We start from the raw sequence: 56525 nt of genomic DNA on the forward strand, positions 1-56525 counted from the left end.
CGAAGCCGCCAGCATCGCCCGCAACAACACCGCACATCCGGCAGCCAAGTCATCGGGCGCGGCGTTTTCGATTTCGTTGTGGCTGATGCCGCCTTCGCAAGGCACGAAGATCATCCCGGCCGGGCCGAGTTCGGCGAGGAAGATCGCGTCGTGCCCTGCCCCACTGACGATGTCCATGTGCGACAAACCCAACCCTTGAGCGGCGCCGCGTACTGCTTCGACGCAACCCTTGTCGAAGTACAGCGGCGGGAAGTCGGCGGTGGGGGTCAGTTCGAACGTCAGGCCGTGTTCCTCGCAGGTGGTTTCGATGACTTCGCGAACTTCGGCGATCATTGAATCGAGTCGCGCCGGTTCCAGATGACGGAAGTCCAGGGTCATGCGCACTTCGCCGGGAATCACGTTGCGCGAGCCGGGGTAGGCTTGCAGGCAGCCGACGGTGCCGCAGGCGTGGGGTTGATGGCCGAGGGCGGCGCGATTGACCGCGCCGACGATCACTGAGGCGCCGACCAGAGCATCCTTGCGAAGGTGCATCGGCGTCGGGCCGGCGTGGGCTTCGACGCCGCGCAGTTTCAGGTCGAACCATTTCTGCCCGAGAGCGCCCATCACCACGCCGATGGTTTTGCGCTCGTCCTCAAGAATCGGGCCTTGCTCGATGTGGGCCTCGAAATACGCACCGACGGCGTGGCCGCTGACTTTGCGCGGGCCAGCGTAGCCGATGGCGTTCAGGGCTTCGCCGACCGTCACGCCCTCCGCATCGACCTTGGCCAGGGTTTCTTCGAGGGTGAATTTTTCCGCGAACACGCCGGAGCCCATCATGCACGGGGCGAAGCGCGAGCCTTCTTCGTTGGTCCAGACCACCACTTCCAGCGGCGCTTCGGTTTCCACGCCGAGGTCATTGAGGGTGCGCAAGACTTCGACCCCGGCCAGCACGCCGAAGCAACCGTCGAACTTGCCACCGGTGGGTTGAGTGTCGATGTGGCTGCCGGTCATCACCGGCGGCAGGTTCGGATTGCGCCCCGGACGGCGGGCGAAGATGTTGCCGACGGCGTCGATGCTGACGGTGCAGCCGGCTTCCTCGCACCAGTTCACGAAGATGTCCCGGGCCTGGCGGTCGAGGTCGGTCAGTGCCAGCCGGCAGACGCCGCCCTTGACCGTGGCACCGAGCTTGGCCAGGTCCATGAGCGACTGCCACAGACGGTCGCGATTGATGTGCTGATGGGTGGACTGCAGAACGTCTATGGCAGCGTTCATGGTGATCTCCTCAGGCAGTTGTTATAGGTTTCTTCATGGAAATTTGTGGTGATTGTGAGGCCGTCATCGCGGGCAAGCCCGCTCCCACAGGGGATTTCAGTGTTCACAAAATCCATGTGGGAGCGGGCTTGCTCGCGAAGGGGCCATCCCTCACACCGCCGATTTCACAGCAGTAGGACTCGGCCGCATCACGCTCAACCCGTAATAAATCAGCCCACCAAGGGCCGAGCCAGTAAACCAGCCATAGCTGTAGAACCAGCTGAACGCATCGCTGCCCAGCGACAGCAGCGTCAACGCCACCGGCACACCGAATGCAATAAAACCGAACCAGTTCCACGCCGGGTAAACGTCGTCGCGGTAGAGGCCTGCCAAATCCAGTTGCTGTTTCTTGATCAGGAAATAGTCCACCACCATGATCCCGGCGATCGGGCCCAGCAGACTGGAATAGCCCAGCAACCAGTTGGAATACACCGTCTCCAGACTCAAATCCGAAACGATCAGCCCCAGTTTCTTCAACAGTTCATGGGCCATCAGCGCCAAGCCAACCAACCCCGTGAGAATTACCGCTTTGGTGCGGTTAATGATCTTGGGCGCGACGTTCTGAAAGTCGTTGGTCGGCGAAACAATGTTAGCCGCGGTGTTGGTCGATAACGTGGCGATGATGATCAACGCCATGGCCAGGGCGACCCAGACCGGGCTCTGGATATGGCCGATCAACGTGACCGGATCAGAGACAGTGACGCCCACCAGTTTTACCGACGCGGCTGTCATCACCACGCCAAGGGAGGCGAACAGGAACATAGTCAGGGGCAAGCCGATAATCTGCCCGACGATCTGATCCTTCTGGCTTTTCGCGTAGCGGCTGAAGTCCGGAATATTCAGCGACAGGGTGGCCCAGAATCCGACCATCGCAGTCAGCCCGGCGGCAAAGTAACTGACCACGCTGGCCCCTTCCGGACGCTTGGCCGGGATCGCCATCAGTTCAGTCATCGATACATTCGGCATCGCCCATACCAGCAGCCCCACGCCCACCAGTACCAACAACGGTGCCGAGAGGGTTTCCAGCCATTTGATCGAGTCCGCGCCGCGAATCACCACCCACAGGTTCAAGGCCCAGAACAGCATGAAGCCGATCACTTCACCGGTGCCGCCGAGGGCTTTCCAGTCATCGAACACCGAACCGAGAAACAGGTGAATCGCCAGCCCTCCGAACATGGTCTGGATGCCGAACCAGCCGCACGCCACCAGGGCACGGATCAGGCACGGAATGTTGGAGCCGAGGATGCCGAAGGACGAGCGCAGCAACACCGGAAATGGAATGCCGTATTTGGTGCCGGGGAAGGCGTTCAGGGTCAGCGGGATCAGTACGATGATGTTGGCGAACAGAATCGCCAGCAGCGCTTCGCCGACGGTCAGTCCGAAATAAGCAGTGAGCACGCCGCCGAGGGTGTAGGTCGGTACGCAGATCGCCATGCCGACCCATAACGCGGTGATGTGCCATTTGTTCCAGGTTCGTTCACGCACCTTGGTCGGTGCCATGTCGTGGTTGTAACGGGGACTGTCGAGGACATCGCTGCCGGCTTCGAGCTCAAACAAGCCGTCGCGCTCGGTCACTTGCGATCTAATCTGTTGCATGGCCGCTCCACTGTTTTTTTGATTATTTTTGCTCACCAGCGGCTGGCGCAACGCGCGCGAGCCGGACGATGGCCGGAGAAACTGACAACTTTCATGGACCGGCCAAGGTGTCAGCGGCGGCATCAAAAAACGTGCCGGGTGCCCCGCTTACGCATCGGGCAGTGCCATAAAATTTCGCTAACCAACTGATGTTAATCAGCTTTATTTATCCAACTATTGAATCCGCAGTCAGTTGCCATGCCACTCAGGCCGAATGTCAGGCAAGTTGTCCGAACAGTCAGGACTCAATCTGGTGCGTCGATCTTTTTTGAAAGATTGCGCATCAACCATAGACCATCCTCAAGCGGCTGATTTCACATAGAAAATCTCGTCTATTTTTGGAACCTGTCAAGTGCGTCAAAATGGTGAGAGGCCTCACCATTTTGGTGATTTTCAGTTTTAATCGTTATTTTTCAATCAGTTAAAACAGCCATAAGCTTATAAAAAATATTCTTGCTCAATCCGTAAACTGCAGCTAGCGTCTATTCTTGACAGCGCTGACAGGAATACACCGATTAGCGTCTGCTTCATATAAAACATTTAGAACCGGCATCAGTCGGTCAATGCCTGCGAGGAACTCGGAATGTCTCTGTTGATCCGTGGCGCCACCGTTATTACCCATGATGAAAGTTATCGCGCCGACGTCTATTGCGCCGACGGCGTGATCAAAGCCATCGGTGAAAACCTCGATGTTCCCGCCGATGCCGAAGTGCTCGACGGCAGCGGTCAATACCTGATGCCCGGCGGTATCGACCCGCACACTCATATGCAGCTGCCCTTCATGGGCACGGTGGCCAGCGAAGACTTTTTCAGCGGCACCGCGGCGGGGCTTGCCGGCGGCACCACCTCGATCATCGACTTCGTGATTCCCAACCCGCAGCAATCGTTGATGGAGGCGTTTCATCAATGGCGCGGCTGGGCGGAGAAGTCGGCGTCGGACTACGGTTTCCACGTCGCCATCACTTGGTGGAGCGAGCAGGTCCGCGAGGAAATGGCCGAGCTGGTCAGCCATCATGGGGTCAACAGCTTCAAGCATTTCATGGCCTACAAGAACGCGATCATGGCCGCCGACGATACGCTGGTGGCGAGTTTCGAGCGTTGTCTGGAACTGGGCGCGGTGCCGACCGTGCACGCGGAAAACGGCGAGCTGGTCTATCACCTGCAACGCAAGTTGATGGCCCAGGGCATGACCGGGCCGGAAGCGCACCCGCTGTCGCGGCCTTCGCAAGTGGAAGGTGAAGCCGCGAGCCGAGCGATTCGCATCGCCGAAACCCTCGGCACGCCGCTGTACCTGGTCCACGTCTCGACCAAGGAAGCCCTCGACGAAATCACCTACGCCCGCAGCAAGGGCCAACCGGTTTACGGCGAAGTGCTGGCCGGGCATCTGCTGCTGGACGACAGCGTTTACCAACACCCGGACTGGCAGACCGCCGCCGGTTACGTGATGAGCCCGCCCTTCCGTCCTCGCGGCCATCAGGAAGCCCTTTGGCATGGCCTGCAAGCGGGCAACCTGCACACCACCGCCACCGACCATTGTTGCTTCTGCGCCGAGCAAAAAGCCGCCGGCCGTGACGACTTCAGCAAGATCCCCAACGGCACCGCCGGGATCGAAGACCGCATGGCGGTGCTCTGGGATGAAGGGGTGAATACCGGACGTTTGTCGATGCAGCACTTCGTTGCCCTCACCTCCACCAACACCGCGAAGATCTTCAACCTCTATCCGCGCAAGGGTGCGATCCGTGTGGGCGCTGATGCGGATCTGGTGCTGTGGGACCCGGAAGGGACGCGGACGATTTCAGCCAAGACCCATCACCAGCAAGTCGACTTCAACATCTTCGAAGGCAAGACCGTGCGCGGCGTGCCGAGCCACACCGTCAGCCAGGGCCGAGTGGTGTGGGCCGATGGTGATTTGCGGGCCGAGCGTGGTGCCGGTCGGTATGTCGAACGGCCGGCGTATCCGGCGGTGTTTGATTTGCTGAGCAAGCGAGCTGAGTTGTGCAGGCCGGTTGCTGTGAAACGCTAAGAGCGGCCTTCGGCCTATCGCGGGCAAGCCCGGCTCCCACAGGGATCTTCAGTGTTCACAAAACCCTGTGGGAGCGGGCTTGCCCGCGATGAGGCCCGGTCAAGCAACAACAAACCAATGCCCACCAGAGGCAGCACCTCAAATAATCGTGAGGCCAACACCGTGATCAAGACCCTGAACCACCTCCCCCATCCACATGAGGACGCAGCCGCCCTCGCCGGCCATTTCACCGATCTGGCACCGCCACTCAACGACCGCCAGGCGCATCTGGAAGCCTCGCGCTGCCTGTATTGCTACGACGCGCCGTGCGTGAATGCCTGTCCGAGCGACATCGACATTCCATCGTTCATCCGCAATATCCATCAGGAAAACGTTCAGGGCGCCGCACAGAAAATCCTCTCGGCGAATATCCTCGGCGGCAGTTGCGCCCGGGTCTGCCCCACGGAAATCCTGTGCCAGCAAGCCTGCGTGCGCAACAACGCCGAGGAATGCGCGCCGGTGCTGATCGGCCTGTTACAACGCTATGCCGTGGACAACGCACACTTCAGCGAACATCCGTTCCAGCGCGCCGTCGCAACCGGCAAGCGCATCGCCGTGGTGGGTGCCGGCCCGGCCGGTTTGGCCTGCGCGCACCGCAGCGCGATGCACGGCCATGATGTGGTGATTTTCGAAGCCCGGGAAAAGGCTGGCGGCCTCAACGAATACGGGATCGCCAAGTACAAACTGGTGGACGATTACGCGCAGAAGGAGCTTGAGTTCCTGATGGGGATTGGCGGAATCGAGATTCGCCACGGGCAGAAACTCGGCGATAACCTGACCCTCAGTGAACTGCATCAGCAATTCGATGCGGTGTTCCTCGGCCTCGGCCTGGCCGCCAGCAAACAGTTGGGGCTGGCCCAGGAGGATGCCCCCGGCCTGCTCGCCGCCACCGACTACATCCGCGAACTGCGCCAGGCCGATGACCTGACGCAACTGCCGCTGGCCGAGCGCTGCATAGTCCTCGGCGCCGGCAACACCGCCATCGACATGGCCGTGCAAATGGCTCGCCTCGGCGCTCGCGATGTGAATCTGGTGTACCGCCGTGGCGTCGAGGACATGGGCGCAACCGGTCACGAACAGGACATCGCCAAGGCCAATCAGGTGCGCCTGCTGACCTGGGCGCAACCGCAAGAGGTGCTGCTCGACGATCAGGGCAAGGTACGCGGCATGCGCTTCGCCCGCACCCGGATGGCGGAAGGTCGCCTGCAAACCACTGGTGAAACCTTTGAACTGGCCGCCGACGCGATCTTCAAAGCCATTGGCCAGGCCTTCGACAACAGCGCTCTTGCCGATCCGCTGGCCCGTGAACTCAAGCGTCAGGGCGACCGCATCCTCGTCGACGAACAGCTGCGCACCAGCATTCCTGGCGTGTATGCCGGCGGCGACTGCACCAGCCTCGATCAGGACCTCACCGTGCAGGCCGTGCAGCACGGCAAGCTGGCCGCCGAGGCCATCAACGCTCAACTCATGCTCAACGTGGAGGCTGCGTAAATGGCCGATCTCTCGATTGTTTTCGCCGGCATCAAGGCCCCCAATCCGTTCTGGCTGGCTTCCGCGCCGCCGACCGACAAAGCCTACAACGTGGTCCGCGCGTTCGAGGCTGGCTGGGGCGGTGTGGTCTGGAAAACCCTGGGTGAAGACCCGGCGGCGGTCAACGTATCGTCGCGTTACTCAGCACACTTCGGGGCTAATCGGGAGGTGCTTGGTTTTAGCAACATCGAGCTGATCACCGACCGTTCACTGGAAATCAACTTGCGGGAAATCACCCAGGTCAAAAAGGACTGGCCGGACCGCGCGCTGATCGTGTCGCTGATGGTGCCCTGTGTTGAAGAGTCGTGGAAAAACATCCTGCCGCTGGTGGAAGCCACCGGAGCCGATGGCATCGAACTGAACTTCGGCTGCCCCCACGGCATGCCGGAACGGGGCATGGGCGCGGCGGTCGGCCAGGTGCCGGAATACGTCGAACAGGTCACCCGCTGGTGCAAGACCTATTGCTCGCTGCCGGTGATTGTCAAACTCACGCCGAACATCACCGACATCCGCGTCGCCGCCCGTGCCGCTTACCGGGGCGGGGCTGATGCGGTGTCGCTGATCAACACCATCAACTCGATCACCAGCGTCAACCTGGAACGCATGGTCGCCAATCCCGCCGTCGGCAGCCAAAGCACCCATGGCGGTTATTGCGGTTCGGCGGTGAAGCCGATTGCGTTGAACATGGTCGCCGAGATCGCCCGCGATCCTCAGACACAAGGCTTGCCGATCTGCGGCATCGGCGGGATTGGCAGTTGGCGCGATGCCGCGGAATTCATTGCCCTGGGCAGCGGCGCGGTGCAGGTGTGCACGGCGGCAATGCTGCATGGCTTCCGGATTGTCGAGGAGATGAAGGACGGTTTGTCACGCTGGATGGACACTCAGGGCTACGTCAGCGTGTCAGAGTTTTCCGGGCGTGCGGTGGGCAATACCACGGACTGGAAGTACCTGGACATGAACTATCAGGTGATTGCGAAGATTGATCAGGAGGCGTGCATCGGCTGCGGTCGTTGTCACATTGCTTGCGAAGACACGTCGCACCAGGCAATTGCGAGCCTTAAGCAGGCGGACGGGACGCACAAATATGAAGTGATCGATGATGAGTGCGTGGGGTGCAATCTGTGCCAGATCACGTGCCCGGTGCAGGATTGCATCGAGATGGTGACGATGGACACCGGCAAGCCGTTTCTGGATTGGAACCATGATCCGCGCAATCCCTACCATGTTGTCCTTTAAGCCCTGCGGTGCCTGAACGGACGCCATCGCGGGCAAGCCCGCTCCCACAGTGATTTATGTCGTACACAATTTCCGTGTACACCGAGAACCCTGTGGGAGCGGGCTTGCCCGCGATGGGGCCAGCCGCTGCACCGCACAACTCAAGGCTCCAACCCAATCCCGCGCAATATCACGCTGGTCACCGTCTGCACCGCCCGCTCGAACTGCATGTCCGACAGCGGCTGGTGATCGTTAAGAATATTCACCTGGTGGTCAAAGTCGGCGTAATGCTGGGTCGAGGCCCAGATCATGTACAGCAGGCTGGAAGGCTCCACCGGCAGGATGCGTTTGTCTTCCACCCACTGGCGAATTTTCGCTTCTTTCATCTTGGCCCAGTCGTACAGGCTGGCGTCCAGTTTCTCACCCAGTGTCGGCGCGCCGTGGATGATTTCGTTGGCCCAGACTTTCGAACCGTACGGCCGGCTGCGGGAATGGTTCATCTTGGCGCGGATGTAGCTGCTGAGCACCACTCGCGGGTCGTCGAACATCTCGAAGCACAAGGCGTCCTGCTTCCAGACCTCCAGCAAACCCAGCAGCACCGCGCTGTACAGTTCACTTTTGGTGCTGAAGTAGTAATGCAGGTTGGAACGCGGCAGTTGCACTTCGGCGGCGATGTCGGCCATGGCGGTGCTGCCGAAGCCTTTTTCGGCGAAGACTTTTTCGGCCCCCAGCAGAATTTTTTCGACGTTACTGCGACGAATCTCGATCTTGTGATTGCCCATGAGGGCTCCCTGACAACAGCGTTGATCAAGACTAGCATCCGCTCTGGATCGGGCGACAGGGGGAAACGAAACTTCGTACGGTGGTCTTGTGGCAGGTAAACTGGCCGCCTCTTTGAACCTGCCCCTGAGGTCTTCACGATGCTGCTCAAGAACGCCCTGATTACCACCGCCCTCCTCGGCTCGCTGCTCGCCGCCTCCTCGGTGTTTGCCCACGCGCACCTGAAAAGCCAGACCCCGGCGGCCGACAGCACCGTGAGCGCGCCTGCGGAACTGCGCCTGAAGTTTTCCGAAGGGGTTGAAGCGACGTTCACCAAAGTGACGATCAGCAAGGACGGCACCGACGTTCCGGTAAAAAACCTCGCCACCGAAGGCAGCGACAAGAAAACCCTGATCGTCACCCCGGCCGCGCCGTTGGCCGCTGGCGATTACAAAGTCGAATGGCACGCCGTGTCGGTCGACACCCATAAAAGCGAAGGCGCCTACCGCTTCAAGGTCGGTCAGTAATTCATGACCGATGCGCTGGTGCTGTGCCGCTTTGTGCATTTCACCGTGGTGCTGATGCTGTTCGGGGCCTGGGTGTTCCGGCCTCTGCTGTTGGGCCGTGAAACGGCGTGGCTGGATCCGTCTCTGGCGCGAGTGACTCGCGGGCTTACCGCTTTAGCGTTAATCAGTGGCGTTGGCTGGTTGCTGCTGATTACCGCCAGCATGGCCGCCTCCGCGGATGCGGCATTCGATCCGGCGACGCTAGGCCTGGTGCTGAGCAATACCTTTTTCGGTCAGGTCTGGCGCTGGCATCTGCTGCTCAATCTGTTGCTCATGGCCCTTTTGCTGACGCCCTGGCGTTCCAGTTCGCTTTGGCGCATCAGCCTTTCGAGCTTGCTGCTCGCGACCCTGGCCCCGGTCGGTCATGGCGCCATGCTCGATGGTCTGCAAGGCCAATTGCTGATCCTCAACCAGATCTTTCATCTGACCTGTGTCGGCGCCTGGCTCGGAGGGTTGATGTTGCTGGTGATGATCTTGCGCCAACCGGCCGATCATCCCTTGAGTGCAATATTGCACCGCTTCAGCGGGATCGGTTACGCCTTGGTGGCGGGACTGGTGATGACCGGGCTGATCAACGTACGGGTATTGACCGGTGTGTTCTGGCCCACGCCATTGCTGTCCGGGTTTGCGCTGATCCTGTTGATCAAGGTTGTGCTGGTGATCGGGATGTTGGGGTTGGCGCTGTTCAATCGACGGAGGGTCAAGGATTGCCAGCAGCATTTGGGACAGTTGCGTGCCAGCGTAATGCTGGAGTGGTTGCTGGGGATTGGCGCGGTGGCAGCGGTTTCGCTACTGGGCACCATGCCGCCGATGACCATTGCCTGAACAAAATTCCATACAAGCGAGCCTGCTCGCGATGACGGACTGTCAGCCGACATCCATGTTGAATGTCAGACCGCTATCGCGAGCAGGCTCGCTCCCACTTTGAACGGTGCGCAGCCCCAGGCTGCAATCTTTTCAACCCTCGCTACGCCAACAGCTGAGTCAGCACCGCGCGCAACTTGCCGGGCTTCACTGGTTTGTTCAGCAGCGGCGCGTCGAGGCGCTGCAATGAGCGCCGACACTGGTCGGTGCGGTCGGCGGTGATGATCACCGCCGGAATCGCCTGGCTGAAATGCTCGCGCAAATGCCGAACCACCTCACAACCCACCACCCCGTGGTCCAGGTGATAGTCCGCCAGAATCAGTTCCGGCGCCTGTCCCTGCAAAGCCACCAGCGCCGTGGCCTCGTCGGTGGCGGTGACCACCTCGCAGCCCCACTGCCCGAGCAGCGCGCTCATGCTTTCAAGAATGCTGATTTCGTTGTCCAGCACCAACAGCCGCCGGCCCGGCAACGGATTGCCGGTACTCGGTTGCGGCGCGACCTGACTGATCGGCAGTGGAATCTCATGGGAAATCGGTACTTCGATGCTGAACATCGAACCGCGCCCCGGCAGCGAATGAACCTGAATCCTGTAGTCGAGGATCTTGGCGATGCGTTCGACAATCGCCAGTCCCAGGCCCACACCCTTACGATCGGCGGCGCGTCCGACGTCCAATTGGTTGAACTCGAGGAAGATCGAGTCAAGACGATCCGCAGGAATCCCGCGCCCGGTGTCCCAGACTTCGATACGTAGCGCATCGCCCCGGCGCCGTGCCCCCAGCAGAATGCAGCCCTCGTCGGTGTAGCGGCAGGCATTGCTGAGGAAGTTGCGCAGGATTCGAGTCATCAGGCGCAAGTCGGTATGAATAGCGTAATCGCCCATGTGTACCCGCAGGTTCAACCCGGCTGCCGCGGCCACCGACTGAAACTCCGAGACCAGCGGCGCGAGCAATTCGTCGAGGCGGTACAGGGCGATGTCCGGCTTCACCGCGGCCTGATCGAGCCGGGAAATATCCAGCAGGTCGGTGAGCAAATCCTCGGCCCCTTCCAGCGCCTGATGCGTGCGCTCCACCAGCACCTGCTCGACGTCGGGCAGTTTGCGTTCGCGCAAGGTCGAGATCAACAAACGCGCAGCGTTGAGCGGTTGCAGCAAGTCGTGACTGGCGGCGGCGAGGTATTTGTCCTTGCTGCGATTGGCGGCTTCGGCGGCATCACGGGCATCGCGCAAGGCTTCTGCGATCTGTTTGCGCTGGGTGATCTGCTGTTGCAGATTGCGATTGGCATCCAGCAGCTCGTTGGTGCGCGCGGTGACCCGCTGCTCCAGTTCGTCATTGAGTTGTTGCAGGCGCTGCTGAGCGAGTTTTCGTTCGGTGATGTCGGCGACAAAGCCCTCCACCAAACCTTCCTGATCCGGTTTGAGCAGCAAGTTCATCAACACGTCAAGAACGCTGCCGTCCTTGCGCCGCAGCTGAGTTTCATAGGCCAGCAGGCTGCGCTCGCGCTGGAGGATTTCGCCGATGCTTTCCAGCTCTTGCGCCCCACCGACGAACAACGTACCCGCCAGGTCCGTCAGGGAAAACAGCACTTCCTGCGGGCTTTGATAGCCGAGCATTCGCGCCAGCGCCGGGTTGGCGGCGCGCATGCCTTCCAGCAGGCTGGCCTGGAAGATCCCGTGCACCGCGTTTTCGAACAGCCATTTGTAGCGGTTGCGTTCGGTTTCCAGTTCATCCAGGCGCGCGGCCAGTTCCGGGTAATGACTCTTGCGCGCCGAGTGGTTGCCTAAGCCGAGTAACCCGGCCAGCGCCCGTTGTTGCTCGTCAGAGGGCTTCGCCATAGACGACCTCGACGTCGCGCTGACTGGATTCGCGCGGGTTGGTAAGGATGCACGGATCGTGCATGGCGTGTTGCGACAGGAACGGAATGTCCGCCGTACTCACCCCGTGCAGACCGAGGGTTTCGTGGAAGCCGATGGCGTGTTTGAGGGCGATCAGGTGTTCGACCAGCCGCCCGCAAATCTGCCGGTGATTGAGACCACGGCAATCGATGCCGAAGGTCTCGGCAATCACCTTGAAGCGCTCCGGCGCCGAGCTGTAGTTGAACGCCACCACGTGTTCCACCAGCACCGCATTGCACAGGCCATGGGGCAGATCGAGGAAGCCGCCGAGGCTGTGGGACATGGCATGGACCGCGCCAAGGATCGCGTTGGAGAACGCCAGCCCGGCCTGCATGCTGCCGAGCATGATTTTTTCCCGCAGGGCGATGTCGCTCGGGTTGGCGATCATTTGCACCAGATTGCCGTTGATCAGCCGCATCGCCTCCAGTGCATGAGGGTCGGTGAGCGGCCCGTGACCGGTGGAGACGAAGGCTTCGATGGCATGGACCAACGCGTCGATGCCGGTACAGGCCGACAGGAACGGGTCCATGCTCAGGGTGGTTTCCGGATCGATCAGCGACACGTCCGGCACCGCGGCCTTGCTGACGATGGAGAATTTCATGCGTTCTTGCTGATTGGAGATGATCACGAACTGCGACACGTCGGCCGAAGTGCCGGCGGTGGTCGGGATCAGGATCAGCGGTGGGCTGGCGATGCGCAGGGTGTCCACGCCCTCGAATTCGAGGATGTTGCGCCCGTGGGCGACGACAATGCCGATGCCCTTGCCGCAATCCATCGGGCTGCCGCCGCCGATCGCCACGATCACATCGCAGTGATTCTCCCGGTACAGCTCGGCGCCGAGCATGACTTCCTCGATCCGCGGGTTGGGCGAAACGTCGCTATACAAAAAGAAATCAATGCCCTGGGCTTGCAGACTGGCCTCGACATCGGCGACCCAACCGGCGGCAATCACACCGGGGTCGCTGACCACCAGCACCTTGCGGGCGCCGAAGGTCTTGGCGTAATTGCCGACGTTATGCCGACAGCCGGCACCGAAGATGATTTCGGGCGAAACGAATTTACGCAGCTGGCTGAGATTCTGGCTCATTGGAAAGCCTGTTTTTATTGTTTTGAAAGGTAAAGTCCACACTAAAGCATCCGGCTGCGAATGCAATCAGACCAATGGATAGCGAGTCGCCCGGGGGTGCACTCCGATTTCAGATTCACTGAGAATCCCTGTGGGAGCGGGCTTGCCCGCGATAGCTGTTTTACAGTCAACATCAATGTTGAATGTGCTGGCCTCATCGCGGGCAAGCCCGCTCCCACAGGGTTCTGTGCTCACAACTCATCCGCGATAGATCAGTCGCGAAGCCTTTTCATTGCGCAAGGTCAGGTACTCCATGCCCTGCCCCGGCGCGTCGGCTTCGTCCCGGGCCTTGAGAATAACGTCGTGGTGCGGCGACTTGCTGCACACCGGATCAGCGTTGCTCGCGTCACCCGTAAGCATGAACGCCTGGCAGCGGCAGCCGCCGAGGTCCTTGTGCTTTTCATCGCAGGAACGGCACGGCTCTTTCATCCAGTCATCGCCGCGAAAACGGTTGAAACCGAAGGAGTCGTTCCAGATGTGCGCGATGCTGTGCTCGCGCACGTTGGGAAACTGCACCGGCAACTGGCGAGCGCTATGACAAGGCAACGCCGTCCCGTCCGGGGTGATGTCGAGAAACAGGTTGGCCCAGCCATTCATGCAGGTCTTGGGGCGTTCTTCGTAGTAATCCGGGGTCACGAAGATCAGCTTGCACGGATGGCCCTCGGCCTCAAGCCGCTGGCGGTAGTCATTGGTAATGCGCTCAGCGCGCTGTAGCTGTTCACGAGTTGGCAACAGACCGACACGATTCAGTTCAGCCCAACCGTAGAACTGGCACGTCGCCAACTCGACGAAATCCGCCTCCAGCTCCAGGCACAGTTCGATGATCTGCGCGATCTGGTCGATGTTGTGCCGATGGGTGACGAAGTTCAGCACCATCGGGTAGCCCTGGGCTTTCACCGCCCGGGCCATGGCCAGTTTCTGGGCGAAGGCCTTGCGCGAGCCGGCGAGCAGATTGTTCACCTGTTCATCGGCGGCCTGAAAGCTGATCTGAATGTGGTCCAGCCCGGCGATCTTGAAGTCACGGACCTTCTGTTCGGTCAGGCCGATACCCGAGGTGATCAGGTTGGTGTAGTAACCCATGTCCCGCGCGGCCTTGATCAGCTCGGCCAGGTCTTGGCGCACCAACGGCTCGCCCCCGGAAAAACCCAGTTGCGCAGCGCCCATCTCCCGCGCCTCGCGGAACACCCGAATCCACTCTTCTGTGCTCAACTCCTCGCCCTGTTGGGCGAAGTCCAGCGGGTTGGAGCAATACGGGCATTGCAACGGGCAGCGATAGGTCAGCTCCGCCAGCAACCACAGCGGTGGGCCGGGTTGCTGTTCGATCAGGCTCACAAGATGATCCCCCGGTGCCAGACCCGCTCGTTGGTGACGGTGTGATACGGCGGGCGATCCAGCTCGTAGGCCATGCTCATCGCGTCGAGCATGCTCCACAACACATCGAGTTTGAACTGCAGAATCTCCAGCATGTGTTGCTGGCCTTCGACCGTGACGTAGTGCGCCAGGGTGATGCGCAAACCATGCTCGACATCGCGCCGCGCCTGACTCAAACGCGTACGGAAATAGTCGTAGCCGGCCGGGTCGATCCATGGGTAATGGGTGGGCCAGGCGTCGAGCCGGGACTGGTGAATCTGTGGCGCGAACAGTTCGGTCAGCGAGCTGCTGGCCGCTTCTTGCCAGCAAGCGCGACGGGCGAAATTGACATAGGCGTCCACGGCGAAACGCACGCCCGGCAGCACCAGTTCTTGCGAAAGGATTTGTTCGCGATCCAGCCCCACTGCTTCGCCCAATCGCAGCCACGCTTCGATGCCGCCTTCACTGCCGGGGACGCCGTCATGGTCGAGGATCCGTTGCAGCCATTCCCGGCGCACGTCGCGGTCCGGGCAGTTGGCGAGGATCGCGGCATCCTTGAGCGGGATGTTCACCTGGTAATAGAAGCGATTGGCGACCCAGCCCTGGATCTGCTCGCGGGTGGCACGCCCGGCGTACATGGCTTGGTGGAATGGATGATGGATGTGGTAATAGGCCCCCTTGGCGCGCAGGGCTGCTTCGAATTCGGCGGGGGTCATGGGAGTGTCAGTCATTGCGGTTCTCCGGGGAATAACCGTTGGGTTCTGCGGTGTCTGGTCGGGCCCTATCGCGGGCAAGCCCGCTCCCACAGGAGTCCGGGTCTTAGCCGATTTTCTGCACAAAGCAGGTCCATTGTGGGAGCGAGCCTGCTCGCGATGGGGCATCCTGGTCTGGCGCCTTCGCGGGCAAGCCTCGCTCCTAGAAGGGATCTGCGGTGTACACAAAACCCTGTGGGAGCGGGCTTGCCCGCGATGGGGCCATCCGCTACAGCTCGATACTCATGCCGTCATAAGCCACTTCAATCCCGCGCCGCTCCAGCAATGCGCGCTCGGCCGAGTCTTCATCGAGGATCGGGTTGGTGTTGTTGATGTGGATCAGCACCTTGCGCTGGCGATTGAAGCTCTCCAGCACGTCGAGCATGCCGCCGGGGCCGCTTTGCGGCAGGTGGCCCATTTCGCTGCCCAGGCTTTGGCCGACTTCGCACGCGCGCATCTCATCGTCGCGCCACAGCGTGCCGTCCAGCAGCAGGCAGTCGGCGCGCTGCATCCAGCTCAATACCTCTGCATCGACTTGCCCCAGCCCCGGGGCATAGAAAACCGATGCACCGCTGCGCAGGTCTTCGATGAACAGGCCGATGGTGTCGCCTGGCTGCGGATTGCCGCGATTGGGCGAGTACGGCGGTGCATTGCTGACCAACGGAATCGCGCGAAATTGCAGGTGTGGGCAGGCAACGATACTGAATGGCTCGCGATCCAGTTCGATGGGTTGCCACTGCAAGCCACCGTTCCAGTGCTTGAGCATGGTGAACAAGGGAAAGCCGCTGCTCAGGTCTTCGTGAACCCGCTCGGTGCACCAGACCGAATGCGGGCAGCCCTCGCGCAGGCTCAACAGCCCGGTGCAATGGTCGATCTGACTGTCCAGCAGAACGACACCGGCAATCGCCGTGTCTCGCAAGCGTCGGGCCGGTTGCATCACCGGAAAGCTTTCGAGTTGCGCGCGAATGTCCGGTGAAGCATTGCAGAGCACCCACTCCACACCGTCGTCGCTCAGGGCAATGGACGACTGCGTGCGGCGTTGCGCGCGCAGATTGCCGTTGCGCATAGCGGCGCATTGACGGCAGTTGCAGTTCCATTGCGGAAAACCGCCGCCAGCGGCGGAACCGAGAACACGGATGTGCATGGGATGGCTCCAGAAGGCAGGCCCGGCCAACGCGACGGCTGACCGGGCGATCAATCAACGGTTGGCGAAATACATCGTCACTTCGAAGCCAATGCGCAGATCGGTAAACGCGGGTTTATTCCACATGGGTCAATCCTCTTCTTGTGCCGGACGATTCCGGTAAGACCATTAATGCACGGGGGGCGAAGGGACCGAATGCTACTTTCGAAGGAGGTTGTGGGGTGCGTTGGTAGGGGGTGGGACAAAGTCTTCAAGTACATCCATAACCCTGTGGGAGCGGGCTTGCCCGCGATGGCGCCATCACATTCAACACATTCGTTGACTGCCAGTTCGCTATCGCGGGCAAGCCCGCTCCCACAGGTTTCAATGGTGTTCTGGCGGGTTAGAAGAACCCCAGCGGATTGATGTCGTAGCTCACCAGCAGGTTTTTGGTCTGTTGGTAGTGGTCGAGCATCATCTTGTGGTTCTCACGGCCGACACCGGATTTCTTGTAGCCACCGAACGCGGCGTGGGCCGGGTACAGGTGGTAGCAGTTGGTCCAGACACGCCCGGCCTTGATCGCCCGGCCCATGCGGTAGGCGCGGTTGATGTCGCGGGTCCACAGGCCGGCGCCGAGGCCGAACTCGCTGTCGTTGGCAATCGCCAGGGCTTCGGCTTCGTCCTTGAAGGTGGTGATACCCACCACCGGGCCGAAGATTTCTTCCTGGAACACACGCATTTTGTTGTGGCCCTTGAGCAGGGTCGGCTGAATGTAATAGCCGGTCGACAAATCGCCTTCAAGGCGCTCGGCCGCGCCGCCGGTGAGCAGTTCGGCGCCCTCCTCCTGAGCGATTTTCAGGTACGAGAGAATCTTGTCGTATTGCTGCTCGGACGCCTGGGCGCCGACCATGGTTTCGGTGTCCAGCGGGTTGCCGCGCTTGATCTTGACGATCTTCTTCATCACCACTTTCATGAAGTCGTCATAGATCGACTCCTGCACCAGCGCCCGGGACGGACAAGTGCAGACTTCGCCCTGGTTGAAGAACGCCAGCACCAGGCCTTCGGCGGCTTTCTCGATGAACTGCGGTTCGGCGTTCATGATGTCTTCGAAGAAAATGTTCGGCGACTTGCCGCCCAGTTCAACGGTGCTTGGAATGATGTTCTCGGCAGCGCAATGCATGATGTGCGCGCCCACCGGGGTGGAACCGGTGAAGGCGATCTTGGCGATGCGCTTGCTGGTGGCCAGCGCCTCACCGGCTTCGCGACCGAAACCCTGGACGATGTTCAGCACACCGGCCGGCAGCAAGTCGGCGATCAGCTCGGCGAACACCATGATCGACAGCGGCGTTTGTTCGGCGGGTTTGAGCACGATGCAGTTGCCGGCAGCCAGGGCCGGGGCGAGTTTCCAGGCAGCCATCAGCAGCGGGAAGTTCCACGGGATGATCTGCCCGACTACGCCCAATGGTTCATGGAAATGATAGGCGGTGGTCAGTTCGTTGATCTCGGCGGCGCCGCCTTCCTGAGCGCGGATGCAACCGGCGAAGTAACGGAAGTGGTCGGCAGCCAAAGGCACGTCGGCGTTGAGGGTTTCGCGCACGGCTTTGCCGTTGTCCCAGGTTTCGGTGACGGCGAGGATTTCCAGGTTCTGCTCGATGCGGTCGGCGATTTTCAGCAGCACCAGCGAGCGGTCCTGCGCCGAGGTTTTGCCCCAGGCATCGGCGGCAGCATGGGCGGCGTCGAGGGCTTTTTCGATGTCGGCGGCGCTGGAGCGCGGGAACTCGGCGATCACTTCACCGTTGACCGGTGAGGTGTTGGTGAAGTACTCGCCGTTGATTGGGGCAACGAATTCGCCGCCGATGAAATTGCCGTAGCGCGGTTTGAAGGAAACGACGGCGCCGGGTGTTCCGGGTTGTGCGTAGATCATGGTGGGCCTCTGTCTGGGTCGATGCCTGTCGAGCCAACAGGCGATGAACCGATAGTAGAGAGCCCCGCCTGCCAGACGAATGCGCCGTTGGCAGGGGGATTCTCGTTATTTGGTAGTAGAAGGTGCCTCGGTATCAGCAGGCTTTTGTGGCGAGGGAGCTTGCTCCCGCTGGAGTGCGAAGCGCTCCAAAACCCAGGCGCTGCGGTTCATCTGTCACACCGCATTGGCCGGTTTTACGACTGCTTCGCAGCCGAGCGGGAGCAAGCTCCCACGCCACAGGTTGTGTCGGTATTTAGATCAGTGCTTGGCTACCAGATCTTTAGGCAACTTGAACGTCCAGAGCATGCCGCCCTGGTTGAAGTCCTTGATGCGCTTGGCCACTTCGCCGCCCCACAGCGGTACCGCGCCGCCCCAGCCGGAGAGCACGGAGACGTATTGCTCGCCGTCCATTTCCCAGGTGATGGGCGAGCCGAGTACGCCGGAACCGGTCTGGAATTCCCAGACTTTCTCGCCAGTCTTGGCATTGAATGCCTGCAGGAAACCTTCCGGCGTACCGGTGAACACCAGGTTGCCCTTGGTGGTCAGCACCCCGCCCCACAGCGGCGCGAAGTTCTTGTGGCGCCAGACTTCCTTGCCGGTTTTCGGGTCGATGGCGCGCAGCACGCCGATGTAGTCTTCGTTCAACGGTTTGATGGTGAAACCAGCGCCGAGGAACGCCGCGCCTTTCTTGTAGGCGATGCCTTCATTCCAGATGTCCATGCCCCATTCGTTGGACGGCACATAGAACAGGCCGGTGTCGCGGTTGTAGGCCATCGGCATCCAGTTTTTCGCCCCAAGGAACGCTGGCGCGACGAACACCGAACTGCCTTTGGCTTCGGAGCCCGGCGCACCCGGACGGCTGGCTTCGTTGTAGATCGGCCGGCCGTTCTTATCCAGACCGCTGGCCCAGGTGATCTTGTCCACGAACGGGAAGCCGCGAATGAATTTGCCGTTGGTGCGATCGAGCACGTAGAAGAAACCGTTACGGTCCGCCGTGGCCGCTGCTTTGATTTCTTTGCCACCTTCGTTGTAGTTGAACGACACCAGTTCGTTCACGCCGTCATAGTCCCAACCGTCGTGCGGCGTGCTCTGGAAGTGCCATTTGATCGTGCCGTCATCCGGGTTCAGCGCCAGGCGCGAGGAGGAGTAAAGGTTGTCGCCAGGACGCAGGTGCGAGTTCCACGGCGCCGGGTTGCCGGTGCCGAACAGCAGCAGATTGGTTTCCGGGTCGTAGTAGCCGCCCAGCCAAGGCGCCGCGCCGCCGGTTTTCCATAGATCGCCCGGCCAGGTCTTGCCCGCTTCGCCGCCGGAGATGCCGTTTTCTACCGCTTTGCCGTCCTTGTAGACATAACCCATGTGGCCTTCGACGGTGGGACGAGTCCACAGCAGGTCGCCGTTTTTCGGGTCGTAGGCTTCGATTTTGCCCACCACCCCGAACTCGCCACCGGCCACACCGGTAATCAGTTTGCCGTTGACTACCAACGGCGCGGCGCTGATGGAATAGCCTTCCTTGTGGTCGGCGACTTTCTTGCTCCAGACGACCTTGCCGGTGTCCTTGTTCAGGGCCACGAGCTTGGCGTCGAGGGTGCCGAAAATCACCAGGTCGCCATACAGCGCGACACCACGGTTGATCACGTCGCAGCACGGGCGGATGTCATCGGGCAGCCGCGCGTCGTATTGCCAGAGCTTGCGACCGGTGCGCGCATCCACAGCGAACACCCGCGAGTAGGAGCCGGTCATGTACATCACGCCGTCCTTGATCATCGGCTGCGCCTGTTGACCGCGCTGCTTTTCCCCGCCGAACGAAAAGGCCCAGACCGGGCGCAGATCCTTCACGTTGTCGACATTGAGGGTGTCCAGCGGGCTGTAGCGCTGACCCTGGACGCCAAGGCCGTTGGTGACGACCTGCTCCGGGTTCTTCGGGTCCTGGAGAATGTCTTGGTCGGAGACTGCGGCCAATGCCGAGCCAGACAACAGCATGGCACTGAGCAGCACGCTCAAGGCGAAGGGTTGGCGACGTGCGGGTTGGGTCATGACGGCTACCTCTGCGGTTTTTGTTATACCCGGGAAATTTTCCCGGTCTGGTGCAGATTCTTGGGCGCCGCCGCCCTTGCAACAATTGCCCGCAATGCGGAGATTGCTAGTTCCTTAGTACCGGGTCGGAGGAGATGAGTACCGAACCGTATGCCTGACACCGATCCCACAGGGGGCCGGTGTTGCTCACAAATCTTTGGCGGAATCGACTCGGCTCATCTGCGCGCGCTCATAGCGCGGGTACAAATGGCTGACGCTGCGAATCAGCTCATAGCGGCTCAAGCTGATGCCGGCGAAACGCTCGGGGATGGGGCTGCGGATCATCTCGGCCATGTCGCTACCGTGGGCGGCGCCATCGCGCATCAGCTGGTCCAGCCAGGTCAGGTAATCGCGCATCTGCTCGAACGGTTTTGTGTCCGTGGCCACCGGCCCATGTCCGGGGGCGATCAACGTCCACGGCAAACCTTGCAGGGTCGCGATGTCCGCCAGCCACACCGACAGCCCCGGGCTGTTGGGCGTGGTCAGGGCGCGTTGATAAAACACCAGGTCCCCGGCAAATAGCACGCCGGTTTTCTGGTCGAGAATAGCCAGATCCGCGCCGGTGTGCCCACCCAGACTCAGTAGGCGCAAATCGTGATTCCCAAAACTTTTCACGCCTGGCATCAGCGTCTGCGTCGGCGACACCACCTCGGTGCCGCGCATCCAGTCGCCCACCAGCCGATACATGTTCTCGGCCATGGCATCACCCTGTTGCCGCAACAGCTCGGTGGTGCCAGCCAGTGCACCGATCGGCACGTCGGTGAAAGCCTGATTGCCCAACACATGGTCGGGATGGTGATGGGTCAGCAGCACCTGGATCACCGGTTTATCAGTGATCGCCGCAATCGCTTCGCGCAGGGCTTCGCCATAGCGCTTCGACGGCCCGGTGTCGATGACCACCACGCCCTGCTCGGTGACGATGAATGCGGTGTTGACGATGTTGCCGCCGTTGCTCTTGGCGAAATTATCGGTGCTGCCTTCCAGCAACCAGGTGTCTTCGGCGATCTGCCGGGGCTTGAGTGCGTAGTCGGAATCGGCCAGGGCCGGCAGGCTCAGACTGATGAACAACAGCAGCATCCAGCGCATCACTCGCTCCTTGGGTCAGGGAATGGCCGCATCGAATTGATTGCCGCTGTTGTCGCGCAACACCAGGCGCGTCTGCCCTGCTCCTTCGATATCGAAGGCCAAATTGGGGTTTTCGCTGACCGCCGGGAACAACTCCAGACGCGCCAGCAATTGATCGTTTTGACCGCGCAGCTCGGCCTGATTGATGAAGAATTCCGGGATGCCGCTGACCATGCCGTTGTCCATCGGATGCGCCACCTGCAAACGCACGCGACTGAATTCGCCACGGGGATAACGGCCACCTAACACCTCGCCGATGTGTTCTTCCCAACCTGGCTGAGTGCGCACCACGCTCGGTGCCGTGCAACCGCCACCTGCCGCATCGATCAGGGTCGAGCCGACGTGCCACAGCCCGTCGCGGGTCAGTACCGCCGCGCGCAATGGCGTGGCCTGTTCAACGCGGATGCGGATCGACAGCCACGGCAGCACACCGGTCAAGGGTTCGAAGTCGACGATTTTCGGCAGCGGATTAAGTTCGGCCCAGGCGAGGATTCGCACCACTTCACCCTTGAACGCCCGGGCGTCAATTTCCAGCGGCACTTGTCGGGCGTCTTCGGCAAATGGCGGCGCGAGCAACTTGACCCGCTCGTCGAACACGAACGGTGCGTCGCCGAGCATCTGCTTGTGATAGAACGCCCACATCACTGACGGCACCGGATCGACCTCAACCGCGTTCGCGGCCAAGGGTAACCAGCAGGCCAACAGACAACTCGCTCGCCAGTTCACTATTGATACATCTCGGGCACGTCATACCGCAGGCCGTAACGGGCATAAATGGCTTTCACCGAGCCCTCGCGAATCAACGCTTCCAGCGCCTCTTCCACGGCATAGGCCAGTTGCCGATTGCTTTCATGCACCGCCATGCCGATCTCCCAAAGCTGCTTGCCCATGTTCGGGTAGGCGTTTTCCGCCAGCGCCACTTGCGGGTCGGCGGCCTGATGGACTTGCCAGTCGATCTCGCCGCGCATAGCCATTACCGCGTCGACTTCACCGGCCTTCATCGCGGCAAACGCCTGAGATACGCCTGGATAATGATGGGTCTTGGCGGCGAGCATGCCGTTGAACACCGAGGTCAGGTAAAACGACGGCACGCTGTCGACTTCGACGCCGATCGGGTGTTGCTGGAACACCGCGACGCTGGTCACCGAGTCCAGACGACGACGGTCATAAGCCACTTGCCATTGTTCGGTCTGGTACGGCCCGAACATCACCACATGGCCGTTTTCCAGTTCACCCAGTTCATTGCGTTTCTGTGAGTAATCGCGATCGTACGGCACGCGCATCATCAGGTCGGCCAGTTGCTGATTGTGCAACTGACTGGCCCGCCAGATGTAATCGCGCAGGTCGTCGTCGAGCTTCTCCCCGGCGGGTGCCCAGATCAGTTTCAGGCGTACCCCCATGGCTTTCGCCAGGGCCTGGGCAAGTTCGACATCGACCCCGCGAGCCTCGCCAGCGTCTTCAAAGCTGTAGGGCGCGAAGTCCTTGTACACCGCGACTTTCAACTCGGCGGCGGCGATCATTTCGTCATAGGTACGGACCTGCGCCTGCGCTGCCTGGCAACACAGCCATACAGCGCTGATCAACACCGCGAGCAAACGCATGGGTCACTCCTCGACGTGCACGCTGTCCAGGTAGGTGCGCACCGCCCACAAGGCTTCCTGACTCAGGTAGTCGGCCATTTTCGGCATGTACACCCGGCCATCACGCACGGCGCCATGGCGCACGCGTTCGACGAACCATTCATCACCGGCCTCGCCGACATCGAGCATGCGCAAGTCGGGGGCGATACCGCCGGACTTGGCTTCCAGGCCATGACAGGCCGCGCAGTTCTGGTTGTAGGCCGAAGAGCCGATTTCCAAGGCTTTATCGCGTTCCGGGGAGGAGCGGTAAGGGTTCGCCGCCGCCCAACCATCGGCATCGACCTGCACACCGGCATCCTTGATCGGGGTCAGTCCCTTGGTTTCGACGGCCTGGGGTACCACGTTGCCGTGGGCCCAGACGGCACCTGCGTTGATGAAACCGGCCAGCAGTCCGGCAACGAGCAAGGCGTTGCGTTTTGTTGTCATTGTTCTGCCCTCAAGATTGCACGCAAAACCTCTTTGAAGAGGCTATGGCACCCATCTTAGGAACGGCTTTGCGCCAACCCCATGCTGCTTTGGTGGCCGCGGCCTACTCCCTTGGTAGTAGGGCTTGTGGCGCAGGCCCAACCAATACGGGCCGGGCGCCGTGAAGCTTGTCGACGCCGATCAGGGTCAGGATCAGCAAAAACGGCAGGAGCAGTGCTTTGAGAATTCGCATGGCCAATCTCCCCCCTTGAGTGATGGCTGTTGTAGCCCATGCTAAAACCGCGCCGCCCGGGGCGAGTTACTACCTTGGTACTGGCCCATCGGTACTTTCTGCATATTTCCCCGCCCGCCCAGGGTTCCTATGCTGACGCTACCTGTGATGGAGTGCCTTTATGCGCCAGCTCGCCCCTTATGCCTTGATCTACTTGCTGGCGATTGCCTGCGCCGCCGGGGTGGCGACCCAGGTTCAGGCGGCGGATGCGCCGCTGCAGGTGCAGATCGGCTACCTCGGTTATCGCCCTGACCCCGGGCCGTTGCTGTCGAATGTCATCCCCGAACCGACCGACGCCGGCCTGCGCGGCGCCGAACTGGCGATCATCGACAGCAACAGTACCGGGCGCTTTCTCAATCACAGCTACAGCCTGGTCAGCGCCAGCGTCGACAATCCGGATGCGCTGATCGAAGCAGCCAAAACCCAACACGAACAAGGCCTGCGCCTGTTTGTGGTGAATGCACCGGTGGAAACACTGCGCCGGCTCAGCGCCGTGCTACCCGACAGCTTGCTGTTCAATGCCGGCAGCCCCGATGACAGCCTGCGCAGCACCGACTGCTTGCCGAACGTGCTGCACAGCCTGCCAAGCCGCGCCATGCTGGCCGATGCGCTGGCGCAATTTCTGGTGCTACGTAAATGGCAACGAGCGCTGCTGATCGTCGGCCCGACCGCGGACGATCAAGCCTATGCCGCTGCCCTGCGTCGGGCGGCGAAACGCTTCGGCCTGCAACTGGTAGCGGAGAAAACCTGGAGCTTCGATAACGACCAGCGCCGCAGCGCTCAGGCCGACATGCCGCTGTTCACCCAGACCGCCGAGTACGACGTAGTGCTGGTGGCCGATGAACGCGGCGACTTTGGCGAATACGTGCCCTACCAGACCTGGTATCCACGGCCGGTCGCCGGCACCCAGGGTCTGACCCCGGTGGGCTGGCACAAGACCGTGGAAACCTACGGCGCCGCGCAGTTGCAAAAACGCTTCGAAGCCCTGGCCGGGCGCTGGATGAACGATCGGGATTTCGCCGCGTGGATGGCCGTACGCAGCATCGCCAGCGCGGTGGGCAAACTGCGTCAGGCCGATGCCATGGCGATTCGTGCGCTTGAAATCAGCGATCAATTGCCGCTGGACGGCTTCAAGGGTCGCAAGCTCAGTTATCGACCGTGGAACGGTCAGTTGCGCCAGCCGATCCCCATCGTGCAACCCCGGGCGCTGGTCAGCACTTCGCCGCAAGACGGTTTCCTGCACCCCGTCAACGAAATGGACAGCCTGGGTTACGACAAAGCCGAGGTCAGCTGCCGCTTTCTCTGATCCTTTTTTCACGACAACAACAATAAGGAATCTGCCATGCGCCGCACCCTGCTTTCCTGCGCCCTGCTGCTCGCCGCCGGGCACGCCGCTGCCAGCACCGCCTGGGTCTCCAACGAAAAGGACAACAGCCTGAGCCTGATCGACATGCAGACCCTGAAAGTCACCGAGACCCTGCCCGTCGGCCAGCGCCCGCGCGGCCTGTTGCTGTCCCACGACAACACGCTGCTGTACATCTGCGCCAGTGATTCGGATCGGGTCCAGGTGATGGACGTCGCCACGCGCAAGATCATCAAGGAACTGCCTTCGGGCAAAGACCCCGAGCAATTCGCCCTGCACCCCAACAATCGCTGGCTGTATGTCTCCAACGAGGACGATGCGCTGGTGACGGTGATCGACACCGAAACTTCCAAAGTACTCGGGCAGATCAACGTTGGCGTCGAGCCCGAAGGCATGGCCGTCAGCCCCGACGGCAAGTGGGCGGTGAACACCAGTGAAACCACGAACATGCTGCACTGGATCGACACCAGTACCCAAACCCTGGCCGACAACACCCTGGTCGATCAGCGGCCGCGTTTCGTCGAATTCAATCCCGACGGCTCGCAGCTCTGGGCCTCGGCGGAAATCGGCGGCACGGTGACGATTCTCGACGTCGCCAGCCGCAAGATCCTCAAGACCCTGACCTTCCAGATCAAAGGCGTGCACCCGGACAAAGTCCAGCCGGTGGGGATCAAACTCAGCGCCGACGGCAAGTACGGTTTCGTCGCCCTCGGCCCGGCCAACCATGTGGCGGTGATCGACGCCAAGACCTTCGAAATTGTTGATTACCTGCTGGTGGGCCGACGGGTCTGGCAGATGTCGTTCACCCCGGATCAACGGCAATTGCTGGCCACCAATGGCGTCAGCGGCGACGTGTCGGTGATTGATGTCGACAGCCTCAAGGTGACTAAATCGGTGAAGGTCGGGCGCTATCCGTGGGGCGTGGTGGTGACGCCATGAACGCCCTTGAAGTCAGCGACCTGAGTTTCGCTTACGGCGCGCGGGAGGCCTTGCGTCAGGTGAGTTTCAGCCTGGCACCCGGGCGTTTTGCCGCGCTGCTGGGACCGAACGGCGCGGGCAAGTCGACGCTGATCGCCCTGCTCACCCGCCTTTATGATGTGCAGCGCGGTGATATTCGGGTCGGCGGCTGTTCGTTGCGCAATGCGGCACGTCCGGCGTTGAAACAATTGGGTGTGGTGTTCCAGCAAAGCACCTTGGATCTGGACCTTAGCGTCGAGCAAAACCTGCGTTACCACGCCGCGCTGCATGGATTATCTCGACGCCAGACCGCCCTTCGGGTCGACGCCGAACTGGCGCGCCAGGCCCTGACCGAGCGCCGTCGCGAACGGGTGCGCGAACTCAATGGCGGCCATCGTCGGCGAGTGGAAATCGCCCGCGCGTTGCTGCACGAGCCAAGCCTGATGCTGCTCGACGAGGCGAGCGTCGGCCTCGATCCGGCCAGTCGCCTGGCGCTCAACCAACACATCCGCAGCCTGTGTCGCGAGCACAACATCAGCGTGCTCTGGACCACTCATTTGCTGGATGAAGTGCAGCCCAGCGATGACTTGCTGATCCTGCATCAAGGCCGTTTGGTGGCCAGCGGACAGGCAGACGCCCTGAGCCTGGAACATGGCGGCGATCTCGATTCGGCCTTCACTCGCCTGACCACCTCGGTCTCTTCAGGGGCAGTCGTCCAATGAACGCTTACTGGCAATGTTTCAGCGGTATCGTGCTGCGTGAATGGCTGCGCTTTGTGTTGCAGCGCACGCGGTTTCTCAGCGCGCTGGTGCGGCCATTGCTGTGGCTGCTGGTGTTCGCCGCCGGTTTTCGCGCGGCTCTCGGCATCGCCATCATCGAGCCCTACGACACCTACATCCCCTATGAGGTTTACATCATCCCGGGCCTGGCCTGCATGATCCTGTTGTTCAACAGCATGCAAGGTTCGCTGTCGATGGTCTACGACCGGGAAATGGGCAGCATGCGCGTGCTGCTGACCAGCCCCCTGCCCCGGACCTTCCTGCTGTGCAGCAAATTGCTGGCGACGTCGCTGATTTCGCTGTTGCAGGTGTATGCCTTTCTGGCGATTGCCTGGCTGTACGGTGTGCAACCGCCGGCCATGGGTTTGTTGCTGGCACTACCGGCGTTGCTGCTGGTGGCGTTGATGCTCAGCGCGCTGGGCCTGTTGCTGTCCAACGCGATTCGCCAGTTGGAGAACTTTGCCGGGGTGATGAACTTCGTGATTTTCCCGCTGTTTTTCCTGTCGTCGGCGCTGTATCCGCTATGGAAGATGCGCGATTCCAGCGAGTGGTTGTATTGGCTATGCGCCTTGAACCCGTTCACCCATGCGGTGGAACTGGTGCGGTTCGCGCTGTATGAACGCTTCAACCCGTTGGCGCTGGCGGTGTGCGTGGGGCTGACGCTGGTGTTCGCCCTGCTGGCGGTACTCACCTTCAACCCGCAGCATGCGGCCCTGCGCAAAACCGGATAACAACACTAATCCCTGTGGGAGCGGGCTTGCCCGCGATGGCGGTGTGTCAGTCGACAGTAATGCTGATGTGATGGCCTCATCGCGGGCAAGCCCGCTCCCACAGGAGATTTGTGTTGAACAGGTCAAAATTACTACTTTAGTACTGGTTTACCTGTCTATCGTCGCATTCACAATGCACCGCTACTGGCATGTAATGGGTTCATAACTATAAGGACTGAACCCCCATGCCGCGTGCACGACGTGTTCTGCTGTGCCCTTCTCTCGCCGCACTGTCGCTGAGCCTGTTGCTGGGCGTCGCGCAGGCTGAAACAGCGCTGTTCTCCGCCGAAGGTTATCGCATCGGTTTATACCGCAGCCCGACCCCGACTCAGCTCCAGGGCGCGAGTATCATCGACACGCCTGCCCTGCAAACCCTGCTCAAGCAGACGCCGCAGCCACTGCTGATCGATGTCTACCGCCGGCAATGGCTGCAAGGTCGTTTCATCGAAGAAGAGGCCCACGAAAACCTGCCCGGCAGCCATTGGCTGGCCAATACCGGTGACGGTGACCTGACGCCCCCGTGGCAGGACTATTTCGCGCATCATCTGCAGCAATTGACAGCGGGCGATCTGACGCGACCGTTGGTCTTTTACTGCCGCTCCGATTGCTGGTTGAGCTGGAACGCGGTAAAACGCGCCGCTTCCATGGGCTATAAAACACTGTATTGGTACCGCGACGGACTGGATGCGTGGCAAGCGGCAAATCTGCCCGTGACGCCGGCCCGGCCCGAGCCCTTTCCCTGACATGAGCGCTTGCGAGTTGTTGCCACACCCTGATCAAAAAAATAATGAGGTGAAAGGCCATGTACAAAATTCTGATTGCCGACGATCACCCGCTGTTTCGCGAAGCCATTCATAACGTCATCAGCGACGGTTTCCCCGGCAGCGAGGTCATGGAAACCGCCGACCTCGACAGCGCCCTGGCCCTGACCCAGGAACACGATGATCTGGACCTGATTCTGCTCGACCTGAACATGCCCGGCATGCATGGCCTCAATGGCCTGATCAATCTGCGCAACGAGGCGCCGACCATTCCGGTGGTGATCGTCTCGGCCGAACAGGACAAACAAATCGTGCTGCAAGCCATCACCTATGGCGCGGTGGGGTTCATCACCAAGTCGTCGCCACGGGTGCAAATGACCGAGGCCATTCAGCAGATCCTCAATGGCAACGTCTACCTGCCGCCAGACATCATCCGCACGCAAAAAAGCGGCACCCATCGCCGGATGAATGACACCCCGAGCTTCCCGCCGGAGCTGCTCCAGGCCCTGACCCGCAAGCAGTTGCTGGTGCTTGAGCGTATGACCAAGGGCGAATCGAACAAACAGATCGCCTACACCCTGGAAATCGCCGAAACCACGGTCAAGGCCCACGTCTCGGCGATATTGCGCAAACTCAATGTGCACAACCGGGTGCAGGCGATTTTGAGTGCCGGGGATATTGATTTCGGGTCTTATTTGCGGCGCTGATTCTGGGGGCAAGAGTTAGACCGAATCGCCCCCATCGCGGGCAAGCCCGCTCCCACAGGATCTCCACAAACCTGTGGGAGCGGGCTTGCCCGCGATGGGGCCAGTAAACACACCAGAAAACTCAAGGCCGACCAAGCAAATGACTCATCGCCGTCTTGAGTTTCATCGGCCGCACCGGTTTGTGCATCAGGGTGTGGCCCAGTTCGCGGATCTGCTGTTTGAGTTCATTGCTGTAGTTGGCGGTGATCATCATCGCCGGGATCGCTGAAGCGCGACGGGCGTTGATGCGAGCAACAGCGTCGACACCATTCTTCTCGTCATCCAGGTGATAGTCGGCAATCAACAGGTCGGCTTCGTCGTGATAATTATCCACTTGCCGCGCCAGGTCCTCCTCCGACAGCGCCGTGATTACCCGGCAGCCCCAACCTTCGAGCAAGGTGCGCATCCCGGCGCAAATGGCCGCGTCGTTGTCCAGCACCCACACCCGCGCGCCGCGCAGGCGTTCGAGCATCGGTTCGCTCATCAGCAGGTTCGGCAACGCCTTCGGCGCCGTGGCACTCAACGGCACTTCGACGGAAAACATCGAGCCCTTGCCCGGCCATGAACGCACATGAATCCGATGGCCGAGAATGCGCGCGATTTTCTCGACGATCGCCAGGCCCAGCCCCAAACCGCGATCCTGATCCGGGCGCTGCACGTCACCGCGTTTGAACTCCTGAAAAATCTCCTCCAGACGGTTTTCGGCAATGCCCATGCCACTGTCCCAGACTTCGATGGTCAGCCGCTGATGATGACGCCGGCAGCCGAGCACCACGCGCCCGCTGTAGGTGTAGCGAATGGCATTGCTCAGCAGATTACGCAGGATCCGCGCGAGCAACTGAATGTCGCTGCGCACCAGCGCCGAACACGGGATGAAATGCAGCTCAAGCCTTTCACTGCGGGCCACTTGGGTGTATTCGGCGGCAAGGTTTTCCAGCAACTCGCTCAGGGCGAACGGTGCAATGTCGGCCTTGATCACCCCGGCATCGAGTTTGGAAATGTCCACCAGGGTGCCCAGCAGGTTTTCCACGTCTTCCAGGGAATTGCTGACGTTGCGCACCAGCGTTTCGTTGGCCACCGGCTCCCGGCGTTCCAGTAACGCACTGGTAAACAGCCGCGCGGCGTTCAGCGGTTGCAGCAGGTCGTGACTGACGGCGGCGAGAAATTTGGTCTTCGACAGGTTGGCCTGTTCGGCCTCGAGCTTGGCCTCGCGCAAGCGTGACTCCACGCGGCGGCGCTCGTCGATTTCGCGCAGCAATTGGTCATTGAGAGTGGTCAGCTCGGTGGTGCGTTCACGCACCCGCAACTCAAGATTCTGATAGGCCTGATGCAGCGCCTCGGCGGTGCGGCGGCGCTCGGTGATGTCGCGGATCAACACGAAAATCCCCACCACCTCCCCGGTGGCCAGACGATTGGGCACGTAGGAGCGCAACATATAGCGCTCCTGATTGTTGATGTTGGTCTCGGCAAACTCAAACGTCACGCTCTCACCGGCCAAGGCCCGGGCCACGTAGGTTTCCAGGCGTTGATAATGCTGCTCGCTGTGAACTTCGCGCAGGCTCTGCCCGAGCATCACGCCCCGGGGCCAGCAGTACCATTCTTCGTAGACTTTGTTAGTGAATTCATAGACCAGATCGGCATTCAGGTAGGCGATCAGCGCTGGCACATGGTCGGTGATCAAACGAATCCAGCGCTCGCTTTCACTGAGCGCTTCGGCGTGCTGGTAGCGTTCGGTGATGTCGGTGAAGGTGTTGACGAAGCCGCCGGTGGGCAGTGGATGGGTGCGGATTTCCAGCACCCGGCCATCGTAGAGGCGCTGCTCGCACTCCTGCACGTGCCGCCCGTTCGGGTCGCGACTGGCCGGGGTCAGCAGGTTCAGTTCGCTGTCGGCGATTACTTCGGCGAATGGCCGATGGGCCGCCACCGGGGCCAGGCCGCTGAGTTCCAGGAAGCGCCGGTTCCACAGTTCCAGAATGCCCTCGGCGTTGACCATCGCCACCCCTTGGGACAGGTTGTCGACAGCCCGTTGTAACAAGTGCGACTTCTGCGCCACGGCCTGCTCGCGGCGCAGGGTTTCGCTGAGTTTGACGTCGGTAATGTCAGTAAACAGGATCACCCGCCCGCCTTCCTGAGTCGGCCGTTCGCTGACTTGCAGCCAGCGCCCGTTGTGCAGGCGATAGAGCAGGTTTTCATCGGCATGCCCGCGGGGTTCTTCGCTGAACAGCCCGGTCGCGGTCATCAACCGTTTGACCTCGCTCAGGCGCATGCCGGCATTGATTCGCACCCGACTGTTGCCCCAAAACGCCTTGAAACGGCTGTTGAACAGCACGATCCGTTGCTCGGCGTCGAACAATACAAAGGCGTCGGAAATGCTTTCGATGGCGTCGATCAAGTGTTGATGGGCGGTTTCGGCCCGCAGCCGTGCCTCGCTGAGCAAATGATTGCCGGCCTTGAGTTCGGCCATGGCCTGGTTCAAGGCGTCGGTGCGCTCACGCACTTGTTCGGCCAGCACCACTGAATGCTGGAACGCGGCATACGGGTCGTTGCCCCGGGTGATGCCCGATTCGATGCGCTCGATCAGCGCGCCATTGATGCGCTGCAGTTTATGGTTTTCGTGGCACAGGCTGGCGATCTGCGCCTGAAGGTCAGCGCTGTCCAGGGGAGCGGCCTCGGGCAATGGCAACCCCGGTGAAGGTCTGGTTGATGTGCATGCCATTGAACTGTTCTCCATAGGTGTTGAAACCCATCACCCGTTGCTCCCGCAGAAACGCGCCGATCTGCTCAAGACTGCCGCCGTCTTCCAGTTCCAGACGCCTGAGAAAACAGTCGCAGCCGATGGTCAGCAACAGGTCCCCGAGGCGCTCCTGCAAACCGTCGAACAGGTTTTGCAGATTCGGCAGCATGGGGCCCGGGGTCATGACGGTGAGGACGATGCCGTTTTCCACCGCACAGTAAAAACTCAGGCTCAGGTCTGGGTGAACCTGCTGAATCGCCCGCACGTAATACTGATCGTTGATCCTCACCGCCAACGGGTGCGCGGCAAAGATCCGATAGTCGAGATCGGCCACCGCCACGCCGATGTGCCGGGCGTACTCCTCGGCGGCCGGTTCGGCATTGAGTTCGAACACCCGGCGCGAGGCGCTGTCGGCAGCGGTGACCACCAGTTTTTCGGCCCTGGGCAGGATGTGGTGAGTGGTGAAGACTTCGAAGTCCAGCCAGGTGTTGACCAACACCACCACTGCCGCGCCGCTGTGAAACTCGCCGCCGAAATACACATGGGTGTGGGTCAAGTAGTTGTCGTCGCCGGCCGATCCGCCGAAATGCGGAATGTCGCCCAACGCCGCGCTCAGGGCAGCGAGAACCATCTCTTCACGACTGGACAAGCCATCGAGCAGGGTCAGGGCAAAGCTGTTGCCCTTGATCGGCGCCAGGGTGTTGCTGCGACAGCCACTGACCAGTCGCTCGACCATTTGCTGGGCATCGATCAGGCTGAAATGTTCCATCTCGTCGATCAGTTCGGTGGAGATGGAAAAATGCCGATGATCGAAGCCCACCGCCGTTACGCAGTTGCGGCCATAACCTTGGGGGGTGATTTCCCCAGCGCTGGTGCAGCCCACCAGACGAATGCCGCCGAAGCTCTGTTGCAACGCCTGCCCCAGCGCCTGCAAGTCGTACTCGGCGGAACAGAAGAACAGCACGAAGCCCAAATGCGGGTGCAAGAGTTGTCGCGCCAGATCCTGGGCCGCTTGCTGGGCATCGGTGGCCTGGGACATGGCACTGACCACACCGTCGTTCTGAACCTGCTCCATCCTCGCCCCTCGCCGGTGCGCCTGTATGAGGCACGAGTGTACGAAGCCTGCGGGCGGCGGCGAATGCTACTTGGGTAGTGGGTGGGTGGTTCGATGGGATGAGAGGGGGATTTGCACGATTGCGCGGCTGGCGCTCTTGTGGCGAGGGAGCTTGCTCCCGCTGGACTGCGAAGCAGTCCCCCTGATTCTGGCCGATGCGCGACTAGAAATCGGGGGCCGCTTCGCGACCCAGCGGGAGCAAGCTCCCTCGCCACAGGAAGCTCTCTCGCCACAAGTAGTAGTTAGCCAGCCAGTTACCAGGTCAACACCGCCCCCACCGCAAACGTATCGGTGTCTTCATTCTGGGCACTGGTGTCGTGGCCATTGATTTCGAACTGGTTGTACTCGGCCACCAGCTTCAGGTTGTCGTTGACGTCATGGAACAGCGCAATGCCGCGGGTCTCGTAATCGGCGCCGCTGCCGACCACGCCGTTGCCGTCGTCCTCGGTCTTGCCGTAAGACAGCGCCAGGCGGTTCTTGCCCAGTTTGTAGGAGCCCTGCAACAGGTAACCGTCACTGTCGACATTGCGCAAGGTCGGTTCGCCAGCGTTGTTGGTGAAGAACGGGTTGATGCCTTTGGCCTGGAAACCGGAGCCGGTCAGCGACAGCCCGCCCATCTTCGCCTGCACGCCGTAGCCGACGCCTTTGGAGGTGACGGACTCGACGCTTGCGTCGGTGTTGTCCGAAGTCTGGTAGCTGCCGTTGAGCCAGCTGTAAATCTTCGCCCCGCCGAGGTCGAACTGATAGGTGATCTCGCTCTCGGTGCGCGGGTTCTCCTGATACGCCTTGCCCGTCGCGCTGCTGTCGTTGGTATCGACCGGGTCCATGATCCCCACCGCCACCCGCAACCCGTCCATCACCGGGGTGCGATAGGTAATCTGCGACGTCGGGAACGGGTATGGGTAACCGCTGCCGATGTTGCCGAACGACACCCCGCCGCCGTCCACCAGGCCCAACGTATCGCTGACCTGACCATAACCGGCGAGCAATTCGTCAAGCAGGATGTTGGAGCGGGCAAACAGGCCGAAGTCCTTGCCGATCAGCACCTCGCCCCACTCTGGATTGGCCACCGTGCCGTAGAACTGCCGCACATCGATGGCGGTGTCGGTGCCGTTGGTTTCGCTGTCGTTGATGGTTACCCAGAACGAGGCGCGGGCGCCGAGCTTGAGGTCATCGACCTGCTTACCCATGTTGAAGCCCAGGTAGTTGGGCAGGAATCCCATCTTCACCCGCGCCTGGCGCCGGTCGTACTGCTCGCCGGCCCGGTCCACGTCGCTGTTCACATAGAAGGCGTTGATGTAGCCATCCGTGGAGAACGTGGTCTGGTCCTTGTCGTACAACATGATCTCGGCCTCGGCCATTGAGCTCAGGCCAAGGGAGGACAGGCTGGCGATGAAGGCCGGCAAGAAACGATGCTTGAAGTTCTTATTGTTGTGCATGACGCGCTCCGCAACGGGGGACTTGATGTCGGAGGCGATTATCGAAAGTGGACCGGCGGCGTCATACGCTGCCTTGGGGGCGGTTGTCAGCTGCTTTGGATTGGCGGGTAGCGCGCGGCAAATTCGGTGTAAGACCGCCCGCCGCACAGGCCCGGAACTTAGGGTGTAAGCCTGAGGACCCGACTGGCGTCCACAGGAACCGGTGCCCGCTAGGCGAGCGCTCTAAACAGCATGTATACGGCGATCACCACGCAGACGCTGGCGAAACCGATCTGCAGCCCTCGGGCCGGCACCCGTGCGCAGAGTTTTCGACCGAGGATCATCCCGACGATGCTGGCGACAATGAACGACACGCCCAAACCATCGATCCGTACCCCGGCATGAAACGCGCCGATCACGCCAATCACCGAGATCAGGCTGATCACCATCAGCGACGTGGCGACGATCCCGCGCATCTGCACATCGGTCAGTTGCTTGAACGCCGGCACAATCAGAAAACCGCCACCCACCCCGAGCAGCCCCGAAACCACACCGGTCACCGCCCCGAGTGCCGCCAGGGTTGCGGTGCATTTGCCGGTCCAGGAAAAACGCCCGGTCTGCTGATCAAGCATGCAGTTCTTCTGGCCCCAGTTGGCATGACCGTGGTCGCTCGGGCCGTCATCGTGCTTTTCCCGGCGCAGCATCCGCCAGGCCACCATGACCATCAGCAGACTGAACAGGACCATCAGGATCTTTTCCGGCAACTGATGGGCGAAGTAGATGCCCACCGGCGAAAACACCGCGCCCAGCAGTGCAATCAACAACGCCGCGCGATAGCGCACCAGGCCATGGCGCAAACCGTCGATCGCACCGATCGCGGCCGCACTGCCCACCGCGAACAAGGCGACGGGCGCCGCTTGGGTCATGGTCAAACCCAGCCCCAGCACCAGGGCCGGCACCGCAAGAATACCGCCACCGGCGCCGGTCAAACCCAGCACCAGCCCCATGACCACACCGAAAAAACTGGCCAGCAACATAGGGTTCTCTCAGTCAACCTTGGACAGATGGGTCAGCCATTCACGGCCCTTGAGCAGGCCATTCCAGTAGAACCACGGCAGCAAGGTCGCCTTGAGAAACCAGGCCGAACGACGCGGCACTGTCGGGTCGAGGGGAAAGGTCGGCAGCAACTTACCGGCGTAACCGAACTCGGCGAGAATCACCTTGCCCTTCTCCACCGTCAGCGGGCAGGAACCGTAGCCGTCGTACTTGAGTGGCAACGGCTGTTGCTTGCGCAGGGCCAGCAGGTTTTGCGCCACCACCACGATCTGCTTGCGCACAGCGGCGGCAGTTTTCGCGTTGCTGGTGGAGCAGACATCGCCCAAGGCAAAGACGTCTGTATAGCGCACGTGTTGCAGGCTGTGCGGGTTCACTTCGCACCAGCCAGCGGCGTCGGCCAACGGGCTTTGGCGGATGAAATCCAGTGAGACCTGAGGCGGCACGACGTGCAGCAGGTCGAAGGTTTTTTCTTCTACGGTCACGGCACCTGCAGCGTCCTTGACCTCGAACCACGCAGTTTTCGACGGCCCGTCAACCTTGACCAGATTGGAATTGAAGGCCAGCCGGGCGTTGTACTTTTCGATGTACTTCATGAGCGGCGGCACGAATGTCGCCACGCCGAATAACGCAGCGCCGGCCAGATTGAACTCGACGTCGAATTTGTTCAGAACGCCAGTTTTACGCCAGTGATCGCAGGACAAATACAAGGCTTTCTGTGGCGCACCGGCGCATTTGATCGGCATCGCTGGCTGGGTGAAAATCGCTTTTCCGCCGCGCAATCCCTGGACCAGTTCCCAGGTGTAGGCTGCGTGCCGATAGCTGTAATTGGAGGTCACGCCATTCTGGCCGAGGGTGTCCTGCAAGCCTTCGATTTTCTCCCAGGCCAGGCGCAGGCCGGGGCAGACGACGAGGTTCTGGTAACTGACGGTGCGGCCATCATCGAGGGTCAGCTGTTTGCTGTCCGGGGCGATGTCAGTCACGGACGCCTGCAACCAGGTGGCCTGACGCGGCATCACCGAGGACATCGGGCGCGTGGTGTTTTTCAGCGCATAAGCACCGCCGCCCACCAGCGTCCACGCCGGTTGGTAGTAATGCTGGCTGTCGGGTTCGATGACGGTGATGTTTAAACCCGGATCGCGTTTCAGCAGGCTGGCAACCAGGCCAATGCCGGCGGTCCCGCCGCCTATTACCACGATGTCGGCACTGATGGATGGGCCCCAGTGTTGATCGTTCATCATTCATTCCTTGTTATTGCACGCATGGCGCCGGGTTCATTAAGTCGCGGAACCTGTGGGAGCGGGCTTGCTCGCGAAAGCGGTGTGTCAGGCGACATCATTATTGACTGTGCCGCCGCCTTCGCGAGCAAGCCCGCTCCCACATGGATTGCGCTTAACTGACCGGCATCAGGTTCAGCCCCAGCTTTTCAGCACCGCTCCGCAGTACAGGCCGGACAGCGTCTTCATCACCTGAATCACTTCGTGACTGGCTAAACCATAGAATATGTACTTGCCTTCACGACGGGTGACTACCAATCCTTCGTCGCGCAGGATGCCAAGTTGTTGGGACAGTGTGGGTTGGCGCACGCCGGTCATTTTTTCCAGTTCGCCGACGTTGCGCTCGCCCTGGGTCAATTGGCAGAGAATCAGCAAGCGGTCCTCGTTGGCCAAGGCCTTGAGCAGCGCGCAAGCTTTGGAGGCCGAGGCCCGGAGTTGGGCGACTTCACATTCGGTCAGACTGGATTGCATTTGCAGGATGCCTTCGACGTCACTTAAGCTGCGGACATTATGTTTAAACATAAAGTGTTGCAACCGGTTATTGTCCTCCCGCCCCTTTCCACAGGTTCGTACCCATGTCTGCGTTGATTGAAGCCTTTCTTGACCCCGCCTCGTCGACCTACAGCTACGTGATCTACGAACACGATGGCGGGCACTGCGCGATTGTCGACCCGGTGCTGGATTACGACCCCGCCGCCGGGCGCACCGCAACCGTCCAGGCCGACAAAATCATCGCCTTCGTGCGCGAACACCAGTTGCAGGTGCAATGGCTGCTGGAAACCCACGCCCATGCCGATCACCTGTCCGCCGCGCCTTATCTACGTCGGGAACTGGGCGGCAAGATTGCGATTGGTGAGTCGATCAGCAAGGTTCAGGACGTGTTCAAGGCACTGTTCAATCTGGAGCCGGGATTTAGCGTCGATGGTTCACAGTTCGATCACCTGTTCGCGCCGGACGAGTCATTCCGGATCGGCAATCTCAAGGCCACGGCCCTGCATGTGCCCGGGCATACCCCGGCGGACATGGCCTATTTGATCGACGGCGATGTGATTCTGGTGGGCGATACGTTGTTTATGCCGGACGTCGGCACCGCGCGCTGCGACTTCCCCGGCGGCAACGCCAACCAGATGTTTGCCTCGATCCACAAACTGTTGGCCTTCCCCGCCAGCGTGCGGCTTTACGTCTGCCACGATTACCCGCCCACGGGCCGCGCCCCGCAATGCCAGAGCACGGTTGGCGAGCAGCGCAAAAGCAACATTCATATTCACGACGGCATTGATGAGGCCGCTTTCGTCGCCATGCGCACCCGGCGCGACGCCGGGTTGTGCATGCCGACGCTGTTGTTGCCGGCGATTCAAGTGAATGTGCGGGCCGGGAATTTGCCGCCGGCCGAGGACAACGGTGTTGTGTACCTTAAAATCCCCCTGAATCAACTCTAGCCCCGTAGCAGCTGTCGAGCTGCCGCGAGGCAGCGTCTGCGATCGGCCTGAAGGAACTCGGTTGCAAGGTTTGCGACGGCTGCGCCGCCGAACGCTGCCTCGCGGTACTCGACAGCTGCTACAGAGATTTGGACGTTTAATTGGCCAAGGTCAACCCATTGGCCGGCAACGGCAACCCCGTCTTGTACCGCACCTGCTTGAGTGCAAGTACCTGAAGATGTATAAAAAGGTGCTACTTATTCCCCTGATCTCTCATCAATGCTCTGATGGTAATCGATGACGAATTACAACGACATCAGAGCATTATATCTACGGCAGATAACTATGGGATTTTCCCCATAAACTCAGAAAGCCGCTGAGCAACACCTTTCGATTTCGCGACTGGCACAGTATCACCGACAACCCCGACATCACTAACTACAATTTCGATATTACCTATTTCATCCTTAATCTCTCTAAAACCATCTCTAATCGAATCTTGATGCTGCTCCAATAGCATCTTTAAATTATTTTCAGATGCATGTTTAAACACTCGCACCAACACCAACAAAGATACAACCATGACAAAAAGAGAAATCACATTAATCAAACTTATAGCCTTAGCATTCACAGAGGAATTTATTTCACCCCCCCCTTCATCATCTACAAATTTAACGACATAGGAAAACGGAATACTTGATTGCATCGCAACTTTCAAGCTTGAGTTACTGGAAAGACGATCTAACGACACCCTTATATCTTTATCTTTAACTACAACACTCCCAACGTCTTCATCGCTGGAAACATCGTACTTAGGAACAGCCCCTTCAAAAGAAAATATCAACTTTAGCTTTTCGGAGGCCGCCCCTCCAAAATTTTCAACTTTTGCGAAGCCAACGTACCCAGGACCACCACCGAGTTTTTTGAGATCAACGTATTCTTTCGCGAGTGACAACTCAGCCACCCGATATATGCTTCTAGCATCCTCACCTATACATAAAACAACCACTGAAACAATTAGCGCAAGCGTCGAAAGCAGTGCCATAACTTTATCATTTAGCTTCATATTTAAACCTTCCGACGCTGCGTAGCCCGTTCAAATCATCCAAATCCAGGACTATTTTATCTTTTGGCACATCATCGCGGATGGTGAACTCAATATACTGAATACTTTCCCTCTTAGAAATAATCCTTTCTAATAACTGACGAGCCACTGAGTGTTTTCCATTATCAAGATAAGGATACAAATAGCCATCATTAACAATAACGCCAGAAAAGTTGTACGACTGTGTAGCGGAAAGATCTGCTATAACCAGCAGCAGTATAAATCTCAGAAGCACACCCTCGCCCTGAGAAGTCCTACCTTTATCTTTCCCTTTTGCTAATGACTCCGCACCTTCATAATACAATTTACTCAAATCAAACTCAGCCAATACTTTAGAAACAGCTTCATCAATGAGCTTTATTTTTTCACTTATATACTTATCACAAAGAAATCGCCCCTCATCATACTTAAGAGAAGCATCCGCGAACAACTTCTCCGCTAGACGATACTCTTTATAAAACTCCATTTTACTGCGCTCAACCAAAGCATCCAGATTATTAGTTAAACCTTCCTTTTGAGAGTTAGCCAATAACAACTCTGAAAATCCATCAACTGCAGCTTCCGACTCTTTATTCTTTCGAACAGATGCTTTCAGCTCAGAAATCTCTTTATGAAACCCATCCAAAAAAGCATTATCTACGCCACACACTGCGCACAGAGCATCCCATTGCTGACGACGATTAAATGCCCAAGCATCAGACAAAAAGCCAAATTCAAAAACATCAAAAGCCCGCTTACCCTCAACTTCGAACAAATATTCTAGAGATAATTTTCCACTAAAAAATCTATCAAGCTCAGAAGATCTCGCTCGATATAGCTTTACCTCTCCGCTTGCTGACCGGACTGCCAGTTCAGGATCTCCCGCAAGCCGCTTAAAAGAATAAACTTCTCCAGAAAAGCTGACAGCCACCTCAACCTGCTCGAAAAAAGTAATACGCAGCGAATCAACCACACCTAAAGCATATTTAATATACCCAAACAATGTACTTTTGCCACTGGCATTCTTTCCAACTATGTAATTAACCCCTTCATTAAAATCAACGTGCAAACCATCCACTCGCAAATACACAAACTTAAACTTTTTCATCCGCCCCCCACAAACAACCCCAAAGACAATAAACCCAGCCACAACCAGTAAAATAACATAATCATCTTGATGAAAATGATTTAGACCTAAATCCCCCATAGAAATCTCTTTAGTATAGCCGCACGTCTACTCTAAGCCCCTACTAAGGTCAATCCATTCGCCGGCAACGGCAGCGCCGTCTTATACCTCACCTGCTTGAGCGCAAAGCTCGAACGGATGTTCGCCACCCCCGGCACTTTGGTCAGAAAGTCCATCATGAAGCGCTCCAGCGACTGAATGGTCGGCACCAGTACGCGGATCAGGTAGTCCGGGTCGCCGGCCATCAAATAGCATTCCATCACTTCCGGGCGATCCGAGATCGCCTCTTCGAAATGCTGCAACGCCTCCTCCACCTGTTTCTCCAGGCTGACGTGAATGAACACATTCACATGCAGCCCCAGCAGGTCGGCATCCAGCAGGGTCACTTGCTCACGAATCAGCCCTAATTCTTCCATTGCCTTGACCCGGTTGAAGCACGGCGTCGGCGACAGGTTCACCGAGCGCGCGAGGTCGGCGTTGGTGATGCGCGCGTTCTCCTGAAGGCTGTTGAGAATGCCGATATCGGTACGGTCCAGTTTGCGCATGAGACAAAACCACCTGTTTTTTATGTTTATGCAGATTTTTTATCCTCAAATGACTTCAAGCGCAACGAAACAGAGAGAAATATTCTTCTTGGGCCGGCCTATGATTGTTGTAGGACAAGAATTCTTTTACCGAAGAATGACTGCCAGCTCACTACAAGAAATTCACAAGATCGAGCGTAGAAGCCATGAACCAAGCGTACGAACCGCTGCGCCTGCACGTTCCCGAACCTTCGGGCCGCCCCGGCTGCAAAACCGACTTCTCCTACCTGCATCTGACTGACGCAGGCTTGGTGCGCAAACCCCCAATCGACGTTGAACCGGCCGACACGGCTGATCTGGCCAAAGGCCTGATCCGCGTGCTCGACGACCAGGGCAATGCCCTCGGTCCATGGGCCGAAGGCGTGCCAGTCGAGATCCTGCGTAAAGGCATGCGCGCCATGCTCAAGACGCGAATTTTCGACAACCGCATGGTGGTCGCCCAGCGTCAGAAAAAAATGTCGTTCTACATGCAAAGCCTTGGCGAAGAAGCCATCGGCAGCGCCCAGGCCCTGGCCTTGAACATCGACGACATGTGCTTCCCCACCTACCGTCAACAGAGCATCCTGATGGCCCGCGAAGTGCCATTGGTGGACCTGATCTGCCAACTGTTGTCCAACGAGCGCGATCCGCTCAAAGGCCGTCAGCTGCCGATCATGTACTCGGTCAAAGACGCCGGCTTCTTCACCATTTCCGGCAACCTCGCCACTCAATTCGTTCAGGGCGTGGGCTGGGGCATGGCCTCGGCGATCAAGGGCGACACCAAAATCGCCTCGGCCTGGATCGGCGACGGCGCTACCGCTGAATCGGACTTCCACACCGCCCTCACCTTCGCCCACGTCTACCGTGCGCCGGTAATCCTCAACGTGGTCAACAACCAGTGGGCGATTTCGACGTTCCAGGCGATTGCCGGTGGTGAAGCCACCACCTTTGCCGGTCGCGGCGTCGGTTGCGGCATCGCCTCCCTGCGGGTCGATGGCAACGATTTTGTCGCGGTGTACGCCGCTTCCGCCTGGGCTGCCGAACGCGCACGCCGCAACCTCGGCCCGACCATGATCGAATGGGTCACCTACCGCGCCGGCCCGCACTCGACCTCTGATGATCCTTCCAAATACCGTCCTGCCGACGACTGGAGCCACTTCCCGTTGGGCGACCCGATTGCCCGCCTCAAGCAGCACCTGATCAAAATCGGTCAGTGGTCCGAAGAGGAACACGTCGCCGTCAGCGCCGAACTGGAAGCCGAAGTGATCGCCGCGCAGAAAGAAGCCGAGCAGTACGGCACCCTCGCCGGCGGCCAGATTCCGAGCGCCGCGACGATGTTCGAAGACGTCTACAAAGAGATGCCGGAGCACTTGAAGCGCCAGCGTCAAGAGTTGGGGATCTGACATGAACGATCACAACAATAAAATCGAGTTGGAAACCGCCATGACCACGACCACCATGACCATGATCCAGGCCCTGCGCTCGGCCATGGATGTGATGCTTGAGCGTGACGACAACGTCGTGGTGTTCGGCCAGGACGTGGGCTACTTCGGCGGCGTGTTCCGTTGCACCGAAGGCCTGCAGAACAAGTACGGCACCTCCCGCGTATTCGATGCACCGATTTCCGAAAGCGGGATCGTTGGCGTCGCCGTGGGCATGGGCGCTTACGGTTTGCGGCCGGTGGCCGAGATCCAGTTCGCCGACTACGTGTACCCGGCGTCGGACCAGATCATTTCCGAAGCCGCACGCTTGCGCTATCGCTCGGCCGGCGAGTTCACCGCGCCGATGACCCTGCGCATGCCTTGCGGCGGCGGCATCTACGGCGGCCAGACCCACAGCCAGAGCATCGAGGCGATGTTCACCCAGGTCTGCGGTTTGCGCACGGTCATGCCGTCCAACCCTTACGACGCCAAAGGCCTGCTGATCGCCTCCATCGAAAACGATGACCCGGTGATCTTCCTCGAGCCAAAACGCCTGTACAACGGCCCGTTCGACGGCCACCACGACCGCCCGGTAACCCCGTGGTCGAAACACCCCGCCGCACAAGTGCCGGACGGTTACTACACCGTGCCGCTGGATGTCGCCGCCATCGCTCGTCCGGGCAAGGACGTGACCATCCTGACCTACGGCACCACGGTTTATGTGTCGCAAGTGGCGGCTGAAGAAACCGGTATCGACGCCGAAGTCATCGACCTGCGCAGCCTGTGGCCGCTGGATCTGGAGACCATCGTCAAGTCGGTGAAAAAAACCGGGCGCTGCGTGGTGGTTCACGAAGCCACCCGCACCTGCGGGTTCGGCGCCGAACTGGTGTCGCTGGTGCAGGAGCATTGCTTCCATCACCTGGAAGCGCCGATCGAGCGCGTCACCGGTTGGGACACTCCCTATCCGCACGCGCAAGAGTGGGCGTATTTCCCTGGTCCGTCCCGTGTGGGCGCGGCTTTGAAACGGGTCATGGAGGTCTGAATGGGCACGCACGTTATTAAAATGCCGGACATTGGCGAAGGCATTGCAGAAGTTGAACTGTCTCAGTGGCACGTCAAGGTTGGCGACATGGTCGTCGAAGATCAGGTGCTGGCCGATGTCATGACCGACAAGGCGATGGTCGACATCCCGTCCCCGGTGCATGGCAAGGTGATTGCGCTGGGCGGACAGCCTGGCGAAGTCATGGCGGTCGGCAGCGTCCTGATCAGCATTGAAGTTGAAGGCGCGGGCAACGTTAAAGAGTCGGTTCAGCCAGTAGCGGTTAAAGAAGCACCGGTTGCAGCGCCTAACGTTGAAGCCGTTGTTGAAAGCAAACCGGTTGCGGCGCCTCGCCCGGCCGCTGTCTGCCAAGGTCCGATGGTTGCCCGTGAAGCCGATGAGCGTCCGCTGGCCTCCCCGGCCGTGCGCAAGCATGCGCTGGACCTCGGCATTCAATTGCGTCTGGTGCGTGGCAGCGGCCCTGCCGGTCGGGTGCTGCACGAAGACCTCGAAGCCTGGCTGGCTCAGGGTCAATCGAACGCATCGACCGCCACCGCCGCTTACGCCCAACGCAACGATGAAGAGCAAATCCCGGTGATCGGCATGCGCCGCAAGATCGCCCAGCGCATGCAAGACGCCACTCAGCGTGCCGCCCACTTCAGCTACGTCGAAGAAATCGACGTCACCGCCATCGAAGAACTGCGCGCACACCTGAACGAAAAACACGGCGCGACCCGCGGCAAGCTGACCTTGCTGCCGTTCCTGGTCCGTGCCCTGGTCGTGGCTCTGCGCGACTTCCCGCAGATCAACGCCCGCTATGACGATGAAGCGCAGGTCATCACCCGTCTCGGCGCGGTGCATGTGGGCGTCGCCACGCAAGCCGACATCGGTTTGATGGTGCCGGTTGTGCGTCATGCCGAAACCCGCTGCCTGTGGGACAGCGCCGCGGAAATCTCCCGTTTGGCAACTGCCGCGCGCACTGGCAAGGCCAGCCGTGACGAGCTGTCCGGTTCGACCATCACCCTGACCAGCCTCGGCGCCCTGGGCGGCATCGTTAGCACCCCGGTGCTGAACCTGCCGGAAGTGGCGATCGTCGGCGTGAACAAAATCGTCGAACGGCCGATGGTCGTCAAAGGCCAGATCGTGATTCGCAAGATGATGAACCTCTCCAGCTCTTTCGATCACCGCGTGGTCGATGGCATGGACGCGGCGCAATTCATCCAGGCCATCCGTGGCTTGCTCGAACAACCCGCAACGCTGTTTGTGGAGTAAGTCATGCAGAATTTGAACACCACGCTGCTAATCATCGGCGGCGGCCCTGGCGGCTATGTGACGGCGATCCGTGCCGGTCAGTTGGGCATTTCGACCATTCTGGTGGAAGGCGAATCGTTGGGCGGCACCTGCCTGAACATCGGCTGCATTCCGTCGAAGGCGTTGATCCACGTCGCCGAACAATTCCATCAGACACAGCACCACAGCCAATACTCGGCGCTGGGCATCAGCGTCTCGGCGCCGACCCTGGACATCAGCAAAAGCGTCGAGTGGAAGGACGGTATCGTTGATCGCCTGACCACCGGCGTCTCGGCGCTGCTGAAGAAGCACAAGGTCCAGGTCATTCAAGGCTGGGCGAAAGTGATTGACGGCAAAACCGTCGAAGTCGGCGACACGCGCATTCAGTGCGAGCACCTGGTGCTGGCCACCGGTTCGAAAAGCGTGAACCTGCCGATGCTGCCGATTGGCGGGCCGATCATTTCCTCCACCGAAGCGCTGGCGCCGAAAAGCATGCCGAAACGGTTGGTCGTGGTCGGTGGCGGTTACATCGGTCTGGAACTGGGGATTGCCTATCGCAAACTCGGCGCCGAGGTCAGTGTGGTCGAGGCCCAGGATCGCATCCTGCCAGCTTACGACGCCGAACTGACCCATCCGGTGTACGAAGCGCTCAAGCAACTCGACGTGAAGCTTTACTTGAAGCACAGCGTTGAAGGCTTTGATTCACAAGGCAATACATTGCAAGTTCGTGACCCGAATGGCGACACCTTGAACCTGGAAACCGATCAGGTACTGGTCGCCGTCGGTCGCAAACCCAACACTCAAGGCTGGAACCTCGAAGCCTTGAATCTGGAGATGAACGGTTCGGCGATCAAGATCGACAACCGTTGCCAGACCAGCATGCGCAACGTCTACGCCATCGGCGACTTGAGCGGTGAACCGATGCTCGCCCACCGGGCCATGGCTCAGGGTGAAATGGTTGCCGAACTGATCAGCGGTAAACACCGCGAATTCAACCCGACCGCCATCGCCGCCGTGTGCTTCACCGACCCGGAACTGGTGGTGGTCGGCAAGACCCCGGACGAGGCCAAGACCGCGGGGCTGGACTGCATCGTGTCCAGCTTCCCGTTCGCCGCCAATGGCCGGGCGATGACGCTGGAGTCGAAAAGCGGCTTCGTACGGGTTGTGGCACGCCGTGACAATCATGTGATTGTTGGCTGGCAGGCGGTGGGTGTAGGCGTTTCGGAGTTGTCGACGGCGTTTGGCCAGAGCCTCGAAATGGGCGCTCGGCTGGAAGACATCGCCGGCACCATCCATGCGCATCCGACGCTCGGTGAGGCGGTGCAGGAAGCGGCGTTGCGTGCCTTGGGCCACGCGTTGCACTTGTAAACGCGGATCAACTGTGGCGAGGGAGCTTGCTCCCGCTGGGCTGCGAAGCGGCCCCAACCGCACCACCGCGATTTACCTGATGCACCGCAGTGTCCGGTTTTACCAGTGCTGCGCACTGGAGCGGGAGCAAGCTCCCTCGCCACAAAGTTTCGAGTAATGCGGGATCGACAGCGTATTTCATGAGCAGGCTAAGAAATATGCCAATCACCCGATAGTCCGGGCTGCGAAATGGGCCCGGAATGAAGTATTGTTGTCCCCATCCAGAAAAATGTCAGAAGCCTTGAACCGTTTCGGCGGTTGTTAAGTGATAGAGGGTGTCATGGGTAACGAAAGCATCAATTGGGACAAGCTGGGTTTTGACTACATCAAGACAGACAAGCGCTATTTGTCGCACTGGCGTAATGGCGAGTGGGACAAAGGCACCTTAACCTCTGACAACGTGCTGCACATCAGCGAAGGCTCCACTGCCCTTCACTATGGCCAGCAATGCTTCGAAGGCCTGAAGGCCTACCGTTGCAAGGACGGTTCGATCAACCTGTTCCGCCCGGACCAGAACGCCGCACGCATGCAACGCAGCTGCGGTCGCCTGCTGATGCCGCAGGTGTCCACCGAACAGTTCATCGAAGCGTGCAAGGAAGTGGTTCGCGCCAACGAGCGTTTCATCCCGCCTTACGGCACCGGCGGCGCGCTGTACCTGCGCCCGTTCGTGATTGGCGTAGGTGACAACATCGGCGTGCGTACCGCGCCCGAGTTCATCTTCTCGATCTTCTGCATCCCGGTCGGCGCCTACTTCAAAGGCGGTTTGACCCCGCACAACTTCCTGATCTCCAGCTACGACCGTGCCGCCCCACAAGGCACCGGTGCGGCCAAGGTCGGTGGCAACTACGCCGCCAGCCTGATGCCGGGCTCCCAGGCCAAGAAGGCGCATTTCGCCGACTGCATTTATCTGGACCCACTGACCCACACCAAAATCGAAGAAGTCGGCTCGGCCAACTTCTTCGGGATCACCCACGACAACAAGTTCGTCACCCCGAATTCCCCTTCGGTGTTGCCAGGTATCACTCGTCTGTCGTTGATCGAGCTGGCCAAAACCCGTCTGGGCCTGGAAGTGGTTGAAGGTGACGTGTTCATCGACAAGCTGTCCGACTTCAAGGAAGCCGGTGCTTGCGGTACCGCTGCAGTAATCACCCCGATCGGCGGCATCAGCTACAACGACAAACTGCACGTGTTCCACAGCGAAACCGAAGTCGGCCCGATCACCCAGAAGCTCTACAAAGAGCTGACCGGTGTACAGACCGGCGACGTCGAAGCGCCAGCGGGCTGGATCGTCAAAGTTTGACGCGACTGACCGTTTGAACACAAAAGCCCGGCCATCACATTGAAGGCCGGGCTTTTTTTCGTCCGCGTATCGTGGAAAACGTCACTAGACTTGCCACGCGTGCAACAGCCATCAAAAGGTGCCATCAAAACCATGGGAAAACTCTGGCGAAAGTATCTGGCCTTGCTGGACACCGATTTCACCACGCAAGTGTTCGACAACATCAAAAATCTGCTGGTGTGCGCCCTGCTGTTCGCGGCGGGCACCAACGCGTTGCACAGCGATCAGTACTTGTTTATGGGGTTTCTCACCTCAAGCCTCGCCGGCTGGGGATTGATCCTGGTGTCAGCGCTACTGATGCTGCTCAGTGTCAGCGACGGCCTGCGTCGGCTGTCCAGGTTGCCGTATCACACAGCGTTTCAGATCATTCTGTTTCTGGTTTACCTGGTGCTGGCAGTGCGGGTGGTGGAGATTGTCTGGAATTTCAGGGCGTAACAGTTACAGCACAAGGTGTTTGCCAAAGCAGCTCATCCTGAGCAATCCGGGCAAACAACCACTCCACAAACACCCGTGTCTGCACCGTCACGTCCGGCGCAACACCGTAGTAATAGCGCGGCAACGGCACGCGCAACTCAGGCAACGGGCAGATCAACTGTCCGCTCAAAAGATGGTTGCCCAGCAAAGAGGTCGGGCACAAGGCAATGCCCTGTCCTTCCACGGCAGCCTGAAGCACCAGGTGCATGTGATCAAACTGCCGGGTGACCTGAGTGGCTGACAGACTTTGACCAAAATGCATCGCCCAATGGTGCCAGTCTTCGCGGCGCGCCTTGGCGGTCAGCAACGTGTGTCGGCTCAGCGAAGTGAGGTCTTCAAGTGGCAGGCGCTCGATCAGCGATGGCGCCGCGACCAGCACGAGTTCGTCTTCGAACAGCGTTCGCGCCTCAATCGCCGGAGCCCAATCGTCACGACCACGGCGAATGACGATGTCGAACCCGTCGCGTGCCTGATCGGGTGCCTGGGTTTGTGTGATCACCTGCGGCTTGATGTCCGGGTGCTGCGCAATGAAATCCGCCAGCCTGGGCGTCAGCCAAAGCACGGCAAAGGACGGACGGACATTGATCTTCACGGTAGGCAGCGAGGCATGTTGCTTGAGCGCAGCGGCAGCGTTGGCGATCTGCGCCAGCCCGGCACTGACCTGCTCATAAAAGCGCTGGCCGGCCGGCGTCAGCACCGATTGACGAATGCGCCGCTCGAACAGCAGCACGCCCAGGTATTCCTCAAGCAATTTGATGTGCCGGCTAACGGCACTGTGGCTGACATGCAGCTCTTCGGCCGCCAGGCTGAAGCTCTGATGACGAGCCGCAACGGCGAAGGCGCGAACAGCATTAAGCGGCGGTAGTTGATTGATCATGCGTCTAATTTAGTCACCTATGCGCTTTAATTAAAGCGTTTGTCACGCTCTCGTCGTCACGCCACTCTGCCAGCACGCAGCCAGCGCCATCTGACGGAGCACGACATGAACAGCTACGGACTCTTTGTACTTTTCGCCACCCTGACCATTTTGAGTCCGGGGCCTGGTGTGCTCCTGACCCTGTCCAATGCGGTGCGCCACGGTTGGACGGGGGCAGTGCCGGGCATTCTGGGGATCGCGTCGGGGGCGTTTGTCGTCGCCGCCATCAGCGCCACCAGTGTTGGCCTGATACTCAGCACCTCCGCGAATGCTTTTACCGCGTTGAAATACGCAGGAGCCGCTTATTTGTTGTACCTGGGCTACAAAAGCTGGCGCTCGGATCGTTTCGGTTCGCTGCTTGAAACGCGCCCCTCAAGCCCTGGCTACCGCTTCCTTGAAGCCGCTTCGATTCAGTTTCTGAACCCCAAGGCGGTGTTTTTCTTTCTGGCGGTGTTCCCGCAATTCATCGACACCTCGGCGCACTTCTACACCCAGTTCTTCAAACTGGTCGCTTCCTATGCCGCGCTGGTGATTCTGGTGCATGGCAGCTATGCCTTGCTCGCCAATGCCGCCAAAGGCTGGTTGTCGAGCCCGAAAGGTTCCTGGCTGGCGGCGAAAGTCTCAGGCGTGACCTTCGCCGGCTTTGGCGTGCTCATGGCCTCGTCGAGTCGCTAAGCCACAGGACTGATGATCGCGCGGCGCCTGTTCTCGGTGGACGTGGGTTGTATTGTCGTTTCCTGAATCGGCAGCTCAACGGCGAACCGGCTACTGAGCTCCTTGCGCCCCACCGCCGTCAACGCCAGCGCCCGGCTGTCCAGATCCTGTGTCACCCATTTGCGTTTGATCGCCGTTTGCAGCAACGCCGCGCCCAAGGCGCCGCCCAGGTGCGGCCGACGCATGCTCCAGTCCAGACACGGGCAGGCGAAGCGGCGGCGCAAGGTGCCGAGGTCTTTGACGTCAATTCCCAATGCTTCGAACAACGCTTCGCCGCTGTCGCTCAGTCGATAAACCTGCTCATCGGCTTCCAGCAACCACCCCGCATCGATCATCCGGTCATGCAGCAACACCGCCAACGTACCGGCCATGTGGTCGTAGCAGGTGCGCGCGAATTGCAGGCGGTCGGGGGTGCGCGGGTTGAACGTCGGCGCGACGTTCTGGCCGATCACCATCAGTGCTTCCAGGGCCTGGGCCACGCGCTTGTCCGCGAGGCTGTAATAGCGGTGACGGCCCTGAACGTGCAAACGCACCAGCGCCAGTTCCTTGAGCTTGGCCAGATGAGCACTGGCGGTCGAGGCACTGACTTCGGCAACCGCCGCCAGTTCGGTGCTGGTGCGGGCGTGACCGTCCATCAGCGAACAGAGGATTTTCGTCCGGGCCGGCTCAGCAATCGCTGCCGCCACTTGAGAGACGCCAATGTCGTGTTGTTCTGCGTTCATATTTCGCTCCCGGACGAATCAAGGCCCTTTCGGACTGGAGATAGTAGCAACACTTTTCAACCACCGATAAGGCTGCGACCCATGGACCCGATCATCGCTGCGACTCACGCCGATCCCTACCCTTACTACGCGCAACTGCGTGCCGAGGGTGGATTGGTTTTTCATCAGGGACTGAAACTGTGGGTGGCCAGCAGCGCCCGAGCCGTTGCCGCCGTGCTGACGCATGCGGACTGCCATGTGCGGCCGTCCCATGAGCCGGTGCCCAAGGCTATTGCTCAAGGCATGGCCGGCAAGGTGTTTGGTCAGTTGATGCGGATGAACGAGGGCGAACGGCAGCGTTGCCCGAGGGCGGCGATTGAACCGGGGCTGACGTTGATTGATGTGAACGAGGTCAACGCATTGGTCGGCGCCCGGTTGATTACCCCGGGCGCCGACGGGTTGTACGCGGCGATGTTTCGCGGGCCGGTCTGCATAGTAGCGGCGTTGCTGGGGTTTTCTCCGGCACAGGGCCGGGCCATCAGCGAGCTGACCGCAGACTTCGTCGCCTGCCTGTCGCCCCTCAGCGATCAAGCGCAGCTGGACGCCGCACATGCCGCGGCGGAACAACTGAAGGGTTATGTCATCGAGCTTCTGGACGACCCGAGCAATCGAAGCGCACTGCTCGCTGGTATCCGGCAGCGCTTCGCTGCCACATCGACCGATTCTGAAACCTTGATCGCCAACCTGATCGGCCTGTTCTCCCAGACCTATGAAGCCACTGCCGGGCTGATCGGTAATGCGCTATTGGCGTTGATCCGAAACCCACAGTTGGATTCGGTTCAAGTTGATGACCTGATCGCCGAAGTGCAGCGCTTCGACCCTTCGGTGCAAAACACCCGTCGCTTCGTCGCCGCGCCGTGTGAGATCGACGGCATAAGCCTGAACCCCGGCGACGTCCTCCTGGTGCTGCTGGCCTCGGCCAATCGTGATCCGCAGCTTAATGATGATCCCGATACGTTTCAGCTCGACCGCCCGAACCGTCGCAGCTTCACGTTCGGCGCGGGGCGTCATCAATGTCCGGGACAGGTACTGGCCATGAGCATTGCCAGCGTCACGCTGACTGAGATCCTGGCGATGAAACCTGCTTTGGACCGTTTGACCTGGCACTATCGCCCTTCCCTGAATGGGCGCATTCCTTTGTTCACCGACTTGCTGAATACCTGACAGACCGAGTCATCGTTCTTCGTGAGCAAGCTCGCTCCCACACTTGGTCGTCGATGTTCACAACATTTGTGATCGACACAAATCCCCTGTGGGAGCGAGCTTGCTCGCGAAGGCGGCATGACAAACGATGCATCATTTGCGGCATGCGCAACAGGCTACATCGTCTTGCGTCATTGCCTACAACTGCGCCAGAATCCGCCGGCTTGTGCGCCTTGGGGCCCGTCGGTAACTTGAATCCCGTCACTGATCGTCAGTGATCGGGTTTAGTCGCTCGGTAGTCTTCACAAGCAGCATGCACTCCATTCAGTCGGGCGTACCTACGCCTGCGCTCAATGGCAGCTGTACGCAGGGCGCCTTCGGGCGCGCCGGTAATTGCTTGTGTCCCCGGTCGACTAACCTGCGTACAGCTGCCACCCACTTGTTTAGTCGCCAGTTGGTGTCAGCATCACTTAAGGACTAACAAGCAATGTTCAAACACACTCCAAACCCTCCTGAATCGGAAGCCGAATCGGTTTCGTCCAAGACACGCAAACCCAGCACAATGTTCGCCGTCGTCCCCGACATCGATACCGAAAGCTTGCTGGCCAATGCCTGCGAATCACTGGCATCAGCCAGTGTCATGGTCAGTGATTTTGCAAACCTTCTGGAAGGCCCGCATCGCAACACAATGCTGGGGATTCAGCAGGTCATCATGCTGAGCGAACTGGCCGTGAACCGAGCGCTGGACAACATCGATCCGCAGGAGGTTTAACATGTTGATCGTTCCTACATCTATGTGGGAATGATCATAAAACTGCGCCGTTCCCAATGTAGGAGCTGCCGAAGGCTGCGATCTTTTGATCTTTAATGATTCAACTGCCGCCAAAGATCAAAAGATCGCAGCCTTCGGCAGCTCCTACGCCGACCGGGTACACCCGTAAAATCGAGCTCAGCGCATAGCGACAAGCACCATTTGTAACAACGGCCAGAGTTTCAGACTAGTCCTACATCTATCAAATGCCCTTTGATATAGCGTCCGCATCGCTTTCAAAAGATGAAACAAGGACGCTCATGGCTCGCAAAACAGACATACCCAGGGTTCAAAACCCACCATCGGGCGACGGGCACCACATCACCAGCCGCTACATGACCGCCACCGAACTGGCAGAGCGCGAGGCCAGACAAAAATCCTATGACGACATATTGGCCCGACAGCAGGCCTATGAAGACCGTTTTGTCAGGCAACCTCTGCAGCAGGATCAATCCAGCTCCATGGGTTGCGTGTTCACCAAAAGTTGCAATCTCCCCGACGGCGTAATCAACCACGACAACCCAACCGGGTTTGTCCCGGTCGAGAAACTGACCGACTACGGAAAATTCTCCCTGCTGGGTGGCCGCGAAAGGGATGCGGCGGGAAACATCCCACTCAAAAAAATCAGTGGCAGCGCGTTACCTGCTGCACTGGGAACGCTTCTTCTGGGCGGAGTTGGTGCTGCTGGTACCGGGACGGGTGCTGCTGGCGCAGGCATAGTGACGGCTGGTGTTGCAGCTGGAGCCTTGGCCGGAATGGTTGCATTGCTGTGGCCGTCGAGCTTGGGCGACAGCTCCCTGTACACAGAAGAACAGCTCAAATCGCTCAAGAAAGGCCGTACACGGGTTCGACTGCTTGTCGAGCAACAAGCTGATGGCACCTTGAAGGGTTACGGATACAACACCCAGAAGCGCCGTGACTGGGAAATGACTCCTGTAGTCCGGTTCAAAAGTCAGGGTTCTCAGCAGGTGGCTGACTTTGGTGATGGAATAACTCTGATATGGACGCCAGCGGTTGACCCATCCAGCACCTCCGAGATTCCCCCGCTAGAGGCCGCACCACAAGCACCTCATATCTGGATTTATCCGCCTACCGAACAGGCAGATAACATCATCGTCAACCCGATCTACCCGCCTGAGTACAAGGACTTCATTCTTGTTTTCCCGGCTGATTCCGGCATCAAGCCTCTTTACATTGTCTTTTCCCTGCGATTCGTTGCTGCCGGGTACCATGGAAAGACGGATACACCAGTTAAAAGTAAGGGTCCCGAGAATGGCCAGGAAGCTTTGGATAATTCGGTACAGGTAAAACCTACATCGGAACGCAGGATTGGTATTGATCCCAAAACCAACGAGTTTGTCGTCTTTGATCATACGGGAGGGGACGACTACCACGGACATGTCAGAGCATGGAATAAACTCCATCAAGATATGAAAAATGTATTGATCAAGGCAAAAAAAGCCGACACCAAGGGAAACATCCAGGGAGCTAAACAGTGAGTCTTATCTACCACGATCCGTCGATTAGCCATGACGAAGCAATCAGTCTCTTTGATAGCGGCTTAGAAAGGAACATTGTCACCGCGCTGATTTCCATCGGATTAAATGAGCAAGACAGTGCCTGGGCTCAGACCATTTGCCTGAAACATCTCGAGAGTGGTACTCAGTCGGTGGCTGCGGCAGCAATCACCGCACTCGGCCATGTAGCCCGCAGATTCGGTGAGCTTGAAATGCAAGCCGTGATGCCCGCCCTTGATTCCGTAAAAGGAAAATTCCCTGCACTTGAAGCCACAGTTGCTGACACGCTCGACGATATTGAAATGTTCACCTGACTCGCTAAATCAAAACCAGAAATCACCCTCCCAACACATAAAAACCCCACCATTTCTTCTAACAGAGATGGTGGGGTTCGCCATTTCAGCCCACCCCCAACAAATCAATCATCCCGCGTCAGCACTTCCAGCAATTCAATCTCGAAAATCAGATTTGAATTCGGTGTAATCGCACCCATCGTCCGCTCGCCATAAGCCAGATGCGCCGGCACCAGCAGCTTGCGTTTACCGCCAACCTGCATGCCCATGATTCCCTGATCCCAGCCCTTGATCACCCGCCCCGTGCCAATCACGCACTGAAACGGTTTACCCCGGCTGTAGGAAGAATCGAATTCAGTGCCGTCTTCCAGCCAACCCCGATATTGAGTGGTGATCAGCGCGCCTTTGACAGCCGCTTTGCCGTCGCCCACTTTAAGGTCGATTACCTGCAATTCATCATTCATTACATTCACTCTAGTGTGCGCTTGCCCGAACAGGGCTTCATGGGCGCCGTTTTCCCAGAAATGCGGGCAATTGGCAACTTATTCAGATAGACCCCGTCGCGATCCTTGATCGCTCATGTGGGTCCTCACGCTGGAGCAACCTATCCGGTTTCCTTCACCACGCGACCTACGGAAAAAAGGTGCCAGCAACCTGTAGCTGCGAACGCCTCGCCGCCCTTACCACAGAGCAATATCGTAGTTGAAATAGATCCGGTTACTGTCACGTCCACGCGCGAAGTCCGAACGGTAGACGTAGTTGCGCAGCTTCACGCCCACGCCCTTGAACGTGCCACTCTGGACCACATAGGCCAGTTCCGTGTCGCGTTCGGACTCTTTGATGTTGGTATCAGACTTGCCATCGTTGCCTTTGAGATAACGGGTCATGAACGTCAGCCCCGGCACGCCCAACGGCGCAAAGTCGTAACCGTAACTGAGCATCCAGGTCTTCTCGTCCTCCTCGATGAACTTGCCGATGCCAACGTTGCTGAACGAGTACACCGTCGCACCACTGATGTAAGGCAACCCGGCGTCACCGCTTAATTGTTGGTAACCGCCACCAATGGTGTGCCCCGCCACCGCGTAGGACAGTTGGCCGCTGAGCATGTCGTTATCGATTTTCGCGGCGTAGGCACGGCCCGCGTCATTGCTGTTGAAATAACGCAGGTCACCGGTCAACACCCCGGGGCCTAACGGCAGATCGTGCTGGATGCCGGCAAAATTCTGCCGATAGAAGTTTTCCAGCTCACCGTAGAAGTAACTCAGACGGGTGTTCTTACCGAGTTTGTAGTCAGCGCCGGCGTAGGTGAAATCGCCACCTTTGTCGCCTGAATAACCGTCAGGAACGATCGACACGCTGTCGGTGGAATCGCGCAGTTTGAATCGGTCCAGATGACCGCCGGTCAGGGTCAGGTTTTCGATGTCGGTACTGGTGACTTGCCCTCCCTCGTAGGTTTGCGGCAGCAAGCGCGCATCGTTGTAGATCAGTACCGGGTTTTTGGGCAGCAAAGTGCCGTACTTGAGGGTGGTCTTGGCCAGTTTGACCTTGGCCGTCGCCCCGGCGCTGGCGAACTCATCGGCGGCGCGACCGTCATCGTGTACCGGCAACAGACCGGTGCCACTGCGGCCACGACCGGAATCGAGTTTGACACCCAGCAGGCCCAATGCGTCGACCCCGAAACCGATAGTGCCGGGGGTGAACCCCGACTGGAAATCCAGCAGAAAACCCTGGGCCCACTCGGTGCGCTCACTTTTGGCGGTTCTGGCGGAGCGCGCGCTCAAACCATGTTCATCGCGAAAATTTTCATTGAAATAGACGTTGCGCAGTTGCAGCTTCAACTTGCTGTCGTCGATGAAATCACTCGCACCGGCAGTGGCCATCGGCAACACACCCAGAAGAGGAAGAAGAGCCCCGCGAGTCAGAAAGTGGGTCATGTCGAACTACTCATATTGTTGTTTTAAGGATGCACGTGACCGCGCGTCCGCCATCGGGCACGTGAAGTTTTATTAAGTGGCGAGTCAGGGGGAAATCAGGAGAACAGCGTCAAGGCACCGGTCAGCAGGGCTAAAGCTGTGACCACCAGGGAGGTGAGCACCGCCCATTTGACGGTGGCACGCTGGAAGTCGCCAAGGTCGCGATCGACCATCCCCACCAGCAACAGGGTCGAGGCCACCAGCGGGCTCATCAAGTGCACCGGTTGGCCAAGAATCGACGCCCGGGCGATTTCCACCGGGTCGATCCCGTAGGCTGCCGCCGCGTTGGCGAGGATCGGCACCACACCGAAGTAATAGGCATCATTGGACAGCACGAAGGTCAACGGCATGCTAGTGATCGCCACTACCAGCGGGAACAGATGCCCCCAGGACGGTGGAATCCAGTCCACCAGGGTTTGCGCCAGAGCGTCGACCATTTTGGTTCCGGAGAAAATCCCGGCGAAGACACCGGCCGCGAACACCAGCAGGACTACAGTCATGGCATTGCCGGAGTGCGCGAGGATGCGTTCCTTTTGAATGTCC

53 protein-coding genes and 1 pseudogene (2 of these 54 cut by a window edge) are annotated in these 56525 nt (G+C 59.5%); 23 read left to right on the plus strand and 31 right to left on the minus strand.

Features of this window, described 5'->3' with window-relative positions:
* Positions 1-1251 carry the 5' portion of a Zn-dependent hydrolase gene (locus tag ACZ3HH_RS11695; protein ID WP_465804712.1) on the minus strand. It extends 33 nt beyond the left edge of the window, so the window shows 1251 of its 1284 coding nt (coding positions 1-1251); the start codon lies at positions 1249-1251; the stop codon falls past the left edge of the window.
* A 150-nt stretch (positions 1252-1401) separates the two neighbouring features.
* Entirely contained in the window at positions 1402-2886 is a 1485-nt protein-coding gene (locus tag ACZ3HH_RS11700; RefSeq protein ID WP_454834945.1) for an NCS1 family nucleobase:cation symporter-1, read from the minus strand.
* 622 nt (positions 2887-3508) lie between these two features.
* Here ACZ3HH_RS11700 and hydA point away from each other — a divergent pair.
* The 3 genes from hydA (at position 3509) to preA (ending at position 7753) form a co-directional block, all read left to right on the plus strand.
* Entirely contained in the window at positions 3509-4948 is a 1440-nt protein-coding gene (hydA, locus tag ACZ3HH_RS11705) for a dihydropyrimidinase (protein ID WP_465804714.1), read from the plus strand.
* A 162-nt stretch (positions 4949-5110) separates the two neighbouring features.
* Entirely contained in the window at positions 5111-6478 is a 1368-nt protein-coding gene (locus ACZ3HH_RS11710; RefSeq protein ID WP_465804831.1) for an NAD(P)-dependent oxidoreductase, read from the plus strand.
* Positions 6479-7753 (plus strand): NAD-dependent dihydropyrimidine dehydrogenase subunit PreA, encoded by a 1275-nt coding sequence (gene preA, locus ACZ3HH_RS11715; RefSeq protein WP_465804716.1) that lies wholly within the window; start codon positions 6479-6481, stop codon positions 7751-7753.
* A gap of 140 nt (positions 7754-7893) precedes the next feature.
* On the opposite strand, the gene ACZ3HH_RS11720 is transcribed toward preA, so the two are convergent.
* Positions 7894-8514, minus strand: a complete 621-nt coding sequence (locus ACZ3HH_RS11720; protein WP_007899508.1) for a TetR/AcrR family transcriptional regulator — start codon at positions 8512-8514, stop codon at positions 7894-7896.
* Positions 8515-8652: 138 nt separating this feature from the next.
* On the opposite strand from ACZ3HH_RS11720, the gene copC reads away from it, so the two are divergent.
* Together copC and copD are read left to right on the plus strand one after the other, a co-directional pair.
* Positions 8653-9018: a copper homeostasis periplasmic binding protein CopC gene (gene copC, locus ACZ3HH_RS11725; protein ID WP_465804718.1), complete on the plus strand. Its 366-nt coding sequence runs from the start codon at positions 8653-8655 to the stop codon at positions 9016-9018.
* Positions 9019-9021: 3 nt separating this feature from the next.
* A complete protein-coding gene (copD, locus tag ACZ3HH_RS11730) occupies positions 9022-9882 on the plus strand; it encodes a copper homeostasis membrane protein CopD (protein ID WP_465804720.1) in 861 nt (286 codons plus the stop codon).
* 142 nt (positions 9883-10024) lie between these two features.
* Here the strand turns inward: copD and ACZ3HH_RS11735 are convergent, their stop codons facing one another.
* The 13 genes from ACZ3HH_RS11735 to ACZ3HH_RS11795 all read right to left on the minus strand — a co-directional run bounded on the left by ACZ3HH_RS11735 (position 10025) and on the right by ACZ3HH_RS11795 (position 23622).
* On the minus strand, positions 10025-11752 hold the full coding sequence (locus ACZ3HH_RS11735) for a PAS domain-containing hybrid sensor histidine kinase/response regulator (protein WP_465804722.1): 1728 nt from the start codon (positions 11750-11752) through the stop codon (positions 10025-10027).
* Entirely contained in the window at positions 11736-12899 is a 1164-nt protein-coding gene (gene ercA, locus ACZ3HH_RS11740; RefSeq protein WP_052963458.1) for an alcohol dehydrogenase-like regulatory protein ErcA, read from the minus strand. The genes ACZ3HH_RS11735 and ercA overlap by 17 nt, the downstream gene beginning before the upstream one ends.
* A gap of 237 nt (positions 12900-13136) precedes the next feature.
* Positions 13137-14270 carry a pyrroloquinoline quinone biosynthesis protein PqqE gene (pqqE, locus tag ACZ3HH_RS11745; protein ID WP_465804724.1) on the minus strand — a complete coding sequence of 378 codons (1134 nt, stop codon included), beginning with the start codon at positions 14268-14270 and terminating at the stop codon, positions 13137-13139.
* Positions 14267-15019 carry a pyrroloquinoline-quinone synthase PqqC gene (gene pqqC, locus ACZ3HH_RS11750; RefSeq protein ID WP_465804726.1) on the minus strand — a complete coding sequence of 251 codons (753 nt, stop codon included), beginning with the start codon at positions 15017-15019 and terminating at the stop codon, positions 14267-14269. Before pqqC ends, pqqE begins: the two co-directional genes overlap by 4 nt.
* 250 nt (positions 15020-15269) lie before the next feature.
* Entirely contained in the window at positions 15270-16184 is a 915-nt protein-coding gene (gene pqqB, locus ACZ3HH_RS11755; protein ID WP_465804728.1) for a pyrroloquinoline quinone biosynthesis protein PqqB, read from the minus strand.
* Positions 16185-16238: 54 nt separating this feature from the next.
* Positions 16239-16310 carry a pyrroloquinoline quinone precursor peptide PqqA gene (gene pqqA, locus ACZ3HH_RS11760; RefSeq protein WP_010455123.1) on the minus strand — a complete coding sequence of 24 codons (72 nt, stop codon included), beginning with the start codon at positions 16308-16310 and terminating at the stop codon, positions 16239-16241.
* A gap of 256 nt (positions 16311-16566) precedes the next feature.
* The gene (exaC, locus tag ACZ3HH_RS11765; protein WP_465804730.1) at positions 16567-18087 is read right to left on the minus strand and encodes an acetaldehyde dehydrogenase ExaC; all 1521 of its coding nucleotides are present in this window, start codon (positions 18085-18087) and stop codon (positions 16567-16569) included.
* A 297-nt stretch (positions 18088-18384) separates the two neighbouring features.
* Positions 18385-20160, minus strand: a complete 1776-nt coding sequence (locus ACZ3HH_RS11770) for a PQQ-dependent methanol/ethanol family dehydrogenase (protein ID WP_465804732.1) — start codon at positions 20158-20160, stop codon at positions 18385-18387.
* Between the two features lie 186 nt (positions 20161-20346).
* Positions 20347-21285, minus strand: coding sequence for a quinoprotein relay system zinc metallohydrolase 1 (locus ACZ3HH_RS11775; RefSeq protein ID WP_465804733.1), 939 nt, complete (start codon positions 21283-21285; stop codon positions 20347-20349).
* A 15-nt stretch (positions 21286-21300) separates the two neighbouring features.
* Positions 21301-22050 carry a quinoprotein dehydrogenase-associated SoxYZ-like carrier gene (locus tag ACZ3HH_RS11780; protein ID WP_465804735.1) on the minus strand — a complete coding sequence of 250 codons (750 nt, stop codon included), beginning with the start codon at positions 22048-22050 and terminating at the stop codon, positions 21301-21303.
* Positions 22050-22925: a substrate-binding periplasmic protein gene (locus tag ACZ3HH_RS11785; protein ID WP_465804736.1), complete on the minus strand. Its 876-nt coding sequence runs from the start codon at positions 22923-22925 to the stop codon at positions 22050-22052. The genes ACZ3HH_RS11780 and ACZ3HH_RS11785 overlap by 1 nt, the downstream gene beginning before the upstream one ends.
* A gap of 3 nt (positions 22926-22928) precedes the next feature.
* Positions 22929-23390 (minus strand): cytochrome c-550 PedF, encoded by a 462-nt coding sequence (pedF, locus tag ACZ3HH_RS11790; protein ID WP_465804738.1) that lies wholly within the window; start codon positions 23388-23390, stop codon positions 22929-22931.
* Positions 23391-23493: 103 nt separating this feature from the next.
* Positions 23494-23622, minus strand: a complete 129-nt coding sequence (locus tag ACZ3HH_RS11795; protein WP_007907038.1) for a hypothetical protein — start codon at positions 23620-23622, stop codon at positions 23494-23496.
* A gap of 160 nt (positions 23623-23782) precedes the next feature.
* On the opposite strand from ACZ3HH_RS11795, the gene ACZ3HH_RS11800 reads away from it, so the two are divergent.
* The 6 genes from ACZ3HH_RS11800 (at position 23783) to ACZ3HH_RS11825 (ending at position 28998) form a co-directional block, all read left to right on the plus strand.
* Complete coding sequence (locus ACZ3HH_RS11800; protein ID WP_465804741.1) at positions 23783-24967, plus strand: ABC transporter substrate-binding protein; 1185 nt, start codon at positions 23783-23785, stop codon at positions 24965-24967.
* Between the two features lie 36 nt (positions 24968-25003).
* Positions 25004-25963 carry a YVTN family beta-propeller repeat protein gene (locus ACZ3HH_RS11805; protein ID WP_465804742.1) on the plus strand — a complete coding sequence of 320 codons (960 nt, stop codon included), beginning with the start codon at positions 25004-25006 and terminating at the stop codon, positions 25961-25963.
* On the plus strand, positions 25960-26703 hold the full coding sequence (locus ACZ3HH_RS11810) for an ABC transporter ATP-binding protein (protein WP_465804744.1): 744 nt from the start codon (positions 25960-25962) through the stop codon (positions 26701-26703). Before ACZ3HH_RS11805 ends, ACZ3HH_RS11810 begins: the two co-directional genes overlap by 4 nt.
* Entirely contained in the window at positions 26700-27491 is a 792-nt protein-coding gene (locus ACZ3HH_RS11815) for an ABC transporter permease (RefSeq protein ID WP_465804745.1), read from the plus strand. Before ACZ3HH_RS11810 ends, ACZ3HH_RS11815 begins: the two co-directional genes overlap by 4 nt.
* Positions 27492-27715: 224 nt before the next feature.
* Positions 27716-28273: a PQQ-dependent catabolism-associated CXXCW motif protein gene (locus ACZ3HH_RS11820; protein WP_465804747.1), complete on the plus strand. Its 558-nt coding sequence runs from the start codon at positions 27716-27718 to the stop codon at positions 28271-28273.
* Positions 28274-28332: 59 nt separating this feature from the next.
* Positions 28333-28998 (plus strand): response regulator transcription factor, encoded by a 666-nt coding sequence (locus tag ACZ3HH_RS11825; RefSeq protein ID WP_008005351.1) that lies wholly within the window; start codon positions 28333-28335, stop codon positions 28996-28998.
* Between the two features lie 121 nt (positions 28999-29119).
* Here ACZ3HH_RS11825 and nahK read toward each other — a convergent pair whose 3' ends face one another.
* The 6 genes from nahK to ACZ3HH_RS11855 form a co-directional block, all read right to left on the minus strand.
* Positions 29120-31714: a hybrid sensor histidine kinase/response regulator NahK/ErcS' gene (gene nahK, locus ACZ3HH_RS11830; protein ID WP_465804834.1), complete on the minus strand. Its 2595-nt coding sequence runs from the start codon at positions 31712-31714 to the stop codon at positions 29120-29122.
* A complete protein-coding gene (gene nosP, locus ACZ3HH_RS11835; RefSeq protein ID WP_465804749.1) occupies positions 31683-32846 on the minus strand; it encodes a nitric oxide-sensing protein NosP in 1164 nt (387 codons plus the stop codon). The genes nahK and nosP overlap by 32 nt, the downstream gene beginning before the upstream one ends.
* A gap of 293 nt (positions 32847-33139) precedes the next feature.
* Positions 33140-34324 (minus strand): porin, encoded by a 1185-nt coding sequence (locus ACZ3HH_RS11840; protein WP_465804751.1) that lies wholly within the window; start codon positions 34322-34324, stop codon positions 33140-33142.
* Between the two features lie 209 nt (positions 34325-34533).
* Positions 34534-35340 (minus strand): sulfite exporter TauE/SafE family protein, encoded by an 807-nt coding sequence (locus ACZ3HH_RS11845; protein WP_465804753.1) that lies wholly within the window; start codon positions 35338-35340, stop codon positions 34534-34536.
* 9 nt (positions 35341-35349) lie between these two features.
* Complete coding sequence (locus ACZ3HH_RS11850; RefSeq protein ID WP_465804755.1) at positions 35350-36594, minus strand: NAD(P)/FAD-dependent oxidoreductase; 1245 nt, start codon at positions 36592-36594, stop codon at positions 35350-35352.
* A gap of 174 nt (positions 36595-36768) precedes the next feature.
* On the minus strand, positions 36769-37104 hold the full coding sequence (locus ACZ3HH_RS11855) for an ArsR/SmtB family transcription factor (protein WP_032830345.1): 336 nt from the start codon (positions 37102-37104) through the stop codon (positions 36769-36771).
* 104 nt (positions 37105-37208) lie between these two features.
* On the opposite strand from ACZ3HH_RS11855, the gene ACZ3HH_RS11860 reads away from it, so the two are divergent.
* Positions 37209-38072 carry an MBL fold metallo-hydrolase gene (locus ACZ3HH_RS11860; RefSeq protein WP_465804757.1) on the plus strand — a complete coding sequence of 288 codons (864 nt, stop codon included), beginning with the start codon at positions 37209-37211 and terminating at the stop codon, positions 38070-38072.
* Positions 38073-38208: 136 nt separating this feature from the next.
* Here ACZ3HH_RS11860 and ACZ3HH_RS11865 read toward each other — a convergent pair.
* The 4 genes and pseudogenes from ACZ3HH_RS11865 to bkdR all read right to left on the minus strand — a co-directional run.
* Positions 38209-38277: pseudogene (locus ACZ3HH_RS11865) on the minus strand (ArsR family transcriptional regulator); the annotation flags it as partial.
* Positions 38278-38394: 117 nt separating this feature from the next.
* Positions 38395-39117 carry a hypothetical protein gene (locus tag ACZ3HH_RS11870; protein WP_465804759.1) on the minus strand — a complete coding sequence of 241 codons (723 nt, stop codon included), beginning with the start codon at positions 39115-39117 and terminating at the stop codon, positions 38395-38397.
* Entirely contained in the window at positions 39104-40342 is a 1239-nt protein-coding gene (locus ACZ3HH_RS11875; RefSeq protein WP_465804761.1) for an ATP-binding protein, read from the minus strand. The genes ACZ3HH_RS11870 and ACZ3HH_RS11875 overlap by 14 nt, the downstream gene beginning before the upstream one ends.
* Before the next feature lie 32 nt (positions 40343-40374).
* Positions 40375-40866: a Bkd operon transcriptional regulator BkdR gene (gene bkdR / locus ACZ3HH_RS11880; protein WP_465804762.1), complete on the minus strand. Its 492-nt coding sequence runs from the start codon at positions 40864-40866 to the stop codon at positions 40375-40377.
* A 185-nt stretch (positions 40867-41051) separates the two neighbouring features.
* Here bkdR and ACZ3HH_RS11885 point away from each other — a divergent pair, with 185 nt between their 5' ends.
* The 6 genes from ACZ3HH_RS11885 to ACZ3HH_RS11910 all read left to right on the plus strand — a co-directional run bounded on the left by ACZ3HH_RS11885 (position 41052) and on the right by ACZ3HH_RS11910 (position 47815).
* The gene (locus tag ACZ3HH_RS11885) at positions 41052-42287 is read left to right on the plus strand and encodes a 3-methyl-2-oxobutanoate dehydrogenase (2-methylpropanoyl-transferring) subunit alpha (protein WP_008005369.1); all 1236 of its coding nucleotides are present in this window, start codon (positions 41052-41054) and stop codon (positions 42285-42287) included.
* Position 42288: 1 nt separating this feature from the next.
* On the plus strand, positions 42289-43347 hold the full coding sequence (locus tag ACZ3HH_RS11890; protein WP_465804765.1) for an alpha-ketoacid dehydrogenase subunit beta: 1059 nt from the start codon (positions 42289-42291) through the stop codon (positions 43345-43347).
* Complete coding sequence (locus ACZ3HH_RS11895) at positions 43348-44616, plus strand: dihydrolipoamide acetyltransferase family protein (protein ID WP_465804766.1); 1269 nt, start codon at positions 43348-43350, stop codon at positions 44614-44616.
* Between the two features lie 3 nt (positions 44617-44619).
* Positions 44620-46002, plus strand: a complete 1383-nt coding sequence (gene lpdA / locus ACZ3HH_RS11900; protein ID WP_465804768.1) for a dihydrolipoyl dehydrogenase — start codon at positions 44620-44622, stop codon at positions 46000-46002.
* 319 nt (positions 46003-46321) lie between these two features.
* A complete protein-coding gene (locus tag ACZ3HH_RS11905; RefSeq protein ID WP_465804770.1) occupies positions 46322-47341 on the plus strand; it encodes a branched-chain amino acid aminotransferase in 1020 nt (339 codons plus the stop codon).
* 132 nt (positions 47342-47473) lie between these two features.
* On the plus strand, positions 47474-47815 hold the full coding sequence (locus ACZ3HH_RS11910; RefSeq protein WP_465804772.1) for a hypothetical protein: 342 nt from the start codon (positions 47474-47476) through the stop codon (positions 47813-47815).
* Here the strand turns inward: ACZ3HH_RS11910 and ACZ3HH_RS11915 are convergent.
* A complete protein-coding gene (locus ACZ3HH_RS11915) occupies positions 47805-48731 on the minus strand; it encodes a LysR substrate-binding domain-containing protein (RefSeq protein ID WP_465804774.1) in 927 nt (308 codons plus the stop codon). The genes ACZ3HH_RS11910 and ACZ3HH_RS11915 overlap by 11 nt on opposite strands.
* 105 nt (positions 48732-48836) lie before the next feature.
* Here ACZ3HH_RS11915 and ACZ3HH_RS11920 point away from each other — a divergent pair, with 105 nt between their 5' ends.
* Complete coding sequence (locus ACZ3HH_RS11920; protein ID WP_465804776.1) at positions 48837-49445, plus strand: LysE family translocator; 609 nt, start codon at positions 48837-48839, stop codon at positions 49443-49445.
* Here ACZ3HH_RS11920 and ACZ3HH_RS11925 read toward each other — a convergent pair.
* Complete coding sequence (locus ACZ3HH_RS11925) at positions 49442-50206, minus strand: ArsR/SmtB family transcription factor (protein ID WP_465804778.1); 765 nt, start codon at positions 50204-50206, stop codon at positions 49442-49444. The two genes, ACZ3HH_RS11920 and ACZ3HH_RS11925, sit on opposite strands and share 4 nt — an antisense overlap.
* A gap of 81 nt (positions 50207-50287) precedes the next feature.
* On the opposite strand from ACZ3HH_RS11925, the gene ACZ3HH_RS11930 reads away from it, so the two are divergent.
* The 4 genes from ACZ3HH_RS11930 (at position 50288) to ACZ3HH_RS11945 (ending at position 54030) form a co-directional block, all read left to right on the plus strand.
* Entirely contained in the window at positions 50288-51409 is a 1122-nt protein-coding gene (locus ACZ3HH_RS11930) for a cytochrome P450 (protein ID WP_465804780.1), read from the plus strand.
* A gap of 466 nt (positions 51410-51875) precedes the next feature.
* A complete protein-coding gene (locus ACZ3HH_RS11935) occupies positions 51876-52160 on the plus strand; it encodes a DUF6124 family protein (protein WP_465804782.1) in 285 nt (94 codons plus the stop codon).
* A gap of 299 nt (positions 52161-52459) precedes the next feature.
* A complete protein-coding gene (locus ACZ3HH_RS11940; RefSeq protein WP_465804784.1) occupies positions 52460-53698 on the plus strand; it encodes an S-type pyocin domain-containing protein in 1239 nt (412 codons plus the stop codon).
* Complete coding sequence (locus ACZ3HH_RS11945) at positions 53695-54030, plus strand: hypothetical protein (RefSeq protein ID WP_195840088.1); 336 nt, start codon at positions 53695-53697, stop codon at positions 54028-54030. Before ACZ3HH_RS11940 ends, ACZ3HH_RS11945 begins: the two co-directional genes overlap by 4 nt.
* 104 nt (positions 54031-54134) lie before the next feature.
* Here the strand turns inward: ACZ3HH_RS11945 and ACZ3HH_RS11950 are convergent, their stop codons facing one another.
* From ACZ3HH_RS11950 to ACZ3HH_RS11960, 3 genes are all read right to left on the minus strand, one after another.
* Positions 54135-54473 carry an FKBP-type peptidyl-prolyl cis-trans isomerase gene (locus tag ACZ3HH_RS11950; protein WP_465804787.1) on the minus strand — a complete coding sequence of 113 codons (339 nt, stop codon included), beginning with the start codon at positions 54471-54473 and terminating at the stop codon, positions 54135-54137.
* Positions 54474-54689: 216 nt separating this feature from the next.
* Complete coding sequence (locus ACZ3HH_RS11955; protein ID WP_465804788.1) at positions 54690-55943, minus strand: OprD family porin; 1254 nt, start codon at positions 55941-55943, stop codon at positions 54690-54692.
* 95 nt (positions 55944-56038) lie between these two features.
* Positions 56039-56525: the 3' portion of a CitMHS family transporter gene (locus tag ACZ3HH_RS11960; protein WP_465804790.1), read on the minus strand. 818 nt of this gene lie beyond the right edge of the window; only the last 487 of its 1305 coding nucleotides appear in the window; its start codon lies off the right edge, out of view; its stop codon occupies positions 56039-56041.

Source organism: Pseudomonas sp. PME37.24/025, from assembly GCF_055556615.1.

What these genes read in the sequence shown, in the direction of transcription:
- bkdR (WP_465804762.1), bottom strand. Translation starts at nt 40,866, where the DNA reads ATGCGCAAACTGGACCGTACCGATATCGGCATTCTCAACAGCCTTCAG.
- ACZ3HH_RS11890 (WP_465804765.1), top strand. Translation starts at nt 42,289, where the DNA reads ATGAACGATCACAACAATAAAATCGAGTTGGAAACCGCCATGACCACG.
- ACZ3HH_RS11930 (WP_465804780.1), top strand. Translation starts at nt 50,288, where the DNA reads ATGGACCCGATCATCGCTGCGACTCACGCCGATCCCTACCCTTACTAC.
- nosP (WP_465804749.1), bottom strand. Translation starts at nt 32,846, where the DNA reads ATGGAGCAGGTTCAGAACGACGGTGTGGTCAGTGCCATGTCCCAGGCC.
- ACZ3HH_RS11785 (WP_465804736.1), bottom strand. Translation starts at nt 22,925, where the DNA reads ATGCGTTTGCTCGCGGTGTTGATCAGCGCTGTATGGCTGTGTTGCCAG.
- ACZ3HH_RS11845 (WP_465804753.1), bottom strand. Translation starts at nt 35,340, where the DNA reads ATGTTGCTGGCCAGTTTTTTCGGTGTGGTCATGGGGCTGGTGCTGGGT.
- ACZ3HH_RS11700 (WP_454834945.1), bottom strand. Translation starts at nt 2,886, where the DNA reads ATGCAACAGATTAGATCGCAAGTGACCGAGCGCGACGGCTTGTTTGAG.
- ACZ3HH_RS11825 (WP_008005351.1), top strand. Translation starts at nt 28,333, where the DNA reads ATGTACAAAATTCTGATTGCCGACGATCACCCGCTGTTTCGCGAAGCC.
- ACZ3HH_RS11915 (WP_465804774.1), bottom strand. Translation starts at nt 48,731, where the DNA reads ATGATCAATCAACTACCGCCGCTTAATGCTGTTCGCGCCTTCGCCGTT.
- ACZ3HH_RS11855 (WP_032830345.1), bottom strand. Translation starts at nt 37,104, where the DNA reads ATGCAATCCAGTCTGACCGAATGTGAAGTCGCCCAACTCCGGGCCTCG.
- ACZ3HH_RS11910 (WP_465804772.1), top strand. Translation starts at nt 47,474, where the DNA reads ATGGGAAAACTCTGGCGAAAGTATCTGGCCTTGCTGGACACCGATTTC.
- ACZ3HH_RS11905 (WP_465804770.1), top strand. Translation starts at nt 46,322, where the DNA reads ATGGGTAACGAAAGCATCAATTGGGACAAGCTGGGTTTTGACTACATC.
- ACZ3HH_RS11805 (WP_465804742.1), top strand. Translation starts at nt 25,004, where the DNA reads ATGCGCCGCACCCTGCTTTCCTGCGCCCTGCTGCTCGCCGCCGGGCAC.
- ACZ3HH_RS11720 (WP_007899508.1), bottom strand. Translation starts at nt 8,514, where the DNA reads ATGGGCAATCACAAGATCGAGATTCGTCGCAGTAACGTCGAAAAAATT.
- ACZ3HH_RS11870 (WP_465804759.1), bottom strand. Translation starts at nt 39,117, where the DNA reads ATGAAGCTAAATGATAAAGTTATGGCACTGCTTTCGACGCTTGCGCTA.
- ACZ3HH_RS11955 (WP_465804788.1), bottom strand. Translation starts at nt 55,943, where the DNA reads ATGACCCACTTTCTGACTCGCGGGGCTCTTCTTCCTCTTCTGGGTGTG.
- ACZ3HH_RS11840 (WP_465804751.1), bottom strand. Translation starts at nt 34,324, where the DNA reads ATGCACAACAATAAGAACTTCAAGCATCGTTTCTTGCCGGCCTTCATC.
- ACZ3HH_RS11735 (WP_465804722.1), bottom strand. Translation starts at nt 11,752, where the DNA reads ATGGCGAAGCCCTCTGACGAGCAACAACGGGCGCTGGCCGGGTTACTC.
- ACZ3HH_RS11950 (WP_465804787.1), bottom strand. Translation starts at nt 54,473, where the DNA reads ATGAATGATGAATTGCAGGTAATCGACCTTAAAGTGGGCGACGGCAAA.
- ACZ3HH_RS11885 (WP_008005369.1), top strand. Translation starts at nt 41,052, where the DNA reads ATGAACCAAGCGTACGAACCGCTGCGCCTGCACGTTCCCGAACCTTCG.
- exaC (WP_465804730.1), bottom strand. Translation starts at nt 18,087, where the DNA reads ATGATCTACGCACAACCCGGAACACCCGGCGCCGTCGTTTCCTTCAAA.
- lpdA (WP_465804768.1), top strand. Translation starts at nt 44,620, where the DNA reads ATGCAGAATTTGAACACCACGCTGCTAATCATCGGCGGCGGCCCTGGC.
- ACZ3HH_RS11860 (WP_465804757.1), top strand. Translation starts at nt 37,209, where the DNA reads ATGTCTGCGTTGATTGAAGCCTTTCTTGACCCCGCCTCGTCGACCTAC.
- copD (WP_465804720.1), top strand. Translation starts at nt 9,022, where the DNA reads ATGACCGATGCGCTGGTGCTGTGCCGCTTTGTGCATTTCACCGTGGTG.
- ACZ3HH_RS11820 (WP_465804747.1), top strand. Translation starts at nt 27,716, where the DNA reads ATGCCGCGTGCACGACGTGTTCTGCTGTGCCCTTCTCTCGCCGCACTG.
- pqqC (WP_465804726.1), bottom strand. Translation starts at nt 15,019, where the DNA reads ATGACTGACACTCCCATGACCCCCGCCGAATTCGAAGCAGCCCTGCGC.
- ACZ3HH_RS11800 (WP_465804741.1), top strand. Translation starts at nt 23,783, where the DNA reads ATGCGCCAGCTCGCCCCTTATGCCTTGATCTACTTGCTGGCGATTGCC.
- ACZ3HH_RS11815 (WP_465804745.1), top strand. Translation starts at nt 26,700, where the DNA reads ATGAACGCTTACTGGCAATGTTTCAGCGGTATCGTGCTGCGTGAATGG.
- ACZ3HH_RS11920 (WP_465804776.1), top strand. Translation starts at nt 48,837, where the DNA reads ATGAACAGCTACGGACTCTTTGTACTTTTCGCCACCCTGACCATTTTG.
- pqqB (WP_465804728.1), bottom strand. Translation starts at nt 16,184, where the DNA reads ATGCACATCCGTGTTCTCGGTTCCGCCGCTGGCGGCGGTTTTCCGCAA.
- copC (WP_465804718.1), top strand. Translation starts at nt 8,653, where the DNA reads ATGCTGCTCAAGAACGCCCTGATTACCACCGCCCTCCTCGGCTCGCTG.
- ACZ3HH_RS11795 (WP_007907038.1), bottom strand. Translation starts at nt 23,622, where the DNA reads ATGCGAATTCTCAAAGCACTGCTCCTGCCGTTTTTGCTGATCCTGACC.
- ACZ3HH_RS11850 (WP_465804755.1), bottom strand. Translation starts at nt 36,594, where the DNA reads ATGAACGATCAACACTGGGGCCCATCCATCAGTGCCGACATCGTGGTA.
- ACZ3HH_RS11875 (WP_465804761.1), bottom strand. Translation starts at nt 40,342, where the DNA reads ATGGGGGATTTAGGTCTAAATCATTTTCATCAAGATGATTATGTTATT.
- ACZ3HH_RS11940 (WP_465804784.1), top strand. Translation starts at nt 52,460, where the DNA reads ATGGCTCGCAAAACAGACATACCCAGGGTTCAAAACCCACCATCGGGC.
- ACZ3HH_RS11770 (WP_465804732.1), bottom strand. Translation starts at nt 20,160, where the DNA reads ATGACCCAACCCGCACGTCGCCAACCCTTCGCCTTGAGCGTGCTGCTC.
- ACZ3HH_RS11925 (WP_465804778.1), bottom strand. Translation starts at nt 50,206, where the DNA reads ATGAACGCAGAACAACACGACATTGGCGTCTCTCAAGTGGCGGCAGCG.
- ACZ3HH_RS11895 (WP_465804766.1), top strand. Translation starts at nt 43,348, where the DNA reads ATGGGCACGCACGTTATTAAAATGCCGGACATTGGCGAAGGCATTGCA.
- ACZ3HH_RS11775 (WP_465804733.1), bottom strand. Translation starts at nt 21,285, where the DNA reads ATGCGCTGGATGCTGCTGTTGTTCATCAGTCTGAGCCTGCCGGCCCTG.
- preA (WP_465804716.1), top strand. Translation starts at nt 6,479, where the DNA reads ATGGCCGATCTCTCGATTGTTTTCGCCGGCATCAAGGCCCCCAATCCG.
- pedF (WP_465804738.1), bottom strand. Translation starts at nt 23,390, where the DNA reads ATGACAACAAAACGCAACGCCTTGCTCGTTGCCGGACTGCTGGCCGGT.
- ACZ3HH_RS11935 (WP_465804782.1), top strand. Translation starts at nt 51,876, where the DNA reads ATGTTCAAACACACTCCAAACCCTCCTGAATCGGAAGCCGAATCGGTT.
- hydA (WP_465804714.1), top strand. Translation starts at nt 3,509, where the DNA reads ATGTCTCTGTTGATCCGTGGCGCCACCGTTATTACCCATGATGAAAGT.
- ercA (WP_052963458.1), bottom strand. Translation starts at nt 12,899, where the DNA reads ATGAGCCAGAATCTCAGCCAGCTGCGTAAATTCGTTTCGCCCGAAATC.
- ACZ3HH_RS11810 (WP_465804744.1), top strand. Translation starts at nt 25,960, where the DNA reads ATGAACGCCCTTGAAGTCAGCGACCTGAGTTTCGCTTACGGCGCGCGG.